52 protein-coding genes, 1 other RNA gene and 1 pseudogene (1 of these 54 running past the window's edge) are annotated in these 57,671 nt (G+C 50.9%); 36 read left to right on the top strand and 18 right to left on the bottom strand.

Annotated features, from left to right (window positions below; genetic code table 11):
- Positions 1–389: 389 nt before the first annotated feature.
- The 7 genes from AADEFJLK_RS19505 to AADEFJLK_RS19535 all read left to right on the top strand — a co-directional run bounded on the left by AADEFJLK_RS19505 (position 390) and on the right by AADEFJLK_RS19535 (position 4,071).
- Entirely contained in the window at positions 390–698 is a 309-nt protein-coding gene (locus AADEFJLK_RS19505; protein ID WP_211299274.1) for a hypothetical protein, read from the top strand.
- A gap of 162 nt (positions 699–860) precedes the next feature.
- Positions 861–1,124, top strand: a complete 264-nt coding sequence (locus tag AADEFJLK_RS19510; RefSeq protein ID WP_103975451.1) for a hypothetical protein — start codon at positions 861–863, stop codon at positions 1,122–1,124.
- Positions 1,125–1,145: 21 nt separating this feature from the next.
- Complete coding sequence (locus tag AADEFJLK_RS19515) at positions 1,146–1,670, top strand: hypothetical protein (protein ID WP_103975452.1); 525 nt, start codon at positions 1,146–1,148, stop codon at positions 1,668–1,670.
- 165 nt (positions 1,671–1,835) lie between these two features.
- Positions 1,836–2,228: a hypothetical protein gene (locus AADEFJLK_RS19520; protein WP_103975453.1), complete on the top strand. Its 393-nt coding sequence runs from the start codon at positions 1,836–1,838 to the stop codon at positions 2,226–2,228.
- 170 nt (positions 2,229–2,398) lie between these two features.
- The gene (locus AADEFJLK_RS19525; protein ID WP_146054674.1) at positions 2,399–2,776 is read left to right on the top strand and encodes a hypothetical protein; all 378 of its coding nucleotides are present in this window, start codon (positions 2,399–2,401) and stop codon (positions 2,774–2,776) included.
- Positions 2,777–3,034: 258 nt separating this feature from the next.
- Positions 3,035–3,466, top strand: coding sequence for a hypothetical protein (locus tag AADEFJLK_RS19530; protein WP_146054675.1), 432 nt, complete (start codon positions 3,035–3,037; stop codon positions 3,464–3,466).
- Positions 3,467–3,705: 239 nt separating this feature from the next.
- Positions 3,706–4,071 (top strand): hypothetical protein, encoded by a 366-nt coding sequence (locus AADEFJLK_RS19535; protein WP_146054676.1) that lies wholly within the window; start codon positions 3,706–3,708, stop codon positions 4,069–4,071.
- A 13-nt stretch (positions 4,072–4,084) separates the two neighbouring features.
- Here AADEFJLK_RS19535 and AADEFJLK_RS19540 read toward each other — a convergent pair whose 3' ends face one another.
- The 7 genes from AADEFJLK_RS19540 to AADEFJLK_RS19565 all read right to left on the bottom strand — a co-directional run bounded on the left by AADEFJLK_RS19540 (position 4,085) and on the right by AADEFJLK_RS19565 (position 9,948).
- On the bottom strand, positions 4,085–6,202 hold the full coding sequence (locus AADEFJLK_RS19540) for a TonB-dependent receptor (protein WP_103975457.1): 2,118 nt from the start codon (positions 6,200–6,202) through the stop codon (positions 4,085–4,087).
- A gap of 298 nt (positions 6,203–6,500) precedes the next feature.
- On the bottom strand, positions 6,501–6,734 hold the full coding sequence (locus AADEFJLK_RS19545) for a hypothetical protein (protein ID WP_103975458.1): 234 nt from the start codon (positions 6,732–6,734) through the stop codon (positions 6,501–6,503).
- Complete coding sequence (locus AADEFJLK_RS24735; protein ID WP_170065188.1) at positions 6,721–6,876, bottom strand: hypothetical protein; 156 nt, start codon at positions 6,874–6,876, stop codon at positions 6,721–6,723. Before AADEFJLK_RS24735 ends, AADEFJLK_RS19545 begins: the two co-directional genes overlap by 14 nt.
- Positions 6,877–7,008: 132 nt before the next feature.
- The gene (locus AADEFJLK_RS19550) at positions 7,009–8,439 is read right to left on the bottom strand and encodes an FAD-binding oxidoreductase (RefSeq protein WP_211299275.1); all 1,431 of its coding nucleotides are present in this window, start codon (positions 8,437–8,439) and stop codon (positions 7,009–7,011) included.
- Positions 8,399–8,974 (bottom strand): BON domain-containing protein, encoded by a 576-nt coding sequence (locus tag AADEFJLK_RS19555; RefSeq protein WP_088619734.1) that lies wholly within the window; start codon positions 8,972–8,974, stop codon positions 8,399–8,401. Before AADEFJLK_RS19555 ends, AADEFJLK_RS19550 begins: the two co-directional genes overlap by 41 nt.
- A gap of 9 nt (positions 8,975–8,983) precedes the next feature.
- A complete protein-coding gene (locus AADEFJLK_RS19560) occupies positions 8,984–9,568 on the bottom strand; it encodes an SIS domain-containing protein (protein ID WP_088619735.1) in 585 nt (194 codons plus the stop codon).
- A gap of 14 nt (positions 9,569–9,582) precedes the next feature.
- The gene (locus AADEFJLK_RS19565; RefSeq protein WP_088619736.1) at positions 9,583–9,948 is read right to left on the bottom strand and encodes a YraN family protein; all 366 of its coding nucleotides are present in this window, start codon (positions 9,946–9,948) and stop codon (positions 9,583–9,585) included.
- Positions 9,949–10,087: 139 nt separating this feature from the next.
- On the opposite strand from AADEFJLK_RS19565, the gene rsmI reads away from it, so the two are divergent.
- From rsmI to AADEFJLK_RS19670, 21 genes and pseudogenes are all read left to right on the top strand, one after another.
- Positions 10,088–10,942, top strand: coding sequence for a 16S rRNA (cytidine(1402)-2'-O)-methyltransferase (rsmI, locus tag AADEFJLK_RS19570; RefSeq protein WP_103975459.1), 855 nt, complete (start codon positions 10,088–10,090; stop codon positions 10,940–10,942).
- A gap of 316 nt (positions 10,943–11,258) precedes the next feature.
- Positions 11,259–11,607: RNase P RNA component class A (rnpB, locus tag AADEFJLK_RS19575), an RNA gene on the top strand.
- 384 nt (positions 11,608–11,991) lie between these two features.
- Positions 11,992–12,459 carry a division/cell wall cluster transcriptional repressor MraZ gene (mraZ, locus tag AADEFJLK_RS19580; protein WP_088619738.1) on the top strand — a complete coding sequence of 156 codons (468 nt, stop codon included), beginning with the start codon at positions 11,992–11,994 and terminating at the stop codon, positions 12,457–12,459.
- A gap of 13 nt (positions 12,460–12,472) precedes the next feature.
- Positions 12,473–13,399: a 16S rRNA (cytosine(1402)-N(4))-methyltransferase RsmH gene (rsmH, locus tag AADEFJLK_RS19585; protein ID WP_103975460.1), complete on the top strand. Its 927-nt coding sequence runs from the start codon at positions 12,473–12,475 to the stop codon at positions 13,397–13,399.
- Positions 13,400–13,672, top strand: a complete 273-nt coding sequence (gene ftsL / locus AADEFJLK_RS19590; protein WP_088619740.1) for a cell division protein FtsL — start codon at positions 13,400–13,402, stop codon at positions 13,670–13,672.
- A gap of 7 nt (positions 13,673–13,679) precedes the next feature.
- On the top strand, positions 13,680–15,530 hold the full coding sequence (locus AADEFJLK_RS19595) for a peptidoglycan D,D-transpeptidase FtsI family protein (protein ID WP_170065190.1): 1,851 nt from the start codon (positions 13,680–13,682) through the stop codon (positions 15,528–15,530).
- Positions 15,531–15,600: 70 nt separating this feature from the next.
- Positions 15,601–17,025 carry a UDP-N-acetylmuramoyl-L-alanyl-D-glutamate--2,6-diaminopimelate ligase gene (locus AADEFJLK_RS19600; protein ID WP_249028091.1) on the top strand — a complete coding sequence of 475 codons (1,425 nt, stop codon included), beginning with the start codon at positions 15,601–15,603 and terminating at the stop codon, positions 17,023–17,025.
- The gene (locus AADEFJLK_RS19605) at positions 17,022–18,371 is read left to right on the top strand and encodes a UDP-N-acetylmuramoyl-tripeptide--D-alanyl-D-alanine ligase (protein ID WP_103975462.1); all 1,350 of its coding nucleotides are present in this window, start codon (positions 17,022–17,024) and stop codon (positions 18,369–18,371) included. Before AADEFJLK_RS19600 ends, AADEFJLK_RS19605 begins: the two co-directional genes overlap by 4 nt.
- A gap of 27 nt (positions 18,372–18,398) precedes the next feature.
- A complete protein-coding gene (gene mraY / locus AADEFJLK_RS19610; protein WP_088619743.1) occupies positions 18,399–19,481 on the top strand; it encodes a phospho-N-acetylmuramoyl-pentapeptide-transferase in 1,083 nt (360 codons plus the stop codon).
- 5 nt (positions 19,482–19,486) lie between these two features.
- On the top strand, positions 19,487–20,860 hold the full coding sequence (gene murD, locus AADEFJLK_RS19615) for a UDP-N-acetylmuramoyl-L-alanine--D-glutamate ligase (protein WP_103975463.1): 1,374 nt from the start codon (positions 19,487–19,489) through the stop codon (positions 20,858–20,860).
- Positions 20,857–22,053, top strand: coding sequence for a putative lipid II flippase FtsW (gene ftsW / locus AADEFJLK_RS19620; RefSeq protein ID WP_088619745.1), 1,197 nt, complete (start codon positions 20,857–20,859; stop codon positions 22,051–22,053). Before murD ends, ftsW begins: the two co-directional genes overlap by 4 nt.
- Entirely contained in the window at positions 22,050–23,099 is a 1,050-nt protein-coding gene (murG, locus tag AADEFJLK_RS19625) for an undecaprenyldiphospho-muramoylpentapeptide beta-N-acetylglucosaminyltransferase (protein WP_088619746.1), read from the top strand. The genes ftsW and murG overlap by 4 nt, the downstream gene beginning before the upstream one ends.
- Before the next feature lie 11 nt (positions 23,100–23,110).
- Complete coding sequence (gene murC, locus AADEFJLK_RS19630) at positions 23,111–24,532, top strand: UDP-N-acetylmuramate--L-alanine ligase (RefSeq protein WP_408630489.1); 1,422 nt, start codon at positions 23,111–23,113, stop codon at positions 24,530–24,532.
- Between the two features lie 3 nt (positions 24,533–24,535).
- Positions 24,536–25,408, top strand: a pseudogene (gene murB / locus AADEFJLK_RS19635) (UDP-N-acetylmuramate dehydrogenase); the annotation flags it as partial.
- Positions 25,409–25,411: 3 nt separating this feature from the next.
- The gene (locus AADEFJLK_RS19640) at positions 25,412–26,350 is read left to right on the top strand and encodes a D-alanine--D-alanine ligase (RefSeq protein WP_103975483.1); all 939 of its coding nucleotides are present in this window, start codon (positions 25,412–25,414) and stop codon (positions 26,348–26,350) included.
- Positions 26,350–27,126 carry a cell division protein FtsQ/DivIB gene (locus AADEFJLK_RS19645; RefSeq protein ID WP_088619748.1) on the top strand — a complete coding sequence of 259 codons (777 nt, stop codon included), beginning with the start codon at positions 26,350–26,352 and terminating at the stop codon, positions 27,124–27,126. Before AADEFJLK_RS19640 ends, AADEFJLK_RS19645 begins: the two co-directional genes overlap by 1 nt.
- Positions 27,127–27,162: 36 nt before the next feature.
- A complete protein-coding gene (gene ftsA / locus AADEFJLK_RS19650) occupies positions 27,163–28,389 on the top strand; it encodes a cell division protein FtsA (RefSeq protein ID WP_088619749.1) in 1,227 nt (408 codons plus the stop codon).
- A 40-nt stretch (positions 28,390–28,429) separates the two neighbouring features.
- The gene (gene ftsZ, locus AADEFJLK_RS19655; protein WP_088621606.1) at positions 28,430–29,599 is read left to right on the top strand and encodes a cell division protein FtsZ; all 1,170 of its coding nucleotides are present in this window, start codon (positions 28,430–28,432) and stop codon (positions 29,597–29,599) included.
- A 159-nt stretch (positions 29,600–29,758) separates the two neighbouring features.
- Positions 29,759–31,111: an AAA family ATPase gene (locus tag AADEFJLK_RS19660; protein WP_103975464.1), complete on the top strand. Its 1,353-nt coding sequence runs from the start codon at positions 29,759–29,761 to the stop codon at positions 31,109–31,111.
- Complete coding sequence (locus AADEFJLK_RS19665) at positions 31,108–31,812, top strand: retron system putative HNH endonuclease (protein ID WP_103975465.1); 705 nt, start codon at positions 31,108–31,110, stop codon at positions 31,810–31,812. Before AADEFJLK_RS19660 ends, AADEFJLK_RS19665 begins: the two co-directional genes overlap by 4 nt.
- A gap of 514 nt (positions 31,813–32,326) precedes the next feature.
- Positions 32,327–32,539, top strand: coding sequence for a hypothetical protein (locus AADEFJLK_RS19670; protein ID WP_088619751.1), 213 nt, complete (start codon positions 32,327–32,329; stop codon positions 32,537–32,539).
- A 341-nt stretch (positions 32,540–32,880) separates the two neighbouring features.
- On the opposite strand, the gene AADEFJLK_RS19675 is transcribed toward AADEFJLK_RS19670, so the two are convergent.
- The 10 genes from AADEFJLK_RS19675 to AADEFJLK_RS19720 all read right to left on the bottom strand — a co-directional run bounded on the left by AADEFJLK_RS19675 (position 32,881) and on the right by AADEFJLK_RS19720 (position 45,087).
- Positions 32,881–33,450: an amino acid kinase family protein gene (locus AADEFJLK_RS19675; RefSeq protein ID WP_103975466.1), complete on the bottom strand. Its 570-nt coding sequence runs from the start codon at positions 33,448–33,450 to the stop codon at positions 32,881–32,883.
- A complete protein-coding gene (pabB, locus tag AADEFJLK_RS19680; RefSeq protein WP_103975467.1) occupies positions 33,437–34,831 on the bottom strand; it encodes an aminodeoxychorismate synthase component I in 1,395 nt (464 codons plus the stop codon). The genes AADEFJLK_RS19675 and pabB overlap by 14 nt, the downstream gene beginning before the upstream one ends.
- A gap of 460 nt (positions 34,832–35,291) precedes the next feature.
- On the bottom strand, positions 35,292–35,654 hold the full coding sequence (locus AADEFJLK_RS19685) for a hypothetical protein (protein WP_088619754.1): 363 nt from the start codon (positions 35,652–35,654) through the stop codon (positions 35,292–35,294).
- Between the two features lie 435 nt (positions 35,655–36,089).
- Positions 36,090–36,500, bottom strand: a complete 411-nt coding sequence (locus AADEFJLK_RS19690; RefSeq protein ID WP_103975468.1) for a hypothetical protein — start codon at positions 36,498–36,500, stop codon at positions 36,090–36,092.
- A 49-nt stretch (positions 36,501–36,549) separates the two neighbouring features.
- Positions 36,550–39,675, bottom strand: a complete 3,126-nt coding sequence (locus tag AADEFJLK_RS19695) for an efflux RND transporter permease subunit (RefSeq protein WP_103975469.1) — start codon at positions 39,673–39,675, stop codon at positions 36,550–36,552.
- A complete protein-coding gene (locus AADEFJLK_RS19700) occupies positions 39,672–40,814 on the bottom strand; it encodes an efflux RND transporter periplasmic adaptor subunit (RefSeq protein WP_088619757.1) in 1,143 nt (380 codons plus the stop codon). Before AADEFJLK_RS19700 ends, AADEFJLK_RS19695 begins: the two co-directional genes overlap by 4 nt.
- Positions 40,811–42,181: a TolC family protein gene (locus AADEFJLK_RS19705; protein ID WP_249028092.1), complete on the bottom strand. Its 1,371-nt coding sequence runs from the start codon at positions 42,179–42,181 to the stop codon at positions 40,811–40,813. Before AADEFJLK_RS19705 ends, AADEFJLK_RS19700 begins: the two co-directional genes overlap by 4 nt.
- A 445-nt stretch (positions 42,182–42,626) precedes the next feature.
- Positions 42,627–43,079 carry a single-stranded DNA-binding protein gene (locus AADEFJLK_RS19710; RefSeq protein WP_103975471.1) on the bottom strand — a complete coding sequence of 151 codons (453 nt, stop codon included), beginning with the start codon at positions 43,077–43,079 and terminating at the stop codon, positions 42,627–42,629.
- A 74-nt stretch (positions 43,080–43,153) separates the two neighbouring features.
- A complete protein-coding gene (locus tag AADEFJLK_RS19715; protein WP_103975472.1) occupies positions 43,154–44,161 on the bottom strand; it encodes a DUF475 domain-containing protein in 1,008 nt (335 codons plus the stop codon).
- A 191-nt stretch (positions 44,162–44,352) separates the two neighbouring features.
- Complete coding sequence (locus AADEFJLK_RS19720; RefSeq protein WP_088619761.1) at positions 44,353–45,087, bottom strand: SIMPL domain-containing protein; 735 nt, start codon at positions 45,085–45,087, stop codon at positions 44,353–44,355.
- Between the two features lie 476 nt (positions 45,088–45,563).
- Between AADEFJLK_RS19720 and AADEFJLK_RS24740 the strand changes: the two genes are divergently transcribed.
- From AADEFJLK_RS24740 to AADEFJLK_RS19735, 4 genes are all read left to right on the top strand, one after another.
- Positions 45,564–45,707, top strand: a complete 144-nt coding sequence (locus AADEFJLK_RS24740; RefSeq protein WP_170065191.1) for a hypothetical protein — start codon at positions 45,564–45,566, stop codon at positions 45,705–45,707.
- A 72-nt stretch (positions 45,708–45,779) separates the two neighbouring features.
- Positions 45,780–46,307, top strand: a complete 528-nt coding sequence (locus AADEFJLK_RS19725) for a cupredoxin domain-containing protein (RefSeq protein ID WP_408630490.1) — start codon at positions 45,780–45,782, stop codon at positions 46,305–46,307.
- Positions 46,304–47,929 carry a b(o/a)3-type cytochrome-c oxidase subunit 1 gene (locus AADEFJLK_RS19730; RefSeq protein ID WP_103975474.1) on the top strand — a complete coding sequence of 542 codons (1,626 nt, stop codon included), beginning with the start codon at positions 46,304–46,306 and terminating at the stop codon, positions 47,927–47,929. Before AADEFJLK_RS19725 ends, AADEFJLK_RS19730 begins: the two co-directional genes overlap by 4 nt.
- Positions 47,930–47,931: 2 nt before the next feature.
- Positions 47,932–48,606 (top strand): c-type cytochrome, encoded by a 675-nt coding sequence (locus tag AADEFJLK_RS19735; RefSeq protein ID WP_088619763.1) that lies wholly within the window; start codon positions 47,932–47,934, stop codon positions 48,604–48,606.
- A gap of 84 nt (positions 48,607–48,690) precedes the next feature.
- Here AADEFJLK_RS19735 and AADEFJLK_RS19740 read toward each other — a convergent pair whose 3' ends face one another.
- Positions 48,691–48,897, bottom strand: coding sequence for a hypothetical protein (locus AADEFJLK_RS19740; protein ID WP_103975475.1), 207 nt, complete (start codon positions 48,895–48,897; stop codon positions 48,691–48,693).
- 519 nt (positions 48,898–49,416) lie between these two features.
- Between AADEFJLK_RS19740 and AADEFJLK_RS19745 the strand changes: the two genes are divergently transcribed.
- The 4 genes from AADEFJLK_RS19745 to AADEFJLK_RS19760 all read left to right on the top strand — a co-directional run.
- Positions 49,417–52,233 carry a SpoIIE family protein phosphatase gene (locus AADEFJLK_RS19745; RefSeq protein WP_103975476.1) on the top strand — a complete coding sequence of 939 codons (2,817 nt, stop codon included), beginning with the start codon at positions 49,417–49,419 and terminating at the stop codon, positions 52,231–52,233.
- Complete coding sequence (locus AADEFJLK_RS19750; protein WP_103975477.1) at positions 52,233–53,396, top strand: PhnD/SsuA/transferrin family substrate-binding protein; 1,164 nt, start codon at positions 52,233–52,235, stop codon at positions 53,394–53,396. The genes AADEFJLK_RS19745 and AADEFJLK_RS19750 overlap by 1 nt, the downstream gene beginning before the upstream one ends.
- 201 nt (positions 53,397–53,597) lie before the next feature.
- Positions 53,598–53,876, top strand: a complete 279-nt coding sequence (locus tag AADEFJLK_RS19755) for a hypothetical protein (RefSeq protein ID WP_146054677.1) — start codon at positions 53,598–53,600, stop codon at positions 53,874–53,876.
- A 229-nt stretch (positions 53,877–54,105) separates the two neighbouring features.
- Positions 54,106–57,671 carry the 5' portion of a pyridine nucleotide-disulfide oxidoreductase gene (locus AADEFJLK_RS19760; RefSeq protein WP_103975479.1) on the top strand. The gene runs 130 nt beyond the window's last position, so the window shows 3,566 of its 3,696 coding nt (coding positions 1–3,566); its start codon is at positions 54,106–54,108; its stop codon lies beyond the right edge, outside the window.

Genomic DNA, 57,671 nt, shown 5'->3' on the forward strand with positions numbered 1-57,671 from the left:
AACAAAGCCCTTTCAAAACAGCGGGTTTTCATTGAGCATGTCAACCGCCGCTGCAAAATTTTCAGGATCGTCAAGGACGTTTACCGGGGCAAACACAAAAACTACTCCCTGATATGGAGCCTGGTGGCTGCACTGGTTAACCTGAGATATGGCAACATTTAGGAAAGATGTCTACTGACTCGACAGGGACGTTTACGAATACTTCCGGTATTGCTGACGAGGTTTCGGAGTAGTTTAATAATCCTTCCTTTAATACGGTGGCTCCCGCAACCCAGAAGGCATCCGATTCGTCTTTGAATTGGGGGTGGGACGTGCCTAATGGGCAACATTTGGTAAAGACGCTTGACGGCTCGCCCGACGACGACCCGATCTATGTGGGTAAGCTTGTCGTGGCGGGGTTGAGCGGTTTTGCCGGGAATTTTGGTTGGGGCAGTAAAAGTGCTGGTTATGTTTTTTGGTCTGGTGGAGAGGAAGCAATGGGGGCCGCAGCGAACTATGCCTTAGCTACAGGAGGAAAAACATTAGAAATGACAATGGGAGGGAAAATTATGACGACGCTTGATCCTTTTCTTTCAAGAAGCATTTCTAATGATATATGGAAAAGTTTATCAATGAATTTTGCATATGGGGCAAGGGGTTCAGTTAATGCGTTTCAGAATGTATACTTCAAACGGCCAAGTTTTCGGTTTTTTTGGTAGGGTACAGCGTACCCTACGGTGAATTGTAAAAGCCGAAAATTTGGCCGTTCACAGTATAAATGGAATAAGAATTCAAAGCGTTTGGGCGCAATATGAATTCCCATATTGAAAGGCAATAACGTCGATATTATTTACCACAATGTATACCCATGATTGATTGCCATGATTACATCAGAAAAAATAAAAATATATGCCCATTATTATGGTGATAGTGATATGTGGGCCCGAAGAGCAAAGTCTAGTGAAAAAGCAATATTATCAAATGATTGGTACTTGATTGGAAGTTTAATTCAGGAAATAGAGCTTGTAAATAAAGGTCTGGCATCCGAAAAATTTACGCTTAATTTAAAAAAGCATCTAATTGAAAGTTGTGATAATCAAGAAACCATCAGGCAACTTGAATCTTTGCTGGCGATGAATAAATAGGAAAACTCCGAACTTTAGGTTATGGAATTTAACAAACTAATAAAAACACAGCTTTTCCCAATACTTCAAAAACACGGTTTTGAGATAATAGAAGAGTTTAAAAATATCATGCGCTTTGCATCATATATTATGAAGATAAATGTGGTTTTTAATGAGTGTGATAACTCTCATTTTGTTGAGATGGGCAAGAAAAATGGAATGCTATACCCTTTAAGTGATAATACGGTTAAGGCTATTTTTGATTTTGAATTACCTATTGAGCAAGTGACATCAGAAGAATTTGTGAAAAATATTGCTTTCCTTTTTGAACAACAAGAAGGGATTGAACTTTTAAAGGGGAATATTGAATCTTTGGTAAAGCTTGTGGAGCAAGAGGGTAGTTATTATGCTTCTGGGCTAGTTCAAAAACAGGCATTAGAAGCCGCTTTAAAGGCGTGGGAAAATAACGACTATGAAGCTTTTGTAGGGTGTATAAGAAAAATGGACATTGAAAAAATCCCACAATTTTATCAACTAAAATACAATATAGCCGTGCAGAAATTATAAAAGCTGGGTACGGTATGCGTACTTTCATCGGCCAGAAGATGTCGGTGGAACTGCTGGGGGGTATTTGATCGAAGCCGATTTCGCCAACACCTTATGCTATCTGCACCGTCTGTCAGGTGACGCGGGCAAGCCCGTCTGGCAATAGCAATTTAAAGGGGGATATTTATGGATATTGCATTCCGTGCAAATAAAATTTTAAAGCGGCAAAACAGCTATAGAGCAATGGATGCTGATTTGCTTTCATCAATTGGACAGCTTCTGCCATTATTGCCTGGAGAAACATGTATCGGCATCTATGAGAATACCTTAGGCGAACTGACAGATAGCATCCTGATTACTAATAAAGGGTTACACGTTTTTTATGATAATGATCCTAGGTTTATTGCCTTTGATAACATAGAAGACGTTAAATGCCCTTCAGATAAAGTTAATGGGGATGCCCTATCTGTCAAATTAACAGATAATACATTACTATCCGTTCCGGTTAGAAATGGACGGGGCAGATTTAGGGATGTGTTTGAGTTTGGAAGATTTGTAATGCGGGCGAGCGGTCACTGACAAAAACATGTAATTATAAACCCAATAAGTTGGGTTATGCTTTGATGAGCTAATCCGACGCAACTGGACGTGAGCTGCCCCCTCTGGCAATGGCCGTTCGCCCCTTACGGCGAGGTGCCGGCCAATTGTGTTTTACGCGATATTAGAACTGATATGGGGAAGGGGTAAAAATGAGAAATAGTATCCTTTGTCTTCTTAGGCCTTTGGATCCCTCTTTACATTGGGTTGGTGATGCTATTAAATTCATTGAATCTGAGGAAATAGAATTATTATCCGAAAAGCCTGGTGTTTCTAATGCGGCTGAGCTAATTATAGAGCTTAAAATCCGTTTTAATTGTGCGAAAAAAGCGGATATTAAAGTTATAGGCATGTCGGATGTTATCGAATATCTCGAAACAGTTAATGGCAATGAAATAATTAATAATTTTTTATTCAAAAGTACAGACCGAACTGGTTCTGTTTATCTGGATAAGCTTAATACAAAAATAATTGGCGTTATATTGGTGCCGACTAACAAATCTGATTTGCTGATAGGCAATCCGCCATAGCCTTTACTGGCATTGGCGTTTTGCTATGGCGGGAAAAGCCCTACGGGTTGGTCTTTTAAGGATTTAGTTTGCCAATGCGGGTGGGATAAACGAGGGCTGCAATCTGTTATTTACGATTAACTTTAAATTTCTTGCCAATATCCGATAGTTGGGCTATTTATCCGAGTGTTGAAAATGTGATGATCGGGAATAAAGGTGTTGATGTTCATGGAAATATGCTTCGATATATTGATTCCTAAAATATGTGAGGATGGCCCGATGGGTCTTCATGAACAGTTTTGTCTGTGGGGAGGAGAGGCGTTTAGTCAAGACCCTCAAAGGTTTGCGTTTGGAGAATCGGTTTTCTTTACCAAGCGGACTTTGCCTAAACATATAAACAATTTTATTCCGACCGAATTAGATATTTCTGATTGGGAATTTCTGTCTCTCGATAGTGATGCGCTATTGCTATGGGAACAAGTGATTAACAAAGAAAAAAATATCGTGAATGGATTAGTTCCGCTTAAAGAATTTATCGCCAATTTTCTGGCGCGGCTTGAAAAGTGGATTGTTGTATTTGAGCTGAATTGTGATCAAATTGACCATGTGTATAAAATGACGCATAACGATTTGGTTTGTAAAATTGAAGCGGTTTTAGATAAGAAAAATACCCCTGAAGGTTTTGTCGCTTGGTATAACGGAACGGATTAATCCATAAAATCAGGTAAGGGTGTGTCATAGAGTCCGAAGTTGGTCACGCGATAAATAAACGTATAAATTAAGAACAGGCGTTGATTGGTATCGATACTATGTAGTTTTTATATCTCTCCGATGGCAATCGATTCGGAAATTATGAAGTGCTAGGGGGCGTTTTTCATTTGGTCAATGAGTTAAATTTGATATTACGTTCAAAATACTCGAAAAATACCCTATTATTTTACAAGGTAATTGTGGATACTTGGAGCAGTGATATAGTTTTTCCAAGCACTGACGATTTTTTACAGGCTTTTGGTCTTGAGCCGATAGAATCAGATCGTGATTCAGCTTATTGCCGTTATGTGAAACCATCATCTGATGGCAATACGGAAATTGATTTTTCTTTTAATGCCGCCGCTAGGTCATTCCAAGCCGTATTGCGTTGCGGCGGCAATGAAATAGCGGCAATCTGTTCCGAAAAAGTAAAGTTCATCGAGATTCGGCATGATAAAACGATGTCAGGCCTTCATGTCGTGTTTGATATTGATGGTGTTTTATCCGAAGCCTTAATTGCATTAGAACCTACTTTGCATTGCAAATGGTGGCTATTGTCTGATTAGGTGCTTTTGGCGTTTAAAAACTCACCGAAGCCGTTACCCTAACCATGCGTGGTTCCACCGGGTGTTTGATGATGCCGTCGGTGCTGCCGTCGGGGTTGGGGCCGGCGGTTTCGCCTTGGAGGCGGTAGCCATAAAAATAGGCGATATCGTTGTTGGTGGAGCCGAACAGGTTAAAACAATCCACTTCGATTTTGTAGGCTTTGTGTTGGTAGCCTAGCCCTAGGTTGACGATGCTGGTGTCGCCTGCCCATGCTGTACCTTCGCGGTTTAGCGGTACGTCACCGAAGTGGCGCAGCCGTAAGGAGCCGAACAGGCCGGAGGGGTCAGTGGCGGTCGCGCCTAGGCTAATGACCCGTCCCACCGAGTTGGGGATATGGCTTTGGGCGGCGGGGGCATCGGTAAAGTAGGCGCGGGTAAAGGCAAAATCGGCCTCTAAGGTGAGCCAGTCGGTGGGTTTGTAGTCGTTAGTCCATTCAATGCCGTAGCGTTGCGATTGCCCCGCCGCGTCGGTGGTGCCGCCGTCGCCGACAAAGACCAGTTCCGATTGGCTTTCCAGCCACCACAGTGCCAGTGTGCTGTTTAAGCCCGGCAAGGTTTGGCTGCGTAGCCCCAGTTCTGCGCCCCGCGAGCGGGCTAAGGGGGTGACCGGATGCACGGTTTCGCCTGTGGCCGGGTCGGTATGGGTGACTGTACCCCGCGCATCGTTGGAATGGTAGCCGTAGCCCATATTCAAGAACAGCTCGGTATCTAGCCACGGACCGGCGATCAGGCTGAGTTTGGGGCTGATTAAGGCCGCGTCTTGGCTACCCGAATTGGCGGCTAAGGTGCGGCTATGGACATCGAAGGCAAAAAAATCCCCGCGCAAACCGGCGATGGAGCGGAATTTTTCTAGCCAACGGGCTTCGTTTTTGGCATACAGGCCGACGCTGGTTTCGCTAATATCATCGACGCGCACGGTGCTGAGCAAGCGGCGGGCTTGGGTGTGGTTTAAAGCCAGGCCGTTAATGTCGTCATGGCGGATTTGGAGGCCGACCGTGGTGTCCGCGTCTATGCCGAACCAACGGTCATAACGGGTATGCTCGCCATTGCCGCCGAGTTGGACGCGATGTTCTTTTTGTTCGATCTGGTCGCCGTGGACGGTGTCGATATAGCCTGTAAAGTTGGAGAACAAGTCCAATTCGCTATAGACCGCATACAGGTTCAGGTCGTTTTTGCCGTGGTCATTCCGGTTCCAGGCATTGCCGGATAGGCTGTAACGGCTGGTGATGCCGCCGTCGCTAGGGTCGCCCGTGCCGTATAAGCCGATCAGGCCTTCGGTTATCGCCCGTTCGGGGATTTGGTTAGTCGCCGTCCAAGTGGCATGGTAAGCTTTGCCGTTAACCGCCAGCCCCCAGTTATCCTTATCAATGGTATAACGCAACATGCCGTTGTATTTGCCCGCGTTTTCCGGCTGTTGCCAAACCCCGTCATAAAAATTCACTTCCGAGCCGAACAGCAAATCCCCGTCACCTATACGCCGCGAATTGGCGAGTACGCCCCGGTAATAGCCGAATTCACCGCCCGTGACTTTCAGCAAGCCTTCGGACAGTTTGTGTAGGGTGTGCATTTTTGTATAGCCTGCGGCGGAAAAATCACCCGCATCGGCGTAATACGGGCCTTTGCCATATTCGATTTTATCGATCAGTTCAGGAATGACGCTGTTTAAGTCCAGATAACCTTGGCCGTGGGCATGGCTGGGCATATTCATGGGGATGCCGTCGAGCGTGACCGAAAAATCCGTGCCGTGGTCGAGGTTAAAGCCGCGCAAGAAATATTGGTTGGCTTTGCCGGAGCCGCTATGCTGGGTCGCCACCGCGCCTGGGACAATTTCCACCAATTCGCCGACCCGCGCTAAGGGGCGATATTTTAATTCCTCTTGCCCCACCACACCCTGGGATGCCGACGCGGCAATGCCGATTAAATCGGTGGCTTGGCCTGCAACTTCGACGGTGTCCAATTGGGTCAGTTCTTCCGTCGGCTCTGGCATCTGTTGTGGATGGGCTTGAGCCATCATGCAGTGCAGGCTCAGATAGACACCGATACCCACTAGCGAACAGGGTTTTATCAGGGTAGCCCAAGGGATTTTTTTCATAAGGTCTGCCGTCTTGTGGAAATGCTGTGGAACAATCGGCAGGGCGAAGACTTTGTCGTTTTTGCGCCTGCCTGTTGGTTAACAATACGGCAGATGTGGGGGTTTGGATGCAGATAATCGCGTAATGGCTAAGAAAGTCCGTTGGCTGTTTGGGGGCAATGCCAAACGTGGGCTAAGGGAAGGGGCGATCGCCCGCTGACTATTACTGTGAACGGCCAAGTTTTCGGCTTTTACAATTCACCGTAGGGTACAGCGTACCCTACCAAAAAAACCGAAAACCTGGCCGTTTGAAGTATATTTACTCCGCCCGCATCGCCCAACCAAAACCAAGCGTTTCAATTCTGCCTTCAAAATCGCCCAGGCTGGAATTTTGTGGCAGGCTGCAAGCTGGCTTGGGCATCATGCAGGCCGAGGCTTGACGCAAAAACTGTGAGTCTTGATAGGCGTGGTTTTTGACAAACTCCAGCAACAGCGCGTAGCTTTCCTGTTGGTGGTGGTATACCGAGAAGATCAGGCGGTCACACTGGTTCAACCGCGCCCGAGACAAATTGTCCCCAAACTTTTTTCACTTCCGCCGACTTAAAATCATCGTCCTCCTCCTCCAAGTATTTTTTCAGCTTGGCAAAGCCTGGGATGGTTTTGGGGTTGAGTTCGTTGTAGATCAGGACTTTCATGGGCGTGTTTTTCTGTAAACGGCTATGCGCTGGATAATGATTAGGTTAACAGCGTTTATCATTGCAAGTTATTTAATGATAAGGAGTAAACGCCCCGTTTGTTTTTCTGGATAACATCAAGTTTCAACCTTCCTATCCTAAAGGCAACATTTTCCCCGCATTCAATATCCCCTTAGGGTCAAACTGCCGCTTAATCGCCCGCATCAGTTCTAGGGAGTTGGCATCCAACTCCCTATCGACAAAATCACGTTTTTCCAAGCCCACACCATGTTCGCCGGATAGTGTGCCGTTGAGTTTTAGTACCAGCGAAAAGACTTCATCCAAACACTGGTGTGCCCTCGCACTTTGTTCGGGGTCGTCGGGGTTGAGCAGGAGGTTGACGTGGATGTTGCCGTTGCCGGCGTGGCCGAAGTTGATGATGGGCAGTTGGTATTGTTTAGACAATTCATCCAAGCCTGCTATCAGGGTGGGGATTTCGGTGACGGGGACGACCACGTCTTCGTTGATTTTTTTCGGGGCGACTTTGCGCAGGGCAGGGGAGAGGGCTTTGCGGGTTTGCCACAAGGCTTGCACTTCTTCGCGGGTTTGCGCGACGCGGATGTCTAACAGGCCGTCATTCTTGGCACTGTCGGCGACTTTTTGCGCGGCGCTGTCCAGACCTTCGCGTTGCCCGTCGACTTCTATCATTAAAATTGCCCCGGCATTTTCGGGCAGGTCGCAAGTGGAGTATTGGCGGATCATGTTAATGGCGTTGCCGTCGATAAATTCCAAGGCGCAAGGCACGACGGGTTGGGCCATGATGGCGGCGACGGCTTTGGCGGCGGCGAATACGTCTTGATACACGGCGCGGAGGGTTTTGGTGGCTTCGGGCAGTGGCGTAAGCTTTAGGGTGGCTTCGGTGATGATGGCTAATGTGCCTTCCGAGCCGATAATCAGCCGGGTCAAGTCGTAACCCACCACGCCTTTGCTGGTGAACACGCCGACGCGCAGGTCTTTGCCTGCCCCAGTGACGGCGCGTAGGCCTAGGGTGTTTTCCCTGGGGGTTCCGTATTTGACGGCTTTAGGGCCGGCGGAGTTGTAGGCGAGGTTGCCGCCGATGCTGCAAAATGCCGCGCTGGTCGGGTCGGGGGGCCAGAAGAAGCCGTGGGCTTTGACGATGTCCTGTACTTGTTGGTTGGTGATGCCGGGCTGGACGCGGATGTAGCGGTTGTCGGGCGAGAATTCCAGTACTTGGTTCATGCGCTCCAGCGATAATACCAAGCCGCCTTGCAGCGGCACGGTGGCACCGGTGGTGCCGGTGCCGCGCCCGCGTGCAGTTAGCGGGATATTGAACTGGTTGCAGGCTAACACGGTGGCAACGACTTGCTCGTGGCTGGTCGCAAAGGCCACGGCTTGCGGCAGGACATGGCGGCGGCTGTTGTCGTAGCCATACGTCCAGCAGTCGGCGGGGGCGGTGAGCAATTCGGCGGCGGTAAAAATGTCCGCTAAGGCCGCCAGAAAGCTGGCGGGTAACGGCGCTTGCTCAGTCGAGGTATTCAAAGACGGTGATGATTTGTTTGACATTGGGTTGGTATCTGACCAAGTTGATGACGACTGTCCCTTCGTTGCGGTGGACTTTGCCCATGAGGTAAACCACGCCTTGTTCGGTGTAGGCTTTGACCATCGTAGGGCTAAAGCCGTTGAGGGTGCGGATTTTGTCCAGGGCGGCGCGGACGTTTGCCGCCAATTGCGCATCATTGGCCCGCGAGCTTAAGTCGCTGGGCGGGGCAATGGTGATTTTGTTATAGACGATTTTTACGTCGTCCACTGAGCGGACAAGGTTGACGGCTTTGGCCCTAAGGGCTTCGCTGGGGGCTTCGCCTGTCAGTAAGGCCGCGCCGTTGAAGGCGTGGACGTTGATATGGGTTTGCGCCAGCAGTTCTTTATCGCCACTGAGTTCGTCGAGGCTATCGGCTTCGATGCTGCGGTCGGTGATAATTTGCGCCCGGCTACGTCGGCCTTGGGCGAGTTCGCGGGTGATTTCGCTTTCGTCAATCGGGGCGGTGACGCAGCCGTTCAGGATCAGCAGTCCGGTCAGTAACAGGAGGTATTTGTTCATGGTTGCTCCTTAGCCAAATAATTGCTGGTCGATTAAATCGCACAGGCAATGGGTGATCAGAATGTGGATTTCTTGGATGTGGGCGCGTGAGCTGGAGGGGACGCGGATTTCTATGTCCAACTCGTGCAGTAGCGGCGACACCATGCCGCCGTTGTGGCCTGTTAAGGCGAGCACCGAGATGTCTTTGTCATGCGCCACGGCAATGGCTTTACCAAGGTTGGCGGCGTTATGGCTGTCGCAGTAGACGACCAGAATGTCGCCGCTTTGCCCTAGGGCACGCAGTTGTTTGGCGAAGATTTCGTCAAAATGGTGGTCGTTGGCGATGCCGGTTAAGGTGACGGCATCGCTGCTCAGGGCGATGACGGGTAAAGACGGGCGGTCGCGCTCATATTGGTTGAGCAGGGCCGAGGACAGCAGTTGCGCACTGGCGGAGGAGCGGCCATTGCCGCAGGTGAAAATTTTTCTGTCATTCAATAGGCTGGACACTAGCCGCTGCGAGGCGTATTCGATCAGTTCGCAGAGGTTGCCCATGGTGTCTTGCTGGGCTTGGATACTGTCCGAGAAATGGTTGATGATTCTGTCTTGTAAGCTCATGGAATTCTGTTGGGTTAAAAAGCGTTTTTTATCCAGTCCAACTGCCCGTCACCGGACAGGGCGACCACATCAAAGCGGAGTGGGCAATTACTTTTGTGGGTCGCTAAATAGACGTGTGTTGCCGCTATTATACGCGATTGCTTGGCGGTTGTGACGCTCTCTAGGGCACTGCCGTAGCGGGCATTTTTGCGGAAGCGGACTTCGGCAATCACCAGGGTGTCCCGGTCGGTCATGACTAAGTCCAGCTCGCCGTAGCGGCAACGGAAATTACGGCAGACCAGTTGCAGGCCGTGTTGTTGCAGATGCGCTAAGGCTTGCTGTTCGGCCTGTTCGCCGCGCAATAGATGCGGGGCTTTGGTCTTGCCGAGATTAAACAGCATGGCAAACCACCAGCGAAGTCCGGCAGATGGCGGTGATGCTGTTATAATCGCCTGTTAGGCCGTGCGGATATGGCTTGTTATCATTGCGGCGCGTAGTCATAACGTAGGTGGCGTGCCTTGAAAAAGTGGAGAATTGCGAATGGTCAATCAATGCGGCAAATTATACGTTGTTGCGACACCGATAGGTAATTTAGGCGACATCAGTTTTCGGGCCGTCGAGACCCTCAAGCAGGTCGATCTGATCGCAGCGGAAGATACCCGCCATGTCGGCATGTTATTGCAGCATTATGGGATTAGCAATAAGCGGGTGTCTTTGCATCAGCACAATGAGGACAAGGCTTCGCAAGTGTTGTTGGAAAAGCTACAAGCGGGGCTGTCCATTGCCTTGGTGTCAGATGCCGGAACGCCGTTGCTAAGCGATCCGGGGATGCCGTTAGTAAAATTGGTGAAGGAGGCAGGGCTAGACGTTGTGCCTATCCCTGGCGCGTGTGCCTTGATTGCGGCGCTGTCGGCGGCGGGTTTGCCGGTCAGCCAGTTTACGTTTGAAGGCTTCACGCCCCGAACCTCATCGGCACGGAAATCGTTTTTTAGCGAACGGGCTTTAAGCCCGGTCACCTGGGTGGTTTATGAGTCCAGCCACCGTATCTTGGCCTGTTTGCAAGATATGGCGGCGGTGTTGCCTTTGGATAGGGAGATTGTTATTGCCAGGGAGTTGACCAAGCTGCATGAGACGATTGTCAAAACCACATTGGCGAAGGCGTTGGCGTTGGTCGAAAGCGACGAGAATATGCGCAAGGGCGAGTTTGTGGTGATTGTTGATGGGGCGGTGATCGACAAATCTGAGCAAGAGCTGAGTCCTGAGCACTTGCGGATATTGGCTGTTTTGCTGAAGGAATGCTCGATTAAGACTGCCGTGGCGTTGGCGGTTGAGATTACCGGGGTGCGGAAGAAATTGTTGTATCAAGCGGCGTTGGCTATGCAGGGAGAAGCTTAAGCTGAAGGCTTTGCCCCGCGCGTAGCCGTTTTGTATCGGGCTTTATCGGCACTTATTTGCGTTTGCAGTAGGAAGCATTGCGCGTTTTCGATAACTTAATCCGTACTGAATTGTTATCCACCGAACAGGGGCAAGCGATGGAACTGACGACCAGATGGAAAGAAGAGGGTGTTCAACTTGGCATCCGACAAGGCGAAAACCTGTTGTTTAAACGGCGGTAGGTGGCGGAGGCCAGCGGTAAAAATAAATGCAGATTTGTATTTTGTTGAAGTTAGGTAACATTCAGAGAAACAAATATGCTATACTGGTGGATGGAAGAGTCGACTGAGCAGTCGCTGTTTTATCCTTGTGATGAAATGGAGGAAAGTCCGGGCTCCACTGGGCAGGGTGCCAGGTAACGCCTGGGAGGTGTGAACCTACGGAAAGTGCCGCAGAAAATAAACCGCCCGTCATCAGACGGGTAAGGGTGAAAAGGTGCGGTAAGAGCGCACCGCGCAACTGGTAACAGGTGTGGCAGGGTAAACCCCACCCGGAGCAAGATCAAATAGAGGGACAGACGCGTGGCCCGCGCGGTTCCTGGGTAGATTGCTTGAGCTGTAAGGTGACTTGCAGCCTAGATGAATGGCTGTTCTCGACAGAACCCGGCTTACAGGTCGACTCTTTCTTCCTACTAGATATTTCCCGTGTTTTGCATGGGTGATTTGTGAATTAATACCACTCCTTAGTTGTACAGGCCTTTCTTTATATGACAAGGCCGTGACAAGGGAATGTTAAGCCCCGCTAGCCCCTCCTTTTATAGGCTCTTTATAAGCCCCTATCTTTTTGCACTAAATCGGTTCATTTTATTGATAAATCTTGATATTTAGGATTGCCTCCGGCAATTTCCCTCGTCTTTTCATTAAGGGTTTGTAAGTTATTGTCATGAAAGCAAGATTTCAAGCCAAAATCATTCTTGACTAACGGTCGAATGAAATCTATAGTGCGCTTAATCGTGGGTAAAAGTGGTATAAACGGGTGAAAAATGGATTTTTTGGGGCTTTGGGTGATTTTTGTTCCGTGGCATCAGCACAATCAATCTTGACGACAAAGGGCGTATGGCGATGCCCACCCGTTATCGGGAAGCGTTGCAGCACTGTTGCCAGCGGCAACTGATTGTCACGGTCGCCGTCAATGAGCGGTGTACGGGCGAGAGCGGGTGTTTGTGGCTTTATCCGTTACCCGAATGGGAAAAACTCGAAAATACTATCAGGCAGTTACCTACCTTAAATAAAGCCGCCGGCAAGCTCCGGCGCTTTCTGATCGGCAACGCTTCAGAATGTGAAATGGATTCCCAAGGCCGCGTATTGTTACCCGAAAAATTGCGCTCGTTTGCCGGTATGGACAAGAAAGTGATTTTGGTCGGGCAACTCGATAAGTTTGAAATCTGGCATGAGGCCGCTTGGAATGCCAAAGAGCAGGAGTGGATAGACAGCACCGATAATGAAGGTGTGGAGGATTTGGGGCATTTATCATTTTAAAGGGGATAAACAAGTGGAACATTCGCCCGTCATGCTGGCGGAAGCATTGGAGCAATTGGCAATACAAACGGACGGATTGTATATCGATTGTACGTTTGGCCGTGGCGGGCATAGCCAAGGTATTTTAAGGCAATTGGGCGGCGGCGGACGTTTATGGGCATTGGATAGGGATTTGCAGGCCATCCGCTCGGAAATTGCCGGACAGTTACAAAACGATCAGCGCTTCACGCTAAGTCACGCGTGTTTTTCCCAACTGCACACGCTCGCCGCCACCGCCGATATGGTTGGCCAAGTTGACGGCATTTTAATGGATTTGGGGGTGTCTTCGCCCCAACTGGACAATCCCGAACGCGGTTTCAGTTTTTTGCACGATGGCCCTTTAGATATGCGCATGGATGCCTCGGCAGGCCTGTCCGCCGCGCAATGGTTGGCTCAAGTGCCGGAAGCGGAATTGGTGCGGGTTTTGTTTGAATACGGTGAAGAGCGGTTTGCCCGCCGTATTGCCCACGCCGTTATTGAACAACGCCAACAAATACCCCTAACGACCACCCGGCAACTGGCCAAGCTCATCGAAGGGGCTGTGCCGTTTAGGGATAAGCATAAACATCCGGCCACCCGTTCTTTTCAGGCGATACGGATTGCCGTTAATCAGGAACTGGACGAACTGCAACAGGTATTGGGGCACGCTTTGGCCGTGTTAAAGCCGGCTGGCCGATTGGTGGTGATTTCTTTTCATTCCCTTGAAGACAGAATGGTCAAACGCTTTTTTCGCGCTGAAGCGGGCGCAAAATATAATCCCGGCAAATTTCCCATCAGAGAAGCTGACATTGCTAAAGGCGTGTTAAAAAAAGGCGGTAAGGCGATTAAGGCCAGTCCTGAAGAAATCGCCCATAATCCCCGTTCACGGAGTGCCGTTATGCGTGTGGCGGAGAAAGCCTAAATGGCGGGCTGGCGTGTTTTGGGTATGGGGTCGTTGTTTGTAGCCTTATTGGTGTCGGCGATAGCGGTGGTCTATTATCAGTATCGGGCCCGTTTGGTGTTTATTGAGATTCAGCAACAGCAGGCGGCACTTGACCAATATGAGATTGAGTGGGGGCAAATGCAGTTGGAGATCACTATGCTCTTGGAGGAAAACCGGGTCGAGTCTGCCGCGCTTAATCAACTGAAGCTGATTTTGCCTAAGCGCGAAGAAACCATTTATCTAAAACCTTAATAGCCGAATGATCGACTTTCGCTTGAAAAAAAAGGCTCCTGAGCCGAATACCGATTTTACGGGCAGAAGACGGGTTTTGCTGGCCTTCATGATGCTGTGCATGGTGGCGTTGGTGGGGAGGGCGGTGTATCTCCAGTTAGTCTATCAATATGACAGTAAATTGGAGAATGTTTACGAGCATGTCGGAACTCAGGCCATTATGGCTTCACGGGGCATGATTCGGGACCGTAACGGTGCGCCTTTGGCGGTCAGTACGCCGGTGCATTCCATTATCATTAACGCCTATGAAGTAAAAAAAACCGATGAGGCGCGGCTTAAGCAAATGGAAAAGGCTTTCCGTAAGCAAAAAAAAGACCAGCTACATCTGGAAAAAGAGATGAAGATGACTGAAGACGAAAAGCTTCAGGTGCTTAACAGCTATAACAAGGAAAAAGACCAAAAGCTTGCCCAGATCGAAACACTGCTAGGCCTGAAAGCGGGTAAGGTGGCGGATTTGGTTAAAGCCGATAAGCCTCGCCAGTTTGTCTATTTAGCGCGGCGCATAGCCCCGTCGATTGGCGACCAAATTAAGGCGTTAAAGCTGGCGGGACTGTTTGTCGAACCGGAATATAAGCGTTTTTACCCTACCCGTGAGGTGGCGGCACATTTGTTGGGCTTTACCGATGCCAAGGATGTCGGTCAGGAAGGTGTCGAGGCAGGTTATGAGAAGGTCTTGCAAGGCATTCCCGGCAGTAAGCGGGTCATTAGGGACGGGCAAGGCCATGTTGTTGCCGTGACCGATATGAAAGAAGCGGTCAAAGGTAAGGATGTCGAATTAAGTATTGATGAGCGCATCCAATACCTTGCTTATCGGGAGTTGGAACGGGCGGTGGCGGAAAATAAAGCCAAGACCGGGGTGTTGGTGATTTTGGATGCCAAAACTGGTGAATTGTTGGCGGCGGCGAACCAACCTTCTTTTAATCCCAATACCAAACAAAAAAGTTCATACCGTAACCGTGCCATTAACGATGTCTTTGAGCCGGGTTCGACAATCAAGCCCTTTGTGGTCGCTGCGGGCCTTGAAGGCGGTTATGTCCACCCGAACGATATGTTTTATACCACCGGCAGTTTTGCCATAGGCCGCCGCACGGTTAAGGATGTGCATAATTACGGCACAATGGATTTGACCAAAGTCATTAAAAAATCCAGTAATATTGCCGTCAGCCAAATGGCCTTGCGGATGCCGCCTAAATATTTTTGGGGCGTGTACCGTAAATTGGGGCTGGGCAGTTCGGCGAAAATCGGTTTTCCTGGCGAAGCCAACGGTAGCCTAATCGATTATCACCGCCTCAATGATTTTGCCCGGGCTACTTTATCGTTTGGTTACGGGCTGAGCACGTCGGCTTTGCAATTGGCTAGGGCGTACACGGCTTTGGCTGATGATGGGGTGTTGCATTCGGTCACTTTGCTCAAACGGGACGAAGATGATGAGGCGCAACGGGTATTTTCGGTAAAAACCGCGCGTAGTGTCAGGGCAATGATGGAGCAGGTCATTACTAAAGACGGTACGGCTTATGAAGCGCGGGTCGATGGCTATACGGTGGCGGGTAAGACAGGGACGGTAAAAAAATCCGGTGGCCGCGGCGGTTATATCGACAAGAAATATTTTTCCGTGTTTGCCGGTATGGCGCCAGCAAAAGACCCGCGTTTGGTGATGGTCGTCATGATTGACGAGCCGTCGGCAGGCCAATACTACGGCGGTTTGGTTTCAGCTCCGGTGTTTTCCAGGGTGATGACCGGGGCGTTACGGATACTGGATATCGCGCCTGACAAGCTCGATACCATGCCTATTTTATTAACCCAACAACAACTCCAGTAAATCCGTGCCGATGAACCTGCATGTCTTATTAGATGGACTCGCTCCCCCTCCGCCTGATCATGAGCTGGCTATGCTCACGGTGGGCGGATTGGTGTTGGACAGCCGTCAGGTGCAGACGGGAGATGCGTTTGTCGCTTTGCAGGGTAGCCAGCAACATGGCTTACATCACGCGGCGCAAGCTATTGCCCAAGGTGCGGCAGTTATCCTTTATGACCCCGCTGGTGAGGGTGCGGCCTTAGCCGCCGCCATTAGCGCCGTGCCGCTTTGGGCTCTTGACGGTTTGGACGTGCGCTTGGGTGAGATTGCCGCCCGCTTTTATGGGCAGCCTTCGCGGCAGATGGCGGTGATCGGCATTACCGGCACGAACGGTAAAACCTCATGCAGCCAGTTCTTGGCGCAACTTCTGACAGACTGCGGCATTATCGGCACTTTAGGCTGGGGAAGTTGGGGGCAGTTATTGGCGACCGCCAATACCACCCCCGATGCTTTAGCCGTGCAACGGATGTTGGCCAGTTTACAGTACCAAGGTAAGCAGGCAGTGGCGATGGAAGTTTCTTCGCATGGTTTGGCGCAAGGACGGGTGAACGGGGTGGCTTTTACAGGGGCGGTATTTACTAATATCACCCGTGACCATCTGGATTATCACGGCACGATGGCGGCCTATTTGGACGCTAAGCTGTTGTTGTTGAAACAGCCGGGTTTGGCGTTTGCGGTCATTAATTTGGATGCAGAGGGCAGTACACGGATGTTGGCCGAAACGCCGGAAGGGGTGGTCCGTTGGGGGGTCACACGGCAAGCCAGTCGCTTGGCGGCAGACGAGACTTTACAGGTATTGGACAGCCATACCCATAGTGCCGGCTTGGCGTTGACGGTGGCTTGGCGGACTTTCAGAACAACGGTCAATATTCCCTTATATGGCGACTTTAATGCCGAAAATGTCGCCTTGGTGTTGGCGGTGCTGTTGGCGATGGGCGAGCCGTTTGGGCAAGCCGTCGCTAAACTGGCGAGCCTACAGGCAGTTGCCGGACGGATGGAATGTTTCGGCGGCGGTGCTAAGCAGCCCCTCGTGTTTGTCGATTATGCCCATACCCCCGATGCCTTGGACAATGTGTTGCGCAGTGCGCGGGGACATTGCCGCCAGGCTTTATGGGCGGTGTTCGGTTGCGGCGGCAACCGTGATGCGGGTAAGCGGCCACTTATGGGTGCGAGTGCCGGACAATGGGCGGATCATGTGCTGGTGACGGACGACAATCCCCGTTTTGAAGACAGCGCCGCTATTATTGCCGATATTCTGGTGGGTTGTAAGGCCGGAAACACGCAGGTGCTGGCCAACCGGGAGCAAGCCATACGCCATGCTATAAGCCATGCCAGTCCGCAGGATTGCATTGTTGTGGCAGGTAAAGGCCATGAAGATTATCAAGAAATCAAAGGGGTACGTTATCCGTTTAGTGACCGGCAAGTCGTGCTGGCGGCCTTGGCGGAGCGGGAGCAATGAAGATGTTATTAAGTGAAATCGCCGCCATTGTCGGCGGGCAACACCACGGCGCAGATGTCGCCATCGCTTCGGTGAGTATCGACACCCGCACTTTAAGTGCCGGGGCATTGTATGTGGCAATTCGGGGCGAGCGTTTTGACGGCAATGATTTTGTCGGCCAAGCCGCACAAGCGGGAGCCGGAGCGGCGATTGTCCATGCTGGGGTAGTGACGGAACTGCCGCATATTGTGGTCGCCGACAGCCGTTTGGCCTTGGCGGAATTGGCGGGGGCATGGCGGCGTAAAGCACCTGTACGCGTTGTCGGTGTGACCGGCAGTAACGGTAAAACGACGGTTAAGGAAATGACTGCCGCCGTTTTAAGCGTGGCGGGCGAAACATTGTTTACCCAGGGCAATTTGAATAATGACATTGGCGTACCGCTGACCTTATTGCGCCTTAATGATAGCCACCGCTTTGCGGTTATTGAAATGGGCGCGAATCACCCTGGGGAAATTGCGTATACCAGCCGCTATGCGCAGGCCAATGTGGTGGTTTTAAATAACGCCGGGGCGGCCCATTTGGAAGGTTTCGGCGATTTGGACGGGGTGGCGCGGGCTAAGGGCGAGATTATCGAAACCCTGCAAGCCGACGGGATTGCCGTCCTGAACCGCGATGACCGTTATTTTTCGTATTGGCAAGCTGTGGCCGGGGCTAGGAAGGTTTTGACGTTCGGCTTGCATGGGCAGGCTGATGTTTCTGCCGATGGCATCCATACCGAATTGTTCGGGCCAGGTTTCCGCACGGTATTCCGTGTACACACCCCGCAAGGGACAGCCGATGCAGTGCTGAATCTGGCTGGCCGCCATAATGTCTTAAACGCTTTAGCGGCGACGGCGGCAGGTTTGGCCTTAGGTTTGGAATTGGCGCAAATCGTTACGGGCTTAGCACAAGTGCAGCCAGTGAAAGGCCGTTTGCAGCCCTTATGCGGGCCGTTGGGCAACCGGATTATTGATGACACTTATAATGCCAATGCGTCATCCTTAAAAGTAGGCTTGGACGTGCTGATGGAATGCGGCGGTGTGCCTTGGTTGGTTTTGGGGGCGTTTGGCGAGTTGGGGTCTGATAGCGAGGCCCTGCACGCCGACATTGGCAGGTTGATTAAGGCTAGCGGTGTGGAGAGGGTATGGGCTACGGGTGACCATGCCCGTTTTGCCGTAGACAGTTTTGGGGCTGGGGCGGCGTTTTTCCCCGCCCAAGCCGATTTAATCGCCGCTGTGCGGCAGGCGTTGCACAGTGAGGCAAGCATTTTAGTTAAGGGTTCACGGGCGCAGCACATGGAGCATGTCGTTGCTGCTTTAATTGGATAATTTGGAAATTAGGCTAGGAATTAAGCAATGTTACTTTATCTGGCGGATTATTTATTGAGCGTCGACGGTGGTTTTCGGGTTTTCCATTACCTGACCTTCCGCGCCATTTTGGGCGTGTTGACCTCCTTATTAATCTCATTGATTATCGGTCCTTGGATGATACGCCGTTTGCGCGGCAATAAGATAGGCCAAAGCATCCGGGAATTGGGGCCGCAATCGCATTATGAAAAAGCCGGTACGCCAACAATGGGCGGCACGTTAATTTTGGTCGCCATTGCGGTCAGCACTTTGTTGTGGGCAGATTTGGGCAACCGATATATCTGGGTGATTTTATTGGTGACGATGGGTTACGGGGTCATTGGCTTTATTGACGATTACCGTAAGGTCATTAAGCGTAACAGCGATGGCCTGTCGGCGAAAGCTAAATATTTAGGGCAGTCGGTCATTGGTCTGACCGCCGCCATTTTTCTGTACAAAACGGCTTCGATCCCGGCCGAGACGCAATTTTTTATCCCGTTTTTTAAGGATGTGATGTTGGATATGGGGCCGATGTATGTTGTCCTCAGCTATTTCGTCATTGTCGGGACCAGTAACGCGGTCAATCTGACGGACGGCTTAGACGGCCTGGCGATTATGCCGACGGTGATGGTGGCGGCGGGTTTGGGCGTGTTTGCTTATGTGTCGGGCCATGCCACCTTTTCGCAATATCTGGCCATCCCTTATTTGCCCAATGCCGGTGAGCTGATTATTTTTTGTGCCGCCATTATTGGGGCAGGTTTGGGATTTTTATGGTTTAACACCTATCCTGCTATGGTTTTCATGGGTGATGTCGGCGCGTTGGCGTTGGGCGGTGCCTTGGGCGTATTGGCGGTGCTGGTCAGACAAGAAATTGTCTTGGTCATTATGGGCGGGGTGTTTGTGATGGAAACGCTGTCGGTCATTATCCAGGTCGCCTCTTTTAAGATGACCGGCAAGCGGGTGTTCCGTATGGCACCGATACACCACCATTTTGAATTGAAAGGCTGGCCGGAGCCACGGGTGATTGTCCGTTTTTGGATAATCACCGTGATTCTGGTTTTGATTGGCTTGGCGACCTTAAAATTGAGATAAGTCCCATGCAAACGCAAGCAGTGACCGACGCATTAAACACCCATTTTGCCCTAGACCCGCTCAGTTCGAAAATATTGGTGGTCGGGCTTGGCAATACCGGCTTGTCGGTGGCGCGGTATTTACAGAAATTACAGTATCGTTTTGCCATTATTGACAGCCGCGACAAGCCGCCAATGATTGATGAGTTTCTTGAGCAAATGCCCGACACGCCGCTATTTACCGGCGGGTTTGACGATGCGGCCTTTCAGGTGGCGACGCATCTGGTGGTCAGTCCCGGTTTGTCGCTCAATGAAAAGGCCATCATGAAGGCCATTGCCAATGGTTCGAAAATTGTCAGTGACATTGATTTGTTCGCCTGCTCAGTGACTGCGCCGATTATTGCCATTACGGGATCTAATGGTAAAAGTACCGTGACGACCATGGTCGGCGATATGGCGAAAGCGGCGGGTAAGCAGGTTGCGGTTGGCGGTAACTTAGGTGTGCCCGCTTTGGATTTGCTGGACAGTTCGGTAGATTTATATGTGTTGGAACTGTCCAGTTTCCAATTGGAGCGGACAGCGGTATTAAATGCGGCGGCGGCGACAGTGTTGAATGTGAGTGCCGACCATCTTGACCGCCATGCCGACATGGCCGAATACGCCCAGGAAAAACAGCGGGTGTTTCGTGGTGACGGGGCGATGGTGCTTAATTTGGACGACCCAGTCGTTGCTGACATGCAGGACGCTAGCCGCGTGACCCATACTTTTTCGATTAGGACACACGCCGATTTTTATTTGGCAGGCCCTGAAGGCGAGGAATATCTCATGCACCATGACGAGCGTTTGCTGGCTTTGGCGGATTTGCCGCTGGAAGGCCGCCACAATGCCGCGAATGCGTTGGCGGCGCTGGCTTTAGGTGTTTCGGTGGGCTTGGACAAAACGGCTATGTGTAAGGCCTTGCGTACATTTAAGGGCTTGGAGCACCGGATGCAGCGGGTTGCCGAAATTCGTGGCGTAACGTGGGTCAACGACTCTAAAGCCACCAATATCGGCGCTTGTGTCGCCGCTTTGCAAGGCTATGCGCGTAAGGTGATTCTGATTGCGGGCGGACAGGCTAAAGGTGCAGACATGAATGAGTTGACACCAGTCATTAAGGAAAAGGCTAAAGGCGTGGTATTGATGGGCAAGGATGCGCCGCTGATAGAAGCGGCTTTGCAAGGTTCTTGTGTACCCGTGTATTCGGCGGAAAATATCACCCAAGCCGTGCAGATTGCCGCCAGCTTGGCGAGTAGCGGTGATAGCGTCTTGTTGTCGCCCGCCTGTGCTAGTCTCGACCAGTTTAAAAACTATCAGGATCGGGGCAATAAATTTACTAAGGCTGTGTTGGCATTGGTGCCATGAGTAAAAAGGGCAAAAAACCGGCGGCTGAACCGTTTCATTATGATGCCAATTTGGTGGCGGTATGTGCGTGCTTATTGCTGATCGGTTATGTGATGGTTACGTCATCGTCTTTGCATTTGGACACCAAAGCGTCATTGAGCGCCAGTACCTTTACGGTGTGGGGGTATCCGCTTAAGCAGCTTATCCATATTTCTTTGGGGCTAATTATGGCGCGGTATATTGTCATGATACCGATGCGTAATTGGCAGAAAATGGCGCAGTGGCTGTTTATAGCGGGTTTAGTGCTATTGGTGGTGGTGCTGTTGCCGGGCATTGGGGTCAATGTTAACGGCAGTACCCGTTGGTTGCAATTGGCGGGGATCAGGATCCAAGTCTCCGAGTTGGTCAAGTTTGCCGCCGTAGTTTATATGGCCCGTTATGTTAACCGCCATCAGCAGGAGTTGCGGGAATCGGCGTTTGGTTTGCTCAAACCGTTGCTGGTGTTTTCGGTCGCCAGCCTGTTATTGTTGTTGGAGCCGGATTTCGGTTCGGCAGTGGTAATTTTGATGATCGCTATGGGCATGATGTTTTTGGCGGGTGCACGGGTCTTACAATTTGGTTTGTTGTTCGGTGGCCTGATCATTTCGGGGGCTCTGCTGGTGTATTTTGAGCCGTACCGCATGAAGCGGGTGACGAGCTTTCTTAACCCTTGGGAAGACCCGCGTAATACCGGCTTCCAGTTAATCCAGGCCTTAGTGTCGTTTGAGCGCGGTGAGTTGACGGGGGTAGGTTTAGGCGGCGGTTTGCAAAAATTATATTATTTGCCGGAAGCGCACACCGACTTTTTGTTTTCGGTGATCGCCGAAGAGTTAGGTTTATTGGGTGTGGTGGCAGTGATTGGCCTGTTCGCGTTATTGGTGTGCCGGGCTTTTTCGATAGCGGTGGCGGCGGAAAAGGCGGGTGAGCAGTTCTCGGCATTTATTGCCTACGGCTTAGGTATTTGGTTTGGATTTCAGGCTTTTGTCAATATGGGTGTCAATATGGGGATTCTCCCTACCAAGGGACTGACTTTGCCGCTGATGAGTTACGGTGGCGGCAGTATGATGATTATGTGTTGCGCGGTGGCGCTGTTGTTTCGGGTGCATAGCGAAGTGACCGAAATTAATGCCAATACTTTGCCCGAACCGCGTGTTAAAGCGAAGGCGAAAGCATGAAGCGGATTGTTATTATGGCGGGCGGTACCGGCGGGCATGTGTTTCCGGCCTTAGCGGTGGCGCAGTCTTTGCGTGCTAAAGGCTGGCAAGTCAGTTGGTTAGGTACGCAAAAAGGCTTGGAAAGTCGGGTGGTGCCTGAACAGGGTATTGATATTGATTGGCTGGCAGTGGCGGGGGTACGTGGCAAGGGTTTGTTGTCCAAGTTGGCCGCCCTGTTTAAGTTAGTGGCGGCCTGTGTGCAGGCCGCGCGTATCTTACGGCAACGCAAACCTGATGTGGTGTTGGGTATGGGCGGTTTTGTTGCAGGGCCTGGTGGCCTTATGGCGCGGGTGTTGGGTATTCCTCTGGTCATCCATGAGCAAAACCGTGTGCCAGGGACGACTAACCGTCTGTTGGCCAAAATGGCCAGTCAGGTTTTGGAGGCGTTTCCGGGCAGTTTCCCGAAAAAAAACCAAGCCCAGTGTACCGGCAATCCCTTACGGTCAGCGTTTGTACAGCATCTGGCTGCAAAACCGGCCGCTAGTGACCCCCTGCATATTTTCGTGGTGGGCGGTAGCTTAGGGGCACAGATATTAAACGAAATCGTTCCTGAAGCCATGGCATTATTGTCACAGGTGCGCATAAAACACCAAACAGGTGCGGTTATGTGCCAACAAGTGACCGAACATTACCGCCATCTCGGTATTGACGCTGAAGTGAGCCCTTTTATTGACGACATGGCGGCGGCTTATCTCTGGGCGGATTTGGTGGTTTGCCGGGCAGGGGCCATGACGGTCAGTGAAGTTTCGGCGATGGGGGTGCCGGCGATTTTTATCCCCTTACCCGGTGCGATTGATGACCATCAGACCGCTAATGCCCGTTATTTGACCGAAGCCCAAGCAGGATTATTATTAATGCAGAAAGACTTGACTGCCAGCCGTTTGGCGGAAAATATCACCGAAGCCCGTCAGCATTTGGCGGCTATGAGCCAAGCGGCCCGCCAATGCGCCCGTTTGGATGCGACTGAAGTTGTGGCGGAAATTTGTATGGCGGAGGCAAAGCCATGAGTTTCCGACAAATCCGCACGATGGTGCAGGCGCTGGGCAATATTGAACGGATTCATTTTGTCGGTATTGGCGGTACGGGCATGAGCGGCATTGCCGAAGTGCTGTTTAATTTAGGCTACCAAGTGTCCGGTTCGGACATTAAGGAAAGCCCCGTCACCCAACGTTTGGCGGGCTTGGGCGTGAAGATTTTGATCGGCCATAGCCGTGAAAATATTCTCAATACTGATGTAGTGGTGGTGTCCAGTGCTATAGACCGCAGCAATGCCGAAGTTGACGAAGCCTATGTCAACCGCATTCCGGTAATCCCACGTGCGGAAATGTTGGCGGAGCTGATGCGTTTCCGCTTCGGCATCGCCGTGGCCGGCACCCATGGCAAAACCACTACCACCAGTCTGACCGCCAGCATTTTGGCAGAGGGTGGGTTAGATCCGACTTTTGTTATCGGCGGGCGTTTGAACAGTGCGGGTACTAATGCCAAGCTGGGCTTGGGGCATTATCTGGTGGCGGAAGCGGACGAGAGCGACGCGTCGTTTTTGTATTTGCAGCCGATGATCTCGATAGTCACCAATATCGACCAAGACCACATGGCGACTTACCAAAACAGTTACCAGCGCCTGAAAGAGACGTTTATAGAATTTTTGCATCACCTGCCATTTTACGGTTTGGCGGTGTTATGTTTGGACGATGACGGCATCAGGGAAATCCTCCCCGAGATTTCCAAGCCAGTCGTGACTTACGGAGTCAATGAAGAGGCGGATGTCCGCGCCGTCGATATTGAGCAAGATGGGATGCTTACCCGCTTTACCGTCATACGGCGCGGCGGTCATCCTGAGTTGGCGGTCACGTTGAATATGCCGGGTTGGCATAATATGCTCAACGCCTTGGCGGCGATTGCCGTAGCGACTAAACTTAAAGTGGATGATGCCGCCATCGTCAAAAGCCTGTCGGCATTTAAAGGGGTCGGCAGACGTTTTCAGATCAATGGCGATATTGCCTTAGGGCAAGGCAAGTTGACCTTGGTTGACGATTACGGCCACCATCCGCGTGAAATTGCCGCCACCTTGGAAGCCTTACGGCAAGCGTGGCCGGCACGGCGTTCGGTGGTGGTGTTCCAGCCGCACCGTTATACCCGCACCCGGGATTTATTTGAAGATTTTGTCCAAGTACTGTCGACGGTCGATGTGCTGATTTTAATGGAAGTGTATGCCGCTGGCGAGACCGCCATTCCGGGAGCCGATGGCCGGGCGTTAAGCCGGGCGATACGGGTGCGTGGCCAGGTCGATCCGGTATTTGTCGAGCATTGGGAAGAATTGCCGTCCATTTTGGCGGGTATCGTCCATGCGGATGATGTCGTTTTAACGATGGGGGCGGGCAATGTCGGTGCTGTGGCCGCGCAATTGCCGCAACTGTTAACGGCTGTGTTGGCAGGCTAAGCGATGCAAGGACGTTTATTATTGGCTGAGCCGCTGGCGAAGTATACCAGTTGGCGGGTTGGCGGCAGTGCCGACCGCCTGTATATCCCTCACGATAAGGCCGATCTGATTGCTTTTATAAAAGGTTTGCCCGCCACCGAACCGCTGTTTTGGTTAGGCCTGGGCAGTAATTTGTTAATCCGTGACGGCGGTATCCGTGGCACGGTGATTAACACTAAAAACCGCCTGAAAGAAATGCGATTGACCGCCGAGGGTGGGTTGTATGTCGAAGCGGGCGTACCTTGTGCTTTAGTGGCAAGGTTTGCTGCCGAACACGGCTTATTGGGCGCGGAATTTTTGGCGGGCATTCCGGGTACGATGGGCGGAGCCTTGAAGATGAATGCCGGGGCGTTTGGCGGCGAAACCTGGCCAATTGTCCGCCAAGTGGAAATGCTCAGCCGCGACGGCGAGATTACCCTGCGTGGCCCACAAGATTTTGCCATTGCTTACCGTAGCGTCAAAGGCGCGGCTGGCGAATGGTTTTTATCGGCTTGGCTGCAATTGCTGCCTGGCGATACCGCTAGCAGCCAGCAAAAAATTAAGGCGTTATTGGAGCAACGGGCGAAAACCCAGCCGACTAACCAACCGAGTTGCGGTTCGGTGTTTGTCAATCCGGTCGGCGATTATGCGGCCCGGCTGATCGAACAGGCTGGCCTGAAAGGCTTTCGGTTGGGAGGGGCGCAAGTGTCTGAAAAACACGCTAATTTTATCGTCAACACCGATAATGCCACGGCGGCGGATATAGAAAAATTAATTGGGCTGGTGCAACGTAAGGTTGCGCAGCAGCATGGTGTGCTTTTAAAGACAGAGGTTTGCATGGTAGGCGAAGAAACGGCAGTAATGGATACCCCGGCGCACCGGTATGGCAATCCTGAAAAGTTTGGTCGGGTGGCGGTGTTAATGGGCGGTTCGGCGGCGGAACGGGCAGTATCGCTCAGAAGCGGCGCAGCGGTGTTTGCGGCCTTGCAAGAGGCGGGGGTCGATGCGGTGGCAGTAGATGTGACGGCTAGCCCTATTGATGCCTTAGCGGGTCTGCAAGTGGATAGGGTATTTAACATCATCCACGGGCGTGGCGGTGAAGACGGCGTGTTGCAAGCGGTCTTGGAAGTTCTGGGCATCCCTTATACGGGTAGCGGGGTGTTAGCTTCGGCCTTGGCAATGGATAAGCTACGCACCAAACTGTGTTGGCAAGGTTACGGTTTGGTAACGCCGAGATGGCAATTGCTGCAAAGCGTGGCGGATATTGATGGCTGTATCGAAAAATTAGGTTTTCCGGTTATCGTTAAGCCTGCCCAGGAAGGTTCCAGTATCGGTATGAGCAAAGCCCATAATCGGGAAGAACTGGTCGGCGCTTTGCAAACGGCTTCGGCGTTTAATTGCGATGTTTATGCCGAACAATGGGTGACGGGGCAGGAGTATACGGTGGGGATTTTAAACGGCGAGGCGTTGCCCGTTATCCGTTTGGAAACGCCGCACAGTTTTTACGATTATGAAGCCAAGTATCACGCCAACACCACCCAATACCATTGCCCGTGCGGGTTGCCTGTTGACCAAGAGCAAGCCTTGCAACAAGTGTCGGTGACCGCCAGTAAGGTGGTCGGCATTAAGGGCTGGGCACGGGTTGATGTGTTTATCGACGGCGACGGCCAATACCAGCTTATAGAAATCAACACCGTGCCGGGCATGACCGACCACAGTCTGGTGCCGATGGCGGCACGGCAGGCGGGGATGGATTTTAAAGCCTTAGTTTGGCAGGTGTTGGAAACCAGTCTGGCGTAATGAGCAGAATTGGCGTAAAACTCTTATTGGTCGCGTTATTGTTAGGGTCTGGAGGGCTTTGGCTGGGAATCCACACGGGTAAGATCAAGTGGTCGTTGAAAATGGCCTCTTTACCCATAAAATATGTCAGGATTGAAGGGGTTTTTCAATATTTAAGCAAGGACGACATTAAAACGGTCTTGGAGCCGTTAGCGACCACGAGTTTTTTGGAAGCCAATATGCAGGCGCTACACCTTGCCGTGGCGGCTTTACCCTGGGTGGATAGCGTCGCCGTCCAGCGTATCTGGCCGGACACCATCGACATTAAAGTGACCGAGAAAAAACCCTATCTGCGCTGGGGCAAGGATAGCCTGATTACCGAAAAAGGGGTGATTTTTACTCCGAAAAGTTTGGCTCAGCACCAGCATCTGATGGTGGTCACGGCACCGGAAGCACGTCGGCTGGAAGTGCTGGAAATTATGAAGGGTTTGAAAACCGCCTTAGCCGATGAATCGTTGGAACTGGCGGAGTTTACTATTAACAGCCGTTGGTCATGGACGATCAAATTGACGACAGGATTAGAAATCTTATTGGGGCGGGAAGATCAGCTTAAAAAATTGCAACGGTTTTTACGGACGATACCGCTGTTAGGTAAACAACAAATTGATGCGATGGCGGTGGTGGATTTGCGTTATCCTAATGGTTATGCCGTTTCTTGGAAAGCGCAAGCCCCTCCTGCTATTGACTGGGAAAATATGTATGCCCCAGAAGCAACGGGCGTTGCCGAACAACAATGACATAAACAGGCATACTAAAAATCGACAGAGTAAACAATGGCAAGAAAATCAGAACGTAATTTAATCGTTGGTCTGGATATTGGCACTTCCAAAGTCGCGGCTATTGTCGGCGAGTTGAGCAGTGACGGTAGCATTGAAGTTATCGGTATCGGCACGACCGCCTCGCGCGGCCTTAAAAAAGGCGTGGTGGTCAATCTGGAATCGACCGTGCAATCGATACAACGCGCCATTGAAGAAGCCGAACTGATGGCGGGTTGCCAAATTAAATCGGTTTTTGCGGGGATTGCCGGTAGCCACATCAAAAGTTTGAACTCGCATGGCATTGTGGCGATTAAAGATAAGGAAGTGACCCAATATGACATTGACCGCGTAATCGATTCCGCCCGCGCGGTGGCGATTCCGGCCGACCAAAAAATCTTGCATATTTTGCCGCAGGAATTTGTCATTGATTTGCAGGACGGTATTAAAGAGCCTATCGGCATGTCCGGCATCCGGTTGGAGGCGAAAGTCCACATGGTTACGGGCAGCGTCAGCGCTTCGCAGAACATTGTCAAATGTATCCGTAAATGTGGCTTGGAGGTTGAAGACATTGTGTTGGAGCAATTGGCCTCCTGCAATTCGGTGTTGACCGAAGACGAAAAGGAATTGGGCGTATGCCTGATTGATATGGGCGGCGGCACCACCGACATCGCCATTTTTGTCGAAGGGGCGATTAAACACACCGCCGTGATACCCATAGCAGGCGATCAGGTCACTAATGATATTGCCGTGGCCTTGCGGACACCGACCGTCAATGCCGAAGAAATTAAGCGCAAATACGCTTGCGCCTTAACGCAATTGGCCAGTGTCGATGGCGTGATCGAAGTGCCGAGTATCGGCGACCGCGCCCCGCGCAAAATCTCCACGCAGAATTTGGCCGAGATTATCGAACCGCGTTATGAAGAACTGATGTTATTGGTGCAGGCGGAAATCCGCCGGAGCGGTAACGAAGAATCGATTGCCGCAGGTATCGTCCTGACGGGCGGCAGCGCCAAAGTTAGGGGGCTGATTGAGCTGGCCGAGGAGATTTTTCACATGCCGGTGCGCATGGGAGGCCCCGAAAATGTGACGGGGTTGGCAGAAGTGATAAAAAACCCTATTTATTCTACAGGCGTGGGCTTGCTAATGTATGGCAAAGAGCATCAGAATATCGTCAGAAGCACCGATTCAGAGCAAGACGGGTGGTTTGCAAAAATGAAGAGCTGGTTTCAGGGCAATTTTTAAAGAATAACTTTGTAAAAATTTTTTGTTAATGGGTGGTTTTATGAAATATGAATTGGTCGATATGTATAATGAAACTGCCGTCATCAAAGTTATTGGTGTCGGCGGCGGCGGCGGCAACGCCGTCAATCACATGGTCGGTTGTCAGATTGAGGGCGTAGAATTTATTTGTGCCAACACTGATGCACAGGCGTTACGGAAGTTAAACGTCGGCACCATCATCCAGTTGGGTGTGGAACTGACCAAAGGTTTGGGCGCGGGTACGAACCCCGAAATCGGCAAACATGCCGCGCAAGAAAATAAAGACCGTATCAAAGAAGTGCTGCAAGGTGCGGATATGGTATTCCTGACCGCCGGTATGGGCGGTGGTACGGGTACAGGAGCGATTCCGGTCATCGCCGAAATTGCCCGCGACATGGGTATTTTGACTATCGCCGTCGTCACTAAGCCGTTTTTGTTCGAAGGCAAAAAGAAACAGGCTGTTGCTGAACAAGGTATTTTGGAACTGGAAAAATATGTCGATTCTTTAATCACTATCCCTAACCAAAAACTGTTGCCGGTTTTAGGCACTAATGTGTCTTTAATGACTGCTTTTAAAGCCGCCAACGATGTCCTGTTGGATGCCGTGCAAGGCATTACCGAGCTGATTGTCCACCCTGGCATGATTAACGTCGACTTTGCCGACGTGCGTACCGTCATGTCCGGCATGGGCGCGGCGATTATGGGCAGCGGCTCTGCCTCCGGCGAACATCGGGCGCGGGAAGCGGCCGAAAAAGCCATTGCCTGCCCGTTGTTGGAAGACATTAACTTGCAAGGCGCACGCGGTATTTTGGTGAACATTTCCGCTTCCGACATGGGCATTGCCGAATTTGACGAAGTCGGTAACATTGTCCATGAATTCGCCTCCGAAGATGCCATCATCAAAATCGGTATGGCGGTCGACGCGTCTTTAGGCGATGAGCTGAAAGTGACTGTAGTTGCCACAGGCATGGGGCAAACGGCGGCTATGGCGGCCAGCAAGTCCAATGTCAAGCCGCTGCATAAACCCAGCAGCAACCCTTACGACGATCTGGACAAACCGACCGTTATGCGTAACAAGGGCGATCATAAAGCCGAAGGCCGCGAAACCCGTTTTGGCGCGCAACCTGCCAAAAAAGAAACCGATCTCGATTATCTGGACATCCCCGCGTTTTTAAGACGGCAAGCGGACTAAGCTGCCGTTTGTTGTTCCCCGCCATACCAGCAGGATGGGGTTTTTAACCCCGTCCTTCGCTTTTTTATATCGTCAAGAAGGTTTTGGCTGTCAGGAAAAGGCTGTGTCTCACGCTAAGCGAGAGCCATAGTATTCCCCTTCCTTATTTGGTAATGGTTTATGTCAGTTCTAAAGCTAACTGGATTAAATTTAAAAAACTATCGCTGTTTTTCCTTCGTAGCCATTGATTTTCACCCACAATTGACCGTATTGGTTGCACCCAATGGCTGCGGTAAAACCGCCATTTTGGATGCCGTCGCCGTTGCCTTAGGGCCTTATGTCGGGGCATTTGATGAGGCTGTTGGTAAGCATTTTCACGCCAACGACATCCGACTCAGGCGTGTCCGTGAGACGGCTAGCAACGAAATGGAATATGTTGCTACGGGCGCTCATGTAATAGCATTTGGTTACATTCCTGGAGATGACCACGACACAATATGGCACCGTACCTTAGCGGCTCCTAAAAAATCAAAAACAACGATAAAGAACGCTAAAGAGTTGATTGATTATGGCAAGCGTATGCAAAACGCCATCCGTGAGGCCGACACCGACACTCTCTTGCCCGTACTGGCGTATTACGGTACAGGGCGGTTGTGGCAAATGGAAAAATTGACCCAAAGCAAGTTGCAAGTGACTTCGCGGTCGGTTGGTTATAGCAATTGCCTTGATTCGGGTTCTAGTTATAAAAACTTTGCCGAGTGGTTCCGTTACTGGAATATCAGTGCGTTTGAGCATCGTTATGAAGCGGCCAAGCAAGGCCAGCCTGATACCCCAAGCGAGTTTGATGCCTATATTGCTTCGGTCAGTAATGCCGTCAACCGTTGCTTGGCACCATCGGGCTGGAAGCAAATCGCCTATAGCGCCGCCCGTCAAGAGTTAGTTGCCTGTCACGACGAACACGGCGAATTGCCTGTAGCCCTACTCAGTGATGGTATCAGGAATATGCTGGGCATAGTTGGCGATATTGCCTTTAGGGCCACTAAATTAAATCCAATGCTCGGTTCCCGCGCCGCCGAAGCTAGCCCAGGTATCGTTTTGATAGACGAAGTGGATATGCACTTGCATCCTGAGTGGCAACAAGTGGTGTTAAATTCCCTTAGGCAAGCCTTTCCCCAAATCCAATTTATTGTTACCACCCATAGCCCTCAAGTGCTTTCTAGCATCCATAGAGAATCTATCCGCTTATTAGGCAAAGACAGTAACGGGCAAGATGTCGCCGTAATGCCGCTGGCGGAATCTTATGGTGAAATCAGCAGTGATGTGTTGGAAAGCATTATGCACGTCAATCCGCAACCGCCTGTTGCAGAACGGGAACAGCTTGAACGCCTGACGGCATGGGTAGATCAAGGTTTGTATGCTACCCCAGAGGCAACAAGCCTGTTTACGGAATTGCAAACGGTATTTGGCGCAAGCCATCCACAATTGCAAAAGTTGCTAAGAAGCATTCAGCGGCAAGAGCTGTTAAAACGATGAGGCCGATTAGTACAAAAATCAGCGGTGGCTATTATCTCGACCAAGCCCACCAAATGCCACCCACAACAGCTACCGCCGCAACCAGCCGCTGGAAAGCCTTTGGACACAAGGAGGCGGTACTGGATAGCTTGTTGGACGATCAATATGGCTTGTGCTGTTATTCGGAGCTTCGCGCTGACGAGGCAGGTTTAGGCTATCACATAGAGCATTTGCGCCCCAAAAGCCACTATCCGGCACAAACCTTTGATTATGCCAATTTGGCTGCCAGTGCCTTAAGCAGCAAAGACCTCGCCTTCATTAAGGCGGACGTATTTGGTGGCCATGCCAAGCGCAGTCAGTTTGATCCGGCCTTGTTCGTGTCATGCCACGACAGTGATTGCGCCCGTTATTTTGCCTATTTGTCAGATGGCCGGGTAGTACCTAGAGCTGACCTAGATCTAGCTGATAAAGCGCGGGCCGACTACACCATTGCCTTGCTCAATCTCAACAGCGGCTATTTAACCAACCGCCGCCGTCGTTGGTATGATGAATTGGAACAATGGTATAGCGAACACATTGATAAAGCGTGGCGTATTGAGGATTTGGTTGCCACTGCGTTGCTGCCCACCAACAAACGCCTTAGCCCATTCTTTAGTCTGACTCAGCAATTTTTTGGCCTGGTCGCCGAACAAATCCTACAGCAAGACACCCGACTTAAATAGGGAAACAATTGAGTAAAGCCGTTATCGAAACCGGATTGCTGCGGCATCATGTGTTGCGGCGGATGAGGTTGTCCGCTATAGATGCGCTAGTTTCTTATTGCTTATGCTATCAGTGCATAACGCCAACCCGTTCAGCCTAAATAACTGCACTAATTCAGCGTCAGTTTTCTTGGCTAACCCCGCTGTCAAACGGCAAAAAGTGCGCCTTATCCCCACCCCGCCTAAAACCACCCGCCTAGCCACATCCAGACAATTCCTAAGAAGCTAACGTAAAAAATAATTATTTTTCTGAAAACTAACGCGATTAATAATCTTTTAATAAAAAAGCAACTCATTGTAAAAGTTACTAACGTCTTTTATGATTATTATTTTGCTTGACCTAACATATTTTCTCATGATAAAAATAGATCGTTGTTTTAGCGACAGCAAACAACCGGCCCGCCATTCGGGCCGCTCCCTTAGAGGAAGGGGAAATAACAACTATTAATTTCAATGACCAAGAGAGGACTTTAAAATGAGTGAAACAGTAAAAGAAGACAATTCTTTGTGGTATATCGTTGGCGGTTGTATCGTCGCCATGATTGCGATTGTTATTTTCCTGAGAGGCGAAAAATCAGAACATTTGAAAAGCGGTGCGGTTGCGCAATTGCAAGCCGAAACGTTTGCTAACATTGAAAAAAGACACACGCAAAACAACGTGACCGAAGCCCAAAAAGCCGGCAAGTAAGACACATAAACCTCTCCGCAGCTTCAGGTAGCGGAGGGGTTTTTGCCCGTTACCCAGCGGCCATCAGAAGTCGGGTAGGGCACTAAAAAACAGCGATTAGCAAAAAACAGCACGGATTCTTGCGCCTTAGTCGGCTTATTTTAAAAGTTAGCCGCCACCATTTAAGCGCAACTTGGCAGTCCTAAGAAGTGGCTTGTTAAGTGTGGTATCGGGATAGCGTGTAACCGGATCAACCTCAAGGCGTTTTTACTACCTTCAGCCGGTAGGGTGGGCAAAGTGCTTTTTGCCCACTATTTTTTTGCGCCTGACCTTAAAGTCCGTCGCCTAGTAGCCTCAAGCCTTTAGAACGCAGCGCATTGGAATTGCGCGGCACTGATAATGTGGATAGGGTAAGCCGCCACAGCGGCAAAACCAGGAAAAGCCTTATCGACAACCCCCCGCACTGCCAACTCCCGCCAACTTAACTTTGCGTCTACCGTTATGGATTTGACCAGCACCAAGGCCTCGGCGGCTAGGGTATTGGCTAGCCAAGCGGCTAGGCTGTCTGAGGTAATGTCCCAACTGGCCGGAATGCCCGCCCGGTCGAGTTCGGCGACATCGGGTGACCAAATGAGGGTGCGCGGAGAGGGATTGGCTTGGCGGAGGCTGGCTAAGGAACCCGTCAGCGCGAATTCAGGTTTCAGGTCATGGCACAGCAAGGCCATTTGCTGCATGGCTAACAGCGCCATCGCATGGGCGGCAGTCTCGCTGAAGTGCCAGATTTGTTGGCTTAAACGCACTTGCTCGGCGAAATCGCCGCCGCCCGGCACCACCACCACCGCTTGGCTAGGAAAGTTTGTGGCTATGCTATCCAAACAGCCGCGCAAGTGCCGCGCCTGCGCCAAACTGCCGCCCAGCTTAACGACAATCATCGCGGCTAAATTGCCGTAAAACGCTTAACAAGGCGGCGGCTTTATCGAAACATTCTTGATATTCTTCTTCCAACACCGAATCGTTGACAATGCCGCCCCCCGCCCAATAACGGATGGTATCGCCGGACTGCACGAGGGTTCTAATGGCGATATTGCTGTCCATATTGCCGTCAAAACCGATATAGGCAATGGCGCCGCAATAAATGCCGCGCCGCTGTGGCTCCAATTCTTCTATCACTTCCATTGCGCGGATTTTCGGCGCACCGGTAATGGAGCCGCCGGGAAAGCAGCTTTTTAATAAATCCAGCGCGTGTTGGTCGGCAGCCAAAGTGCCGGTAATGGTGCTGACCAAATGATGCACGGTGGCATAGCTCTCCACCGCAAACAAGGTCGGCACTTTGACCGAGCCGATAGTGCAGGTTTTACCAATATCATTACGCAATAAATCGACAATCATCAGATTTTCGGCGCGGTCTTTCGGGCTATTTTCCAAGAGCACGATTTGTTGGCGGTCTGCGTCGGCATCGGCTTTGCGCGGGCGTGTGCCTTTTATAGGCTTGGTTTCGACGCTACCCTGTTGCAATTTTAAAAACCGCTCCGGCGACGAGCTTAAGATGCGCACTTCGGGCAGGTTAAGATAGGCACTGAACGGGGCGGCATTAACTTGCCGCAACAGTTGATACGCCGTCCATGGGTCGCCCTCGCAACGGGCGGCGAAGCGCTGGGTCAGATTGACCTGATAACAATCGCCTTCTTTCAGATACTGCTTAATGCGCCGGAAAGCTTGGGCGTAGTAGGCACTGTCCATATTGGGTGAAATGTCGCCCAGCACTGCAAACGGGCGGGGGAGGGTGGTATCGGGCAAGGTACTAAAACGTGCCAATAAACGCTCACAGTCGGGCAGATCCAGGCCTTGGGCAACCAAAACGCTTTGCTGTTGTTGATGGTCGACAATCACCGCCCACTGGTAAATGCCCACCGCCATTTCGGCAATATGCTCGGCATCTTCGGCAATGACGGGCAACTGTTCCAAACGCCGCGCCAGATCATAAGAAAAATAGCCGATAGCCCCGCCATTAAACGGCAGCACCGGTATATTTAGCGCCCGCCCCGCCCAAGCTTGCAACTGTTGTTTGACCAACAGGAAAGGATCGGCCCCGCTATAACTGACCCCTTGGGGTGTGCTGATGGCCGTGGTTTCGCCATGTGTCAACAGGGTGCACAGCGGTTCGGCGGCAATAATATCATAGCGGCCCTGTTGGCTGGATGGAGAGCCGCTATCGAGAAAAACCGCCCAAGGCTGGTCTGCCCACGCTGAAAACAGCGCGGCACTGTCTGCAAAATACGGCAGCGGAAAAGTGTTTGGAAGTGATACCGACATTAAAAAGGCGTGTAATGGGGGAATGAAGGTTGTGCCGAAACGCAAGCGGTAGCTTGCCGGACGGCAAAGCCAATAAGAAAACGGACGAAAAACGCTGAGCCTATGGGTAAGGTTTTGCTAGGAGTGCTGGCATTAATAGGCACAAGCAATTTAGCAGACCGTTTCAAAAACGTCTACAGCAAGCAATGAATTGCTTGGCAATCTTAGCCTATTGTAACACTATTTCCCGCCAAACTGTCCGCGATGACGCAATCGGTTCTGGAATGTGCTTATAAGCCTAGCCGTGAATAAAGCATAAGCCCATTTAACTGGCAGTTTTACCAGCCCGGTAAGCTAAAATTTATCCACAAAAAAGCCCCGTGCCGTAAACGGCACGGGGCTTTTGCTCAGCCGTCGGCAGATTATACTTTATTTTAAAAACCAATCCCTTGATAATCTGTCGGCGGCAATAGGAAACATTTTACAAAACTAACTTCGCTTCCAATGCCATAACGCTACGGCGAGCCAGCGCCAAATTGCTTTTTGCCTTATCCAGTACCACATAAAGGAACACGCCTTCATATTTTTCAGTCGGGCGGATGATGTGGTATTGCTTGCCCAGTGTCAGCAAAATATCTTCAATGTCGTCTTTCAAACCCAATGCTTTCATTGTTTTTAGCTTTGAGCGCACGACTTCGGAGTTGCCTGCTGCCGCCAACTCTACGTCAAGACCCGTTCCAGCGGATGCTAACAACATGCCGCTGTTACCGTCAACCACCGCAGCGACTATTGCGCCGTCAATAGATGTAACCAATTCTTCTACCGTTTCTTTGATGTTACTCATTATTTTTCCTCGCAACGTATCCACGAAAAGACTATAACCGCTAGCCAACAGGCAGCCGCAATAGGCGGATACAAATTAAAATATATAAAGGGGTTGGTTTTTGTAGGCTTGGCGAGTCGTTTTGCAGGGCAAGGTTAAAACAAACTTTGAAAAGCCGCTTTAGCCATACTCGGTATTTTCAGCAATTATCGCGCCAAAAACAGAGGTCTACCGGCAAAATACAAATAAAAAGCATAAGACGTTGAATGGTAAGCTTATTTTTATTCTTGATAAGAAAAAGCAAAACTTGATAGGTGCTGCAATCACTATAATTGGTTTAAATAAACCAATTATAGTGTGCATTTGCCCACATTGCGGTGGATTTGCACCAATTAAGGCTTTGGGGAACTTAAGCAACTGATCTGGTGTTTTTATATAAAGACAAAAGTTTATAAGTTAATCTGTCGTTTGCCCATGATAATTAAGCTTGGCCAGCAAGCGCAGATCAATGGCATGGGTATCCATGTCCAAGCGTTTGACTATCGCGCTGATCGGCAAACACCGTAAGGATTCTATTGGCCCAAAGCGCAAAGCGAACAGGCGGTTTTGTTTTTGCGGGGGATAACGCCCCATAATCGCAGCGCAATGGGTATCAATCAGCCCCCTCGCTTTGTGCAATTCGGTACGGCAAGCAGGGCTTAAGGCAGTATCGACAGGCGCCACAACAGGCGGGGCGGCAACGGGGGCGGTAATACCGCGTGCCTTATCGCGCAACGCCGCCAACTTACGGCTTTCGCTGGGGGCAACTAAGGTGCTGGCTTCTTGTACGGTGACGCGTTGGCGTGGGGCAGTGGGTTTATCGGTCATACAGTTTTGCTGGTGTTAAAAAAACGGTTATGGCATATAAGCCAATAATTTACCCCTGCCGAATGTCCACTTCATCCAACTCTTGGTCATCCAAGTTCGGTAAAGCGACGCGGGGCGCAAACAAGCGGTACAAAACCGGGACTAACAAAACCGTCATCACCGTTGCACTAAACAGCCCCCAGACAATCACTGTCGCCAACGGCCTTTGCACATCCGAACCCAAGCCGGTCGCTAACGAAGCCGGCACCAACCCTAAAATCGCTACCAAAGACGCGACTAATATAGGCCGGACGCAGCGCACCGCCCCTTCGACAATCGCCTGTTCCAAGGCAATGCCCGCCAAGCGCAATTCGGTGATGGTGCGGACAATCAACACCCCGTTCATAATCGACACGCCAAACACGGCGGCAAAGCCGACTCCAGAGGAGACGTTCAAATTCATATCGCGCAAATACAGCGCGGTAATGCCGCCGACAAAGGCGAACGGAATCGCCAGCAACAGCACTAACGCCGCCCTGACCGAGCCGAACGTCACCAGCAACAGGGTAAAAATCACCCCGATACTGGCAGGCACCAACACTTTAAAATGCTCCGCTGCCCGCGCCAGATTCTCAAACATGCCTAACCACGCGACACGGTAGCCGTCCGGCACGGTAATCTGCTGACCAAACAGCCGCTGTGCTTCGGCGACAAAACTGCCTTGGTCGCGCCCGACAATATCCGTCCGCACTGTCAGCCGTCGCCGCCCGTCATCCCTGGCAATCAGGGTCTGGCCGTCGATAATGTCAATATGGGCGACTTGCGCCAAGGGGATGGGGATACCTTCGGCATTGTACACGGGCAAACGCCCGATGGCGGCAGGAGAGCGCAAATGTTCTTTGGCAAACCGGGCGACAATATCAATGCGCCGCTCACCCTCAAATAAATTACCGATAGGCGAGCCGCCGATGGCGACATCAATCAGCCGCGTCACATCCTCAACGCTGACATTATAGCGGGCGCACAACGAGCGTTCAGGGCTGATGACCAATTGTGGCTGCGGGCCTTCCTGTTCGATACTGACATCGGTAGCCCCCGGCACTTGGCTGAGCAAGTCTTTGGTTTTCCGCGCCAACCCCAATAACACCGCCGAATCAGTGCCGGAAAATTCGACCGCCAAATTCGCGGACGTGCCATTGGCATCTTCGGTGACACTATCAATAATCGGTTGGGTGAAATTAAAGCGGGTGGTCGGAAACTCCGAACGGAAACTGTTGCCTAACGCCGCCACCAATTCCTGCTTACGCTGGAACTGCACCCATTCGTCACGCGATTTCGGGCCGATCAGCATTTCCAAACGGCTGGGCGGGAACGGGTCGGTACCGCTGTCGCCACGCCCGGCCTGCACCACCATAAAATCAATATCAGGATATTTCAACGCAATTTCGCGCAAGCGTTGGCCGAACTTCGACGTTTGCTGTAAAGACGTGCCTTCCGGGAAATTGGCGCGTACCCAAATCATCCCTTCATCCATATACGGCAAAAACTCGCTGCCGAGCTTGGGCAAAATCACCACCAACACCGCCACCAACACTGCGACGGAACTGCCGAGCGCCAGCCAGCGGAAGCGCAGCAAACGCGCCAGCAACGCCGCATAGCGCGGATACGCCCACGTTAACAGCGGATTTTCCCAATCGCTATAGCCTTTTCTAAACAGATAACTGGCAAAAGTCGGCACGATAAACAGAGCGTAAATCATCGCCCCGACTAAAGCGAACAAAATGGTCAACGCCATGGGGCGAAACAGCAAACCCTCAATATGGGTCAGCGTCAACAACGGCAAAAACGCCCCGACAATCATTAAAATCGAAAAAAACACTGGCCGTTCGACCTGTAACGAAGCCTGCAAAACGGTTTTGGCAACCCCGGTCTTATCCTGCCTGAGCTTGGCCTCATGCAGCTTATGGGCGATATTTTCCGCCATAATCACCGAGCCATCGACGATAATGCCAAAATCTATCGCCCCAATAGACAGCAAACCAATAGGGATACCGAACGCCTTCATCATCACCAACGCAAACAACAGCGAGAACGGGATGGTCAAGGCCACCAACAACGCCAGCGACGGGCGGCCTAAGAAAAATAACAGCACCAACGTGACCAGCGACACCCCTAACAGGACGCTGTGGCCAACCGTATGCAAGGTATTGCTGACCAACTGCGAGCGGTCATAAAACGGCTCGACACTGACCCCTTCCGGCAAATCGACATCATTTAGCGCGGCAATGACCGTTTTGACGTTTTTTAAGGTGTCCGAGGTATTCTCCCCCCGGCGCATCAGCACAATCCCTTCAATCGCTTGGTCGGTTTGGTCTTTGCTTAAAATGCCCGCCGGAATTTTCGCATCCACTTCGACATCGGCGACATCATGGACATAAATCGGTGTGCCGCCGAAAGATTTGATATAAATATTGCCGATTTCCCCGACACTTTGCAGCGACCCCTTGCCCCGGATCACAAACGACATGCTGCCGCGCGACAACACGCTGCCGCCCGCGCTTTCATTATTGGTTTGGATGGCATCGACGACATCATTGAGCGACAACCCGAAGCGCTGCAATTGCGACGGGTTCATCAGCACTGCATATTGTTTCTCAAAACCGCCAAAATTCGAGACATCGGCCACCCCGGCGGCGCGTAACAAATGCGGAATCACTACCCAATCATTGATAGAACGCAATTCGGTCAGATCATAGCGGCCATCCGAGACCAATTCATAGCGCAAAATTTCCCCATACGCCGTCGCCAACGGCCCCAATTGCGCGGAGGCCCCAGTCGGCAAATCGACATTCGCCAACTTCTCTTGGACACGCTGCCGCGCCCAATAACTTTCCGAGCCTTCTTCAAACGTCAATTGCACCACCGACAGACCGAAAATCGTCCGCGAGCGGATCGTCTGCACTTTCGGCACGTTACGCATTTCGATTTCCATCGGCACGGTCACTTGCCGCTCCACCTCCTCAGGGGCGCGGCCCGGATACACGGTGACAATCTGCACCATCTGCGACGATATGTCAGGATAGGCATCAATCTGCATATTCAGAAACGACCACAACCCCAGCAAAAGCACCGCGACCGTACCGCCCAACACCATCAGGCGGTGGTGCATGGCTTTGCTCAGCAGTTGCGGGATCATAACTTGGCTCCAGACAAAGGCCGCCGATTATCCGCCTCTTCGTTTTGCAGCGACTGCACCAGCATAGGCTTTAACAGAATCGCGCCATTACCGATAATACGCTCGCCTTCGCGCACCCCTTTCAGGATTTCGATACGGTCATCAATACTTTCGCCGACGCTCACTTCGGTGATGCGCCATAAACCCTCTTGCGCACCAATTAACACATAATCGGAATTGCCGCTGTGCAGCACCCCGTCGGTAGGCACTAAAATGGCATCGCGCGGGTCGGTGCCTAGGCCAATTTCGGCATACATGCCGGGTTTAAATTGGTCAGCGGCATCGTTCAGCTCAAAAAACACCCGCAAAGTATGGCGTTCCGCCGATAAGGTCGGCGCTAAGCTGCGCACCTTACCCGCAAACACCTGATCTGGCAAACCGTAAAAACGCGCCGCACACGCTTGCCCCACCGCCACCAAACTGATGCGCAATTCGGGCACGTCGGCCATAATCAGCGACACCCCAGGGCTGGAGCTTTCCAGCAATACAGGATCAACCCCTTCCTGTAACAGCTTGCGCTCTAACGCCGCCCGGCTACGGCTGGAGACGGTCAGCGCCGTTTCCGCCTCATAAACATCTTTTTGCCCGCCCAGTTGTACTTCCATCAGCGTCGCCTCGGCGGCGGTCAAATCCCTAATCGCCTCCGTCCCCGTGGCGACCAGTTTTCTCAGCCTGTCCACCGCCAGCTTTTGCGAATTATATTGCGCGGCGGTCAGCTCGCGGATTTTTTCCAGCCGCTTGGCATTAAAATCCTTTTCCGCTTGCGCCCGTTGCCAATCGGCATACACCCCCGATAATTCAATGCTATTGAATTGCCAACGGTCTTCTTTAGGCGCGGAACCGACGGGTAAGCGTGCCACCACTGCCCCGGTCACCACCAATAAAGGCGTGGTTATGCGCTGCTTTTGGACGCTGGTGATGCTGAATTTTTGCTCCAACAAACTGCCCGCCTTGACGCGGATCAAACGGTTGCCCGCCAACTCAACCACAGGTGACGAAACCACCGTTTCGGGCTTGGTATCCGCCCCGGCATTCAGGCTAAGCAGCGCCAACACAGCCACACCTACCCTTAAGCGGCGGCATAAGAATAACCCCATCATCGTACTATTTCCTTACCCATCGCAGCGTTAAGCTGATACAAAGAATGCCAATAACTGGAGCGCCCGCTGATATGGACGCGGTAAGTCTCCAGATAAGCCCGTTGTGCGTCCAGCACCTCAATCAGCGTTTTACCGCCTAGCTCATAAGCTTGGGTGATTTTATCGCGGACATTTTTGGCCGCTTCCAATTGCCCCGGATCGTCGCTGGTTAAAAATTGGTAGGCTGACGCGAAAGTCTGCACCGCTTGGTCTATTTCGGCACGCAAATCGACCAATTGGGCTTGCAAATTCAGTTGGGTTTGGTTGTACACCGACTTAGCCTTACCGATATTGCCCTGGTTACGGTCAAACAGCGGCACACTGACGCTCACCCCCGCCATCCATGAATCGGCATCGGGATAGCCAATGGCCTGTTGCTGGAATTGGCGGGTATACCCGACGCTGGGTGTAATGGCCGGATAAGCCTTGGTTTCCTCCCACTTAATGTCGGCATTGGCCTTAGCCAACTGCTCACGCAACGAAGCCAAATCAGGGCGGTTTTCTGCCGCCCATTGCAAGGCCGATTCGATACTGATGGGTTTCGCCAAGTTGCCGACTTCCAAACTACCCTTCACCTTAATCGGCGTGGCTTCGGCGATACCTAACAACGCCCGGAAACGGTTACGCGCCGCCGCCAAATCCAACTCCCGCGCATGGACATCCCGGCGGCTACTGAAAATGGACAAACGGATACGGTCGGTCTCGATAGTGCCGACCCCGCCAAACGCCACCCGGTTACGAATGATATTTTCCATTTTAGCCAGATTGTCTAAGTTTTCCTGCGCCAGCTCCAACATCGCCTGCATTTCCAGCACATCGTAAAACGCCGAAATGGTCGCGGCAATCCTGACCCTAACGGTATTGGCAAAATCCGCTTCGGCAACATCCACCCCCTTCGCTCCCGAAACCATCGCCGCCGCCCGTTTGCCAAACACAAACCAATCAATCGGCATGGCGACATTAAAGTCAAATTGTGGTGGCCCGCCTTGTCGCGTCACGGTAAACGTCCGTGTCAACGGCATAAGCTGGATGTCGGTACTGACTTGGGGATTGGGCAATAACCCAGCGGTGAGCAAATCGGCTTGCGCCTGATTAATGCCTTCAAACGCGGCGGCGATGCGTGGATCAGCTTGCAAAGCCGTCTGCACGGCTTGGTTTAAGGTAAATTCTTGGGTTTCGCTAGCTAGCTTAGGTTTAATCGGTGCTGGCGTAGTACCTGCCGCCTCAAGAAAATGCGCGGTGCTCAGGTGTGCATCCTGACGATAAACCGACAACGGTGTCGGTGCGTAGGCTTGACTGGCACAACCGCACAGCAGCAGCCACGCCACGCGGCATGACCCGAATAAAAAAACCTTTATTAATCGGGGGGTAGTGTTATTCAAATCAGTCATAGATATTTAGGCGGTTGCTTAACTCAAAACGCCCCACTAGGGTAACATCCTGAGTGGGGCGCTTAGCAGGGAGACGCTTATCCTAGGGGCGCGGGCAGCTTGCCCGCAAAAGTTTATGGCTCTTGCCAAACTTATGCCATGGGCGTACCTTAGGAACGTGCATGACATAAAATCTGTTGAACAGGCGAAAGTACAACAACCCCCTCCCTGCCTCCCCCTTGGCAGGGGGAGGGGCTTTTTCCCCTGATTTTCGCCTGTACTAAGGGGAGGGCTGGGGTGGGGTTTAACACGCTGAGGTGCAATGGAACGCTTACTTAATTTTATGCACACGCCTTATCTCATGCCCGTGCCTTATTATAAAGCACGATGGCCGAGCCTATTATTAAAACGGGATGTCATCATCATAAGGCTCGTCAAAATTATCATGGCTGGCGGTTTGCGGCTGTGGCGCATTACCCCGCGCTGACGGTGCCGGACTGCCATAACCTGTCCCTGCTGAGGCCGCAGGCGCACCGCCCTCATTGCGTTTACCGACCAAATCGAGGATGTTCGCGTTCAATTCCAACGAAGTCCGCATCGTACCGTCATTGGCTTTATACTCGCTTTGTGACAACTCCCCGGACACAAACACCTGCTGGCCTTTTTTCAGATAATTCTGCAAATTGCCCTCGGCGCGTTTGCCGAACACCGCCACCCGAATCCACAAGGTTTGCTGCTTATCACCAAAACCAATATTATTGGCGACGTTAACATTCAACACAGCCATACCCGCCGGGGTATAGCGCACTTCGGCATCACGGCCTACCGTGCCGGTAAAACTAAATACATTACTCATAACAATCTCTGGGGGGGTTAATAATTCATCTATTATCGGCGGCTTTGCAGTACATCGCCAATAGTGCGGATAGTTTAATCGTTTTCGGCCTGTTTATAGCGTATCGACGAAAACACCGACAAGCCAATCAGCACCGCACCGATCAAGCCAGTGACAATTTCAGGAATTTCATGGGTCATACTCACCAACATAATCGCCGCTAAGCTACCTATCGCATAATGGGCGCCATGCTCCAGAAACACATACTCGTCCAAGGTTCCCTTGCGCACTAAAAACACCGTCAGACTTCTGACAAACATTGCGCCTATCGCCAAACCCAGCATGATGATGACCACGTCTTGGGTAATCGCGAACGCGCCGATCACACCATCAAAAGAAAACGACGCATCCAATACTTCCAGATACAAAAAGCTCATGACGCTGCCTTTTTTCAGCACTTCCGCCAGCTCTTCACCTTCTTCCTCGTCCTCAAACAGGGCTGACATGCTATCAACAACGACAAACAGCATCACCCCGAAAACACCGGACACCAACGCCTCGTGGCGGATCGCTTCGGGCAATAAATACTGGGTCACCATCAATACAGCCAAAGCCAAAATAACTTCCAGCGACTCCAACTTGCCAAAATCCGACAGTTTCTTTTCGATATAGCCCAGCCAATGCAGTTCCTTACCCGTATCAAAAATAAACGAAAAGAACACCATCAACAAAAACATCCCGCCGAAAGCGGCAATCTGCACATGCGACTCAGTCAAATGCTTGGCATACGTTTCAGGATCATGCAGCGCCATTTGCGTCACGCCGATAAAATCAATCCCCGTCGCCATCGCCACAATCGCGATAGGAAACAATAAGCGCATCCCAAACACCGCGATTAAAATCCCCCAAGTCAGGAAGTATTGCTGCCAGCGCTCATCCATTTTTTTCAGGATAGAGGCGTTGACCACCGCATTGTCAAAAGACAAGCTGACCTCCAGCACACCCAAAATCAAAGCAATCGCCGCCCCGGTAGGCCCGCCCCAATAAAAGGCAATCGCCAGACACACAATGGTGATAATAATAGAAAGTCGAAAATGCTGCATAGAATATCCTTAACTGAATGGTTTAACCCGCAACTATAAGACCATTTTCGGTAAAATCAATCATTAAATGGTGGCAAACGTTGAGGGCGAAATAGAGAGTATTGTATTGTTTTTTTAGAGGAGGTGAGAATGGTTAAGGCGATAAAATTATATTTTCACAATCGGGAATGACAGATCAATGCACGCTTAGTCTACTTTGTTTCAAGCTTGAAAATAACATTAACCCTCTTTTCGATCTTAATCGTCGCAGGAATAAATATTATCTCCCCTCCGCTAGCCATCATAGATTTTTTGAACATACTGTCTAAAACGTCGCGCGTATTAGACATACCAAATTGATCCTCCATGCTATTAAAGCCCCGGTCTGATATGGCATACACAGATCCTAGTTTAGCACCTATACCGCTAGCCATATTTTCAGCCTGCATTTTGGCGTTAGCGCAAGCGTCTGCCGTCAAAGCGGTTTCCAACGCTTTACGTTGGGCTACCTCGAATTGGACATTGATGTTAGTGACATTCCTATATTTCAATAATTTTTCGATTAATGCCGAATATTGGCTAAGCCCATGTAATTTTATGGAAAATTTTTGCTTAACCTCATATCCGAGGATTTTTAACTGCACATAATCTTTTTCTTGGCGAACCGCCCTCTTATCAATCTCGTAAGTTTCGATATCGTTTGTCGGAATTGCCATGATTTTGAATAAGCCGATCAATTCGATGCTCCGCTTTGTTAGTATGTCGAGAGATTTTTCTGGATTCTCATCGAACGCTTCCACATCAAAAGTAATGGTCGCCAAATCGGGAGGCACTTCTTTAATCGCCGTACCCACGGCAAAAAGAAAAGGAAAATCAGGCCACTGAGATGCGGCGGCAATATTCCATTGCAACATCAATACAGCCATAACAATCATGTGTTTTTTCATATTGCCGATTCCTGTGCAGGGGAGGTTGTGGTCACATAAAATATGCTGACTGTTATTTTACCTTAACTATAGCGTAACACCTGAAAATAACGGTGTTGCAAACTTCTTTCATTTTGAAGCCTATGGTTTAAAAAACCATTACCGCTAAGGCTTTCGGCATAGTTTGAGAATTAAGGCGATAACCCAACATCTAATAAACCCTATCGAAACAATCCTTTTTGCCAATGTAAACAAGTTTTAAGCGAAAGTAACGCCATCCGTTATCCAAACTTAAAGGTAAGCTAAGCCGCATCAGTCAAAAAAACAAAAACCCTACATTAAAACAGACAAAGCTAATATTTCCCCCTATAATTACCCCATCACTAATAATGATTTTGCAACACCATAAATGATGCTGTGCAAGCTTGGCCATCCTGCCTAAAGCCTGATAGCAATCCTGCTTTGCCCGGCATCGGTTAATCTAAAGAGAGGATAATATGCAGTCTATAAGTGAAGAAGAGCGCCAACAGATTCTAGAAAGTTCGCCGGTCGGCACTTTTGCCCTCATGTCAGCGGTGATCGGCGGTATGGTCGTGGCTTGGCTGTTTTTGTATTACGGCGTATTTTTGCCGCGCGGCTAGGGGGAGATAATGCAAATAGACACCGCAAAAATCCTCGCCCAGCTACGCACTTGGTGCACCGAATTTAACGCCATCCATATCGACCCCTTAGAAAAGAAATGGATCGCCATTTCCCTGGCCGTGGTCGGCCTGTTCGTCGCCATCATTACCCTAGATGCCTTGTTCCACGGCATTAACCCGCCCAGCAAGGTGGAGACCATCGACTCGGCCAGCCTGCACCTTAGCACCGAGTTTGCCGAAGACAAGCTCGGCGTACAAACCGATGCCCAGGGCGTTATTACTGTCCGCATGGTCGCTGGCCGTTATTCGTTTTTCCCTAAGCACATCACCGTACCCGCCGAAACCCCGCTGACCTTCCGTTGGGTCAGTATGGACGTGCTGCACGGCGTACATATCCCCATGACCAATATGAGCACGATGATCGTACCGGGCTATGTCGCGGAAATCACCACCACTTTTCCTAAACCCGGCGAATATCCTTTGCTGTGCAATGAGTATTGCGGTTTAGGCCATAACCACATGTGGAGCAACATTTCGGTCATTGCCAAAGAAGATTGGCAAGCGTCGGTTAAATCACCTGCCCAAGGAGAACAAAAATGACGACTGCGGCGACTAAAAAACTCGCGTTAAGCCATTTATGGGTGGCGTTTGCCGCTTTTATAGTGGCTTGTTTTATGGGCGAATACCAAGTGCTGGAGCGGAGCGGCTTTATTTCCGCCTTAGATTCCGCCCCGGTCTATTTCGCATCGGTCAGTACCCACGGGGTGCTGATGGCGTTTGTCCTGACCACTTTTTTTATCATGGGTTTTGGTTATTACATTGCCACTACCACCTTAAAGCAACCGTTATGGAACCTGCCGCTGGCTTGGGGCGGTTTCTGGCTGGCTTTATTCGGCGTGGTGTTGGCGGCTGTGCCCTTACTGACAGGTAAGGCATCGGTGCTGTATACGTTTTACCCGCCGATTGTCGCCCATGCCGCGTTTTATATCGGCGCTACTTTGTTGGTCGTCGGCTCGTGGGTTTGGTGCGCCATCATGCTGGTGATGTTTAGCCAATGGAAAAAAGCCAACCCCGGCCAAACTGTGCCGCTGGCGATGTTCGCCACCGCCGCCAATGCCATGTTATGGCTGTGGACTAGCGCGGGCGTGGCCTTAGAAGTTTTGTTCCAGTTAATCCCGCTGTCGTTGGGCTGGATAGATACTATAGACCCCGGTCTTGCCAGAACGTTGTTCGCTTGGACCTTACACCCTATCGTGTATTTTTGGCTTATCCCCGCTTACACGGCGTTTTATGTCTTCGTCCCCAAACAAGCGGGCGGTTATTTGTTCAGCGACGAAATGGCGCGGATTGCCTTTATCGTTTTGGCGGTGTTTGCCTTGCCGATAGGTTTCCACCATTTATATATGGACCCTGAGCAAGCCAAAGGCTGGAAATTGCTGCACGGCATCGGCACGTTTGTGGTGGCTTTACCAACCCTAGTGACTGGCTTTACGGTGATTGCTTCGTTGGAAATCGCCGGACGCTTGCGTGGCGGCAAAGGCCTGTTTGGCTGGATAGGCACGTTACCGTGGACGAACACCATGGTGCTGTCGGTTATTTTGGCCTTATTGATGCTGATTTTTGGCGGCTTTGGCGGTATCGTCAATGCCAGTTACGCCATGAATGCGATGATCCATAACACTGCTTGGGTGCCTGGACATTTCCATCTGATTTTCGGCGGCACGACCATTATTATGTATTTCGCCATTGCCTATTATCTCTGGCCTATCTTAAGCGGCAAGCCGCTGTATTCTAATGAAATGGCCTTAACGCAATTATGGTTATGGTTTATCGGCATGGTGATTTTAACGACCCCGTGGCATGTGTTAGGCCTGTTAGGCCAACCGCGCCGCATTTCCAGCGTGGTTTATAACAATCTGCTGACCTTGGCGTGGAAACCTTACGAATTGGCGATGATCTTTGGCGGCTTAGTCCTGCTCGGCTCCGCTTGTTTGTTTATCTACAATCTGGTTAAAACCCAGTTAAACCCGACTGCCGAAGCCCTTACCGAAGAGTTGGAATTTGCCGAGCCTATCCATGCCGTCACCGCCCTGCCTGAGTATCTGAACAGCCTGACGCTGTGGAATAAGGTGATTGCCGTATTAATGGTGATCAGCTTCGGTTATCCGATTTTGCAGTTCTTTATTATGAAAACCTTTGGCTCTAGCGCGTGGGGATATTAATCATGAAACAGCTCTTCTTAACGCTCGCCTTACTGGCTCCGTTAGCGCTCCAAGCCGAACCTGCGTCTAAAATCGCCTGGACACCCGACACCCTGAATTTCGTCAAAAAAGGCGACCCTAAACAAGGTAAGGTGTTGGCCGAATCGTGCCAAAGCTGCCATGGGCAAAACGGCGAAGGCTTAGCCGCCGAAACCCGCGACGGCGAAACCCTGCCCGCCATTCCGGCACTGGCCGGGCAAACCGCCACTTATACCTATAAGCAATTGCGTGATTATTTTAACGATAGCCGCAGCAACGATTCTATGACGGGCATTGCCAAAGGCTTAAGCGAACAAAACGCCGCCGATCTGGCGGCGTGGTTCGCGTCATTACCGATGCCGGAACACAAAGCCACCAAAGCCGCATCGGCCAAAGCGGAAAAACTGGTCTCCGAAGGCGACGGCAAACGCATCCTCCCCCCTTGCTCAACCTGCCACGGCAGCCAAGGCCAAGGCGAGAAGATGGACATCCCGGCACTGGCAGGGCAACAGGCGGATTACTTCGCCAACACCCTGCTCGCCTATAAAAAAGGCGAACGCCATAACGACATCTACAGCCGGATGCGCTTAATCTCGCAACAATTGACGGAAACGGAAATTAGGGAATTGGCGGATTATTATGAGGGCTTGAAGAAATAAGGCTGGCGTAAATTCGCCGGGAAAGGCCTTTCGGGTTTTTAAAACCTGAAAGGCCTGCTTCGCCATAGGCTTAGAAATATAACATCAGCAAAAGTCACCATAACCGTATACGCCAGAAAAATAATCGGCTACCGTTACGTCTTGCTCTCCGCGCTTTAACACAACGATATTAGCCTGCTCTGCCGCTTGCACAATTAGCGGATTGTGTGCGCTGACGATAAACTGGGTGTCAATAAAACGCTCACTCAAATACCACCATGATGGTGCGTTACCACTGGCATAGCCACTCATTGGTGCGCAAAGGCTTTTTTACCTTGCATTTAATCCCCCACAAGATGGCAGTTTTAACTGGCCTATCCAAATCATCTTAAAAAACATTATAAATTATAAGGCTTTGTAATGCCCTCCTATAAGTAATATGACGTATTGCGGAACTGCTTCACAAAATTAATAATGTCCCCGTCTACACCGAAACGCACACCTTGCCGAAGAGGTGTTAAACCCAACGCTTGCATTTAACCCATTACCCCCAAGCTTAAAACAACTTCAAACCCTCATCGTTGTGCAATTATCCAACCTTATCTCCTCATCCTTATTAAGGGGCGGAGCCTACAGGAATGGCCGAAACAGCGGCTCAAAAAACGTTCGATTGTTTGCCAGCATCTGACCTGACAGTGACTAAAAGCCCGTTAGGATTAACGTTATCTTATAAAGCAACGGGTTGATTTTTCTTGGGATACAAAAGACGCTCAAATTATTGTTAACAATTTGAATACTCCGTAATAGCCACCTCACCTTGAGGAAAATGCCATGAATACCACCGTGCAATTAGCTGAAAGCCCACAACCGCCTAGGCAAAAAGATAAACCTAAAATCAATTTCTTATTGGTCAATATGTGGGGACGCTACACCTTGGCCTTGTTATTGATTGCTGGCCTTACGACCTCGGCTTTTTTCATTATGAGCGATTTGCTTAAGATTAACGAAAAAAGCGGCGCGATAGTGAATGTTAGCGGTCGGCAGCGGATGCTCTCGCAACGGGGCGCTTTGCTCGCCTTGCGGTTGATTGCCGAACAAAACCCGGTCATTAAAGCCCATGTGCGTGATGAATTGACGCAAATGACCGAGCTGATGCTGAAATCCCACGAGGGGCTGGTGAAAGGCAGTGAGGAAATGGACTTGCCGTCGACAATGTCCGACGCGATGCACAACATGTATTTTAACCCGCCGAAATCCCTAGACTTGCAAGTACGCAATTTCATCACAATGCTCCAGACGCTGATTAGCGACTCTTACCAGCCGAACACCACACTGGACAACCCGCATCTGCAATACATCTTAAAAGAAGCACCGAACCGCCGCTTGTTAAAGACACTGGATGAAGCCGTTAACCAATACGAAGCGGAGGCTGCCAGCGAAATCCAAAAAGCCATGCGCTGGGAAGAATATGTTTTCATTACGACTTTACTGACTCTGTTCTTTGAAGGTTTGTTAATTTTTAGGCCGATTATCAAACGGGTCAAGATTGCCACCAACGCTCTGATGAAGGAAAAACAATTCAGCGAAAACATCATCAATACCTCGCAAGCGTTGATTATTGCCGTAGACCAACGCGGTGATATTGTCCTGTTCAATCAGTACAGCCAAGAGCTGTCGGGTTGGCAAGCGCAAGAGGTGGTCGGCAAAAACTTTTTCGAACTGCTGATCCCTGAAAGCGATCAAGAACAGTTACGCACAACATTCCACGCCATGTTTGCAGGTCAATCCGCCAGCCAATTGGAATCGCCGTTAATCATCCGCAGCGGCCAGCAATTGCTGGTCGAATGGTCGAACACCTTGATTAAGGATCCCATCACCCGCCAACCTGCCTTGCTAATTGCCACCGGGATTGATGTGACTGCCCGCCATTTGGCGTTGACCGAGCTGTCGTCCGCTTTGACTAAATCGGCGGCTTTAAGCAACCGCTTACAAGAGGAAGTCTCACACGCGGGCCTATTGCAAAAAGCCATGATGCCGCCGCCAGTGTTCCAACTGCCGGGCGTTCACGGCCAAGTCAAACTGACTACGTCCACGGAAGTGGGCGGCGACTATTACGACTATTACGAGGTGGACGGTTGCCATGCCGTGTTTTTGGTCGGCGATGTCAGTGGTCATGGCGTGGCGGCAGGTACGCTGGTCAGTGCGGCGAAAATGAGTGTGCATCAATTGGTTAACCAAGGCGAGACCGACCCCGCCGCCATGCTGGAGCATATCAACAACGCTTTGTTGGCAGTTAAGCACGAAAGCATGTTCATGACGATGATGTGCTTTAGCTTGGATAGCCGCAACGGCCATTTACGCATTGCTAATGCTGGGCATGTGTTTCCGTATTTATGGGTTGCTGCCGAAAAAGATTGGTGTGCCATCGAAGCGGAAGGCTTGCCGTTAGGTAAAGTTGAAGAGCCCGGCTATACCGAAATGAGCTTAACCCTACAGCCAAATGACCGCTTGTTTATCTTTACGGACGGTATTGTTGAAGAAGAGTCGCCGACAGGTGCCGCCTTTGGGTTTGATGCGATTGAAGACTTGCTTTACCAAGCGTTGGACGCGCCCATGGAAGGCATTCTGGAACTGTTTTTTGGGCAGTTACAGACCCATTGCCAAAAAGATACCTTTAGCGACGATGTCACGCTGATGCTGATCGAACACACCCAACGCATCGCCTATTCCACGCCAACCCCGGCCCATACGCCTGATAAGCAAGAACTCATGCAAATCAGCGGCACGGATTTCTTAAATGACCCCAATATTGGTAGCCAAATTTCCCGCCAACATATCTTGGTTCTTTTTGATGACCAACAATTGCTGGAGCTGTTGCCCTTTTTATGTATTGAAGGGGTGCGCCGGGTATTGCCCGCCCAGCACGCCTTTTTACGCGAATTGGGTTGGCAAAAACTCTTGCAACAACACGCCATAATAGCGGGAGACGATATATTCCAATGGCTGCCCCACCCTGAATTGCAACGGCAGTTTATTTTGTCGCACAGTGATGATAAGCAATTTGTCTTGCAGGAAATGACCGGCTTGCTGCAAGAAGAAACCAAAATCCCTGAAGAGTTACGCGAGATTATCATTTTGCTCGCCGACGAGTTATTGGAAAACAGCCTGTACGGTGCCCCTAGGGATAGCCAAAACCAGCCGTTGTATCCTAAGGGAACAGAACGGGATGTTAGCCCTGCTGAGGGCATACGCATTGATTTGGTAAAAGATGACAAATGTCTGGGGATTATGGTCACTGACCACTGGGGCACTTTTACGCCCGTTATCTTCCTGAAACGGTTGTTGCTGAACAGTGCCCAAGCCGGGTTGGAAGCGGGAATCGGCGGGGCAGGCCTGTATCTGATCTGGCGGATTTGTGATTATTTGCAAGTGCGCGTCTTCCCGAACCAAAAAACCCAAATCACTTTGTTATGGTCGCTCACTCACGAATCTGATCATGATAACGATAGCGGCTTCCAATTTTTCTATCATAACGAGATCAACGAAGTCATGGCGGAGGCCGATGTTTTGGAGCATTTTGAAAGCTATAGCGAAGACCTGCCCCATCCGGTAGCCGCTAATCCGAACCCAACAACTGGAGAGATGTGATGGTCCAAGCCCCCAACTTAACGATTGCCACGGTACATAGCGATGACACGCTGCACGAATTTAAATTGTCCGGCCAAATTGATGTCACTGCCGCCCCGGTCATCGACACACTGGCCAGCCGTAAGCTTGCGGCAGCGAGCCGGGTAATTTTGGATTTTGCCGATATTGACCGCATTAATTCTATGGGGCTGGCGCAGCTTATGAGGGTGTTGGAGCAATGGCGTGGCCAAGCAATCCGTATAGAAGTGCGGAATTTAAACCGCGTCGTCAGTATGTTATTTAAAATGACGGGCTTAAACCGTTATTTTAGCGACACGCCAGAAGCGGGTGACGCGGTAAAACCCGCCGCAAGCAACGATAATGCGGCCAAGTTACGCTCGGTGAAACGCATACGCCCCGTGGCCGAACCCGTCAACAGCAATCGGCTGGATTTTTCGGTCAGTTTGCAAAATAGCCAACAATTGGCGGGCTGGTATGTTTTTAATACATTTTTGCAACGGCATCTGGAAAAAGCCATTCATCTGGATGTCAAGCAACCGGGCATCAACCAGCCTTTACACCAAAATGCCTTGGTTTTCGCCAAACCGTTCGATGCTTGTATCCTGATGGCTAAACACCAGTTTATTCCTATTGCCAAGCCCATAGACGAAACCGACGAAGTCAGCATTGTCGTGCGCAACGATATGCCGCCTAAAAGCATTGCGGAATTTTTGGCCGCCTCGGTCGTGACCGCCAGCGCAACGGATTTTATTTATGTCTTGGGGCAGTTTTTATGCGACGAATGCGGTTTAGCGTCAACTGGCTTAAGCTATACCTTTACCGGCAACGACATCAAAGCCTTGCAAACCTTGTTAAAAGGCCAAGCGGATTTGTTGTTTATGACCAAACGGAATTACCACCAATTATCGCGCCTAAGCCGCGAAGGCACCCGCTTGCTGGAAGAAAGCGAAACGGCTATGGCTTATCCTATGCTGTTGCTCTCACCCAGCTATGCCAGTTTGCAAAACACCCTCGCCGACACCCTGCTGGCCATGCAGGACGATGACAAAAGCCGCCAAATCTTAGGCGATCTGGGCTTAGCTGGCTGGTGTCTGCCTGAGCAGACCGAGTTGGATATGTTGTTGATGCTTTATAACCGTTATGCCAAGGCAAGTGTGGCATAACGCAGGGCAGCGCTTGCGCGGCCCTATTGGTGTTTAGGGTCTGGCTGGGGAAAAAAGTGGCTTAAATACGTTGCCGCCAAAAGGTGTTTAAATTATTTTTAGGTTAATTATCAAAAGGCTATTTGATGTGCTGCCTGTTTTGTGGGATATTCACGTTTTTAGCAGCGACCTTGTTTTCTTTGTGGTGGTTTAGTTATGCTTATGGATAACCTACTGATAATCGCATTCATTCTGTTAATTGTCCTCGCCAATGCGCTGGTGTCGTTCGCTGTTGTGTGTAGCGACGCTTTTGAGCCTAGGCAAAAAGCTTTCCAATTGCTTTTGATTTGGTTAGTGCCTGTTTTCGGTGCGGCTTTTTTATGGGCGGTATTGCGTGAAGAACGGCCTTTTAAGTTTAAAAAGGGTTATGGCACAGATGTCGATGATGATCTGGGTTATCTGCCTTTACGGCAGCATCGTGATTCAGATGTTGATGATTGAGCTTTGGGCCGATGCGCTTGTTGCGTTATCATCAGAGTTCGTCGCCAGCCGGAAAACTGTCAAAATTCTTCCTATTTCCTCGCCCTCCAGCCATTTGCGGTGGCAAAGTCCTGTATAATTCCTTACAATATAAGCATTTCTCTTTCTCTTTCAGCCAGTCCATTAGTGAAAATCTTGCCGCTTAACCGCTAAGTTGTGCATTAATGAGGCTCTCACAGACCCCAACTCTATGGAACACAACACTTTTACACTTGGAATCCCTGACTTTACTTATGCTGACTTGTACGATGCCAACCGCCTGAAAGATTTGGCGGGGGTGTTTGACGCTTCTGTGCAACGCCATGATGCCGAGCTGTTCGGGCAGTTTGCCGCGTATCGGCAAGCGCAGGGCGAAGGGTTTGCGCCGGAGGCGATTTCTGAACTGTTGGTTAATATGGCCCCTTACGTCGGCCAGTTTGTCGCGAAGCTATTCAATATTTCTGCGCAGCACGACGCACAACGGGCGACGATTGCCGATGAGGTTGAGACTATTTTCACTTATAAGAATGAAGTGGTCGAAAAGCTCGGCGTGTATTTTAAAGGCCAAACAATTGATGACTGGGACATCGCCGCGCTGAATGCCCAGTTAGAAAGCCTGACGCTGGCGGGTTTTCCCGAAGCGGCGGCGGATACTGACCCAGAGCGCCGCGTGGCGCGGGTTGGGGCGGTGATTGGGTCGCTGTCGGCGCATTATAAGGCGGTGGCTAAGGGTAAAGATGGCGGGTACGAAAATGCTGATCTGGTGGTGCAAAGTCTGCGCGAACGCTTGGCGGCGGATGCGCAAGCGGCGGTGTGGTTTGCCGACAGTTTGGCGCAACCGGAAGCGGCCGATTTTGTCGCGGGGCTGATGGATTGCGTACAGCGCTGGAGTTTTGCCGCGACCCATAATAGTGCCATTGCCGACCACTGGTTGAGTTTTAAATTTCCCGAAAAGCGTGATTTTGATGATTTGGTTGCGCATGATACGGTGGATAAGGGTTTGTTTAGCGCGTGGATGGGTGAGCATCGCCGCCGCCGTGATGGCTTTAAATTGACCGATCCGCGATATGGCCAGCGTCAGGTGTTGTCGGAAGTTAACCATTGCATTTATTGCCATGAGCGCGATACTGATTCTTGCTCTAAAGGGATGCGCAATAAAAAGACCAATACTTATAAGGTCGATCCGCTGGGCGAAACCACAACGGGTTGCCCGTTGGATGAAAAAATCTCGGAAATGCACTTGGTGAAACGCCGTGGCGACAATATCGGCGCGTTGGCGATTATTGTCGTGGATAATCCGATGTGTCCGGGCACGGGGCATCGGATTTGTAACGAGTGTATGAAGGGCTGTATTTACCAAAAAACCGATCCGGTCAATATTCCGCAAATCGAAACCAATGTGCTGACCGATGTGCTGTTCATGCCTTATGGGTTTGAGATTTATAGCTTTTTGACGCGTTGGAATCCGCTCAATATTAAGCGTCCGTATATGTTGCCGTACAATGGCAAAAATGCGCTAGTGGTGGGTTTGGGGCCGGCGGGTTATACCATGAGCCATTATTTGCTGAACGAAGGATTTGCGGTGGCGGGTATCGACGGTTTGAAGTTGGAGCCGTTGCCTGTGGAACTGACGGGCGATGCCGATCATCTGCCGACACCAATTGCTGATTTTAAAGACTTATACGAAGATTTGGACAAGCGGATTTTGGCGGGCTTCGGCGGTGTCGCCGAGTACGGCATTACCGTGCGTTGGGATAAGAATTTCTTAAAAGTCATTTATCTGACTCTGCAACGCCGCGCGGCCTTCCGCAGTTACGGCGGTGTCCGTTTTGGCGGCACCTTGACCATTGAAGATGCGTGGCAAATGGGCTTTGACCATATTTGTATCGCCTCTGGCGCGGGGCAGCCGACGATTATTGATTTGAAAAACAATCTGATGCGCGGTATCCGTAAGGCTTCGGATTTCTTGATGGCGTTGCAGCTGACCGGGGCGGCGAAATCGTCGTCTTTGGCCAATCTGCAAGTGCGTTTGCCAGCGGGGGTTATTGGCGGCGGTCTGACGGCGATTGATACCTCGACCGAGCTGATGGCATATTATCCGGTGCAGGTGGAAAAAATCTTGCACCGTTATGACATTTTAGTGGCTATGTACGGTGAAGAGACGGTGCGCCGCCGTTATGATGCCGAAGAAATTTTGATTTTGGATGAGTTTTTAACGCACGGTAAGGCGATTAAGGCCGAGCGTGACCGCGCGGTAGCGGCGGGTGAGTTGCCTAACTTCCAACCCTTGGTGGAAAGCTGGGGCGGGGTGACGTTGTTCTACCGTAAGGGCATGAAAGACGCGCCAGCGTATCGGCAAAACCATGAAGAAATTGCCGAAGCCTTGGAAGAGGGTATCGCGTTAGCGGAGGGCATGAGTCCGGTTAGTGCGCACGGCGATGCGTTTGGGCATTTAAACGCGGTCGAATTTGACAAGTTGACGCTGGAGAATGGCCGTTGGCAAAGTGCCGGGCAAACAGTCACCGTACCGTTGCGGAGTTTGTATATTGCTGCGGGTACGTCGCCCAATACCATTTATCAAAGCGAATACCCCGACACCTTTGTTATGGATAAGTGGTTCTTCCAACGTTATGAGCCGCAATGGAGCGAGGGCGGCGAAGTGGAGTTGGTCGCCATGCACGACACCACCGCGCCCAAGTTGGGTAAGCCAGCACCGCTGACATCGTACCAAAAAGACGGTAAGTTCATCAGTTTCTACGGCGATAACCACCCGGTCTATGCGGGTAACGTGGTAAAGGCGATGGCCAGCGCGAAAAACGGTTATCCTTACGTCGCGCAATTGTTTGCTAAAGAACTGGCTGGCCTTGACCCTGCCCAACAGCCCGCGCGTGATGCGGCAATGGCGGATTTGTTCGCGCGTTTGGATGACGCGTTTAAGGCGACCATTGTCGCCATTAATCGTCTGACCCCGACCATTATCGAGGTGATAGTCAAAGCCCCGCTGGCGGCGGAAAAATTCCACCCCGGCCAATTCTACCGGGTGCAAAACTACGAGGCCTACGCGCCTGTGGTCGAAGGCACGGTCTTGGCGGCAGAAGGTTTGGCGCTGACTGGGGCGGAAGTCGATAAGGAAAACGGCACGATTTCGTTAATCGCCTTGGAAATGGGGTCTTCGTCCAGACAGTGCGCCCATTGGAAAGTCGGCGATCCGTTGGTCATTATGGGCGTAACGGGTACGCCGACCGACATACCGACCGGACAAACGGTGTTGCTGTTGGGCGGCGGTTTGGGTAATGCGGTATTGTTCTCCATCGGTAAGGCTTTACGCGCGGCGGGCAATCGGGTGGTGTACTTTGCCGGTTATAAGTTTGCCCATGACCGTTTCAAGGTCGAAGATGTTGAAGCCGCTGCGGATTTAATTATCTGGTCGGTTGATAATGGCGAGGGTGTCCAGCCCATCCAACCTAGCCGCCCGCAAGATAAAACCTTTGTCGGCAATATTCTGGAAGCGATGTTAGCTTACGCGACAGGCGAGCTGGGCGAGCAGCCGATTGCCTTGGCGGATGTCGACCATTTGGTGGTGATTGGCTCTGACCGGATGATGTCGGCAGTGAAAGAAGCCCGTTATAACGTCCTGAAACCGTACTTAGGCAAGGTGCAACACGCCATAGGCTCGATCAACTCGCCGATGCAGTGCATGATGAAAGGTATCTGTGCGCAATGTTTGTGTAAGCATGTCGATGCCGAATCGGGTAAGGAGTATTTTGTTTATTCCTG

It is taken from the genome of Methylovulum psychrotolerans (genome assembly GCF_002923755.1).
Taxonomy (GTDB): Bacteria; Pseudomonadota; Gammaproteobacteria; order Methylococcales; family Methylomonadaceae; genus Methylovulum; species Methylovulum psychrotolerans.

Bases quoted from the DNA above. Each gene is read 5' to 3' on its own strand.
- AADEFJLK_RS19510 (WP_103975451.1), top strand. From the start codon at position 861: ATGATTACATCAGAAAAAATAAAAATATATGCCCATTATTATGGTGAT.
- AADEFJLK_RS19550 (WP_211299275.1), bottom strand. From the start codon at position 8,439: ATGTCAAACAAATCATCACCGTCTTTGAATACCTCGACTGAGCAAGCG.
- AADEFJLK_RS24735 (WP_170065188.1), bottom strand. From the start codon at position 6,876: ATGAAAGTCCTGATCTACAACGAACTCAACCCCAAAACCATCCCAGGC.
- AADEFJLK_RS19600 (WP_249028091.1), top strand. From the start codon at position 15,601: ATGCTCACGGTGGGCGGATTGGTGTTGGACAGCCGTCAGGTGCAGACG.
- AADEFJLK_RS19710 (WP_103975471.1), bottom strand. From the start codon at position 43,079: ATGAGTAATGTATTTAGTTTTACCGGCACGGTAGGCCGTGATGCCGAA.
- AADEFJLK_RS19735 (WP_088619763.1), top strand. From the start codon at position 47,932: ATGAAACAGCTCTTCTTAACGCTCGCCTTACTGGCTCCGTTAGCGCTC.
- AADEFJLK_RS19745 (WP_103975476.1), top strand. From the start codon at position 49,417: ATGAATACCACCGTGCAATTAGCTGAAAGCCCACAACCGCCTAGGCAA.
- AADEFJLK_RS19515 (WP_103975452.1), top strand. From the start codon at position 1,146: ATGGAATTTAACAAACTAATAAAAACACAGCTTTTCCCAATACTTCAA.
- AADEFJLK_RS19665 (WP_103975465.1), top strand. From the start codon at position 31,108: ATGAGGCCGATTAGTACAAAAATCAGCGGTGGCTATTATCTCGACCAA.
- AADEFJLK_RS19755 (WP_146054677.1), top strand. From the start codon at position 53,598: ATGGATAACCTACTGATAATCGCATTCATTCTGTTAATTGTCCTCGCC.
- AADEFJLK_RS19595 (WP_170065190.1), top strand. From the start codon at position 13,680: ATGATCGACTTTCGCTTGAAAAAAAAGGCTCCTGAGCCGAATACCGAT.
- AADEFJLK_RS19660 (WP_103975464.1), top strand. From the start codon at position 29,759: ATGTCAGTTCTAAAGCTAACTGGATTAAATTTAAAAAACTATCGCTGT.
- AADEFJLK_RS19555 (WP_088619734.1), bottom strand. From the start codon at position 8,974: ATGAACAAATACCTCCTGTTACTGACCGGACTGCTGATCCTGAACGGC.
- ftsA (WP_088619749.1), top strand. From the start codon at position 27,163: ATGGCAAGAAAATCAGAACGTAATTTAATCGTTGGTCTGGATATTGGC.
- AADEFJLK_RS19750 (WP_103975477.1), top strand. From the start codon at position 52,233: ATGGTCCAAGCCCCCAACTTAACGATTGCCACGGTACATAGCGATGAC.
- AADEFJLK_RS19670 (WP_088619751.1), top strand. From the start codon at position 32,327: ATGAGTGAAACAGTAAAAGAAGACAATTCTTTGTGGTATATCGTTGGC.
- AADEFJLK_RS19695 (WP_103975469.1), bottom strand. From the start codon at position 39,675: ATGATCCCGCAACTGCTGAGCAAAGCCATGCACCACCGCCTGATGGTG.
- AADEFJLK_RS19520 (WP_103975453.1), top strand. From the start codon at position 1,836: ATGGATATTGCATTCCGTGCAAATAAAATTTTAAAGCGGCAAAACAGC.
- murD (WP_103975463.1), top strand. From the start codon at position 19,487: ATGCAAACGCAAGCAGTGACCGACGCATTAAACACCCATTTTGCCCTA.
- pabB (WP_103975467.1), bottom strand. From the start codon at position 34,831: ATGTCGGTATCACTTCCAAACACTTTTCCGCTGCCGTATTTTGCAGAC.
- AADEFJLK_RS19540 (WP_103975457.1), bottom strand. From the start codon at position 6,202: ATGAAAAAAATCCCTTGGGCTACCCTGATAAAACCCTGTTCGCTAGTG.
- AADEFJLK_RS19740 (WP_103975475.1), bottom strand. From the start codon at position 48,897: ATGAGTGGCTATGCCAGTGGTAACGCACCATCATGGTGGTATTTGAGT.
- AADEFJLK_RS19675 (WP_103975466.1), bottom strand. From the start codon at position 33,450: ATGATTGTCGTTAAGCTGGGCGGCAGTTTGGCGCAGGCGCGGCACTTG.
- AADEFJLK_RS19730 (WP_103975474.1), top strand. From the start codon at position 46,304: ATGACGACTGCGGCGACTAAAAAACTCGCGTTAAGCCATTTATGGGTG.
- AADEFJLK_RS19565 (WP_088619736.1), bottom strand. From the start codon at position 9,948: ATGCTGTTTAATCTCGGCAAGACCAAAGCCCCGCATCTATTGCGCGGC.
- AADEFJLK_RS19640 (WP_103975483.1), top strand. From the start codon at position 25,412: ATGGATACCCCGGCGCACCGGTATGGCAATCCTGAAAAGTTTGGTCGG.
- AADEFJLK_RS19530 (WP_146054675.1), top strand. From the start codon at position 3,035: ATGGGTCTTCATGAACAGTTTTGTCTGTGGGGAGGAGAGGCGTTTAGT.
- AADEFJLK_RS19645 (WP_088619748.1), top strand. From the start codon at position 26,350: ATGAGCAGAATTGGCGTAAAACTCTTATTGGTCGCGTTATTGTTAGGG.
- AADEFJLK_RS24740 (WP_170065191.1), top strand. From the start codon at position 45,564: ATGCAGTCTATAAGTGAAGAAGAGCGCCAACAGATTCTAGAAAGTTCG.
- mraY (WP_088619743.1), top strand. From the start codon at position 18,399: ATGTTACTTTATCTGGCGGATTATTTATTGAGCGTCGACGGTGGTTTT.
- ftsZ (WP_088621606.1), top strand. From the start codon at position 28,430: ATGAAATATGAATTGGTCGATATGTATAATGAAACTGCCGTCATCAAA.
- AADEFJLK_RS19685 (WP_088619754.1), bottom strand. From the start codon at position 35,654: ATGAGTAACATCAAAGAAACGGTAGAAGAATTGGTTACATCTATTGAC.
- rsmI (WP_103975459.1), top strand. From the start codon at position 10,088: ATGGTCAATCAATGCGGCAAATTATACGTTGTTGCGACACCGATAGGT.
- AADEFJLK_RS19560 (WP_088619735.1), bottom strand. From the start codon at position 9,568: ATGAGCTTACAAGACAGAATCATCAACCATTTCTCGGACAGTATCCAA.
- murG (WP_088619746.1), top strand. From the start codon at position 22,050: ATGAAGCGGATTGTTATTATGGCGGGCGGTACCGGCGGGCATGTGTTT.
- ftsW (WP_088619745.1), top strand. From the start codon at position 20,857: ATGAGTAAAAAGGGCAAAAAACCGGCGGCTGAACCGTTTCATTATGAT.
- AADEFJLK_RS19720 (WP_088619761.1), bottom strand. From the start codon at position 45,087: ATGAAAAAACACATGATTGTTATGGCTGTATTGATGTTGCAATGGAAT.
- AADEFJLK_RS19605 (WP_103975462.1), top strand. From the start codon at position 17,022: ATGAAGATGTTATTAAGTGAAATCGCCGCCATTGTCGGCGGGCAACAC.
- AADEFJLK_RS19715 (WP_103975472.1), bottom strand. From the start codon at position 44,161: ATGCAGCATTTTCGACTTTCTATTATTATCACCATTGTGTGTCTGGCG.
- AADEFJLK_RS19525 (WP_146054674.1), top strand. From the start codon at position 2,399: ATGAGAAATAGTATCCTTTGTCTTCTTAGGCCTTTGGATCCCTCTTTA.
- AADEFJLK_RS19690 (WP_103975468.1), bottom strand. From the start codon at position 36,500: ATGACCGATAAACCCACTGCCCCACGCCAACGCGTCACCGTACAAGAA.
- AADEFJLK_RS19700 (WP_088619757.1), bottom strand. From the start codon at position 40,814: ATGATGGGGTTATTCTTATGCCGCCGCTTAAGGGTAGGTGTGGCTGTG.
- ftsL (WP_088619740.1), top strand. From the start codon at position 13,400: ATGGCGGGCTGGCGTGTTTTGGGTATGGGGTCGTTGTTTGTAGCCTTA.